The sequence below is a fragment of the Alkalinema pantanalense CENA528 genome, from assembly GCF_050753345.1.
Lineage (GTDB): Bacteria > Cyanobacteriota > Cyanobacteriia > Leptolyngbyales > Leptolyngbyaceae > Alkalinema > Alkalinema pantanalense.
This window is the reverse complement of the sequence record NZ_JBLZFX010000045.1, coordinates 1-47,500: the sequence shown is the minus strand read 5'-3', so window position 1 is coordinate 47,500 and position 47,500 is coordinate 1. Positions and strand designations below refer to the sequence as shown.

26 protein-coding genes and 1 CRISPR repeat array are annotated in these 47,500 nt (G+C 50.5%); of the genes, 15 read left to right on the top strand and 11 right to left on the bottom strand.

Annotated features, from left to right (window positions below):
• Positions 1-87 precede the first annotated feature (87 nt).
• Positions 88-1,209, bottom strand: a complete 1,122-nt coding sequence (locus tag ACN4EG_RS15570; RefSeq protein WP_431630751.1) for an ABC transporter permease — start codon at positions 1,207-1,209, stop codon at positions 88-90.
• Between the two features lie 584 nt (positions 1,210-1,793).
• Positions 1,794-2,195 (bottom strand): response regulator, encoded by a 402-nt coding sequence (locus ACN4EG_RS15565; RefSeq protein WP_431630750.1) that lies wholly within the window; start codon positions 2,193-2,195, stop codon positions 1,794-1,796.
• A 1,229-nt stretch (positions 2,196-3,424) separates the two neighbouring features.
• On the opposite strand from ACN4EG_RS15565, the gene ACN4EG_RS15560 reads away from it, so the two are divergent.
• Positions 3,425-4,477 carry a putative bifunctional diguanylate cyclase/phosphodiesterase gene (locus ACN4EG_RS15560; protein WP_431630748.1) on the top strand — a complete coding sequence of 351 codons (1,053 nt, stop codon included), beginning with the start codon at positions 3,425-3,427 and terminating at the stop codon, positions 4,475-4,477.
• A 16-nt stretch (positions 4,478-4,493) separates the two neighbouring features.
• Here ACN4EG_RS15560 and ACN4EG_RS15555 read toward each other — a convergent pair whose 3' ends face one another.
• A complete protein-coding gene (locus tag ACN4EG_RS15555) occupies positions 4,494-5,459 on the bottom strand; it encodes an ROK family protein (protein ID WP_431630745.1) in 966 nt (321 codons plus the stop codon).
• Positions 5,460-5,464: 5 nt separating this feature from the next.
• Positions 5,465-5,698 carry a hypothetical protein gene (locus ACN4EG_RS15550; protein ID WP_431630743.1) on the bottom strand — a complete coding sequence of 78 codons (234 nt, stop codon included), beginning with the start codon at positions 5,696-5,698 and terminating at the stop codon, positions 5,465-5,467.
• Between the two features lie 144 nt (positions 5,699-5,842).
• On the opposite strand from ACN4EG_RS15550, the gene ACN4EG_RS15545 reads away from it, so the two are divergent.
• Complete coding sequence (locus tag ACN4EG_RS15545) at positions 5,843-7,954, top strand: NAD(P)/FAD-dependent oxidoreductase (protein ID WP_431630742.1); 2,112 nt, start codon at positions 5,843-5,845, stop codon at positions 7,952-7,954.
• Positions 7,955-8,232: 278 nt separating this feature from the next.
• Here ACN4EG_RS15545 and ACN4EG_RS15540 read toward each other — a convergent pair whose 3' ends face one another.
• The 3 genes from ACN4EG_RS15540 to folK form a co-directional block, all read right to left on the bottom strand.
• Positions 8,233-8,832, bottom strand: coding sequence for a hypothetical protein (locus ACN4EG_RS15540; RefSeq protein ID WP_431630741.1), 600 nt, complete (start codon positions 8,830-8,832; stop codon positions 8,233-8,235).
• Positions 8,833-8,852: 20 nt separating this feature from the next.
• Positions 8,853-9,407 carry an NUDIX hydrolase gene (locus ACN4EG_RS15535; RefSeq protein ID WP_431630739.1) on the bottom strand — a complete coding sequence of 185 codons (555 nt, stop codon included), beginning with the start codon at positions 9,405-9,407 and terminating at the stop codon, positions 8,853-8,855.
• A 149-nt stretch (positions 9,408-9,556) separates the two neighbouring features.
• Positions 9,557-10,123 carry a 2-amino-4-hydroxy-6-hydroxymethyldihydropteridine diphosphokinase gene (folK, locus tag ACN4EG_RS15530; RefSeq protein ID WP_431630737.1) on the bottom strand — a complete coding sequence of 189 codons (567 nt, stop codon included), beginning with the start codon at positions 10,121-10,123 and terminating at the stop codon, positions 9,557-9,559.
• 224 nt (positions 10,124-10,347) lie between these two features.
• On the opposite strand from folK, the gene ACN4EG_RS15525 reads away from it, so the two are divergent.
• Entirely contained in the window at positions 10,348-11,559 is a 1,212-nt protein-coding gene (locus ACN4EG_RS15525) for an IscS subfamily cysteine desulfurase (protein ID WP_431630735.1), read from the top strand.
• Here ACN4EG_RS15525 and pcrA read toward each other — a convergent pair.
• Together pcrA and ACN4EG_RS15515 are read right to left on the bottom strand one after the other, a co-directional pair.
• Positions 11,519-13,891 (bottom strand): DNA helicase PcrA, encoded by a 2,373-nt coding sequence (gene pcrA / locus ACN4EG_RS15520; protein ID WP_431630733.1) that lies wholly within the window; start codon positions 13,889-13,891, stop codon positions 11,519-11,521. The two genes, ACN4EG_RS15525 and pcrA, sit on opposite strands and share 41 nt — an antisense overlap.
• A gap of 115 nt (positions 13,892-14,006) precedes the next feature.
• Positions 14,007-14,273 carry a hypothetical protein gene (locus ACN4EG_RS15515; protein WP_431630730.1) on the bottom strand — a complete coding sequence of 89 codons (267 nt, stop codon included), beginning with the start codon at positions 14,271-14,273 and terminating at the stop codon, positions 14,007-14,009.
• Positions 14,274-15,456: 1,183 nt separating this feature from the next.
• On the opposite strand from ACN4EG_RS15515, the gene cas3g reads away from it, so the two are divergent.
• The 7 genes from cas3g to ACN4EG_RS15480 all read left to right on the top strand — a co-directional run bounded on the left by cas3g (position 15,457) and on the right by ACN4EG_RS15480 (position 38,891).
• Positions 15,457-18,051, top strand: a complete 2,595-nt coding sequence (gene cas3g, locus ACN4EG_RS15510) for a type I-G CRISPR-associated helicase/endonuclease Cas3g (protein WP_431630729.1) — start codon at positions 15,457-15,459, stop codon at positions 18,049-18,051.
• Positions 18,041-20,254 (top strand): type I-G CRISPR-associated protein Cas8g1/Csx17, encoded by a 2,214-nt coding sequence (cas8g1, locus tag ACN4EG_RS15505; protein ID WP_431630728.1) that lies wholly within the window; start codon positions 18,041-18,043, stop codon positions 20,252-20,254. The genes cas3g and cas8g1 overlap by 11 nt, the downstream gene beginning before the upstream one ends.
• A 42-nt stretch (positions 20,255-20,296) precedes the next feature.
• Positions 20,297-21,301 (top strand): type I-G CRISPR-associated RAMP protein Csb1/Cas7g, encoded by a 1,005-nt coding sequence (gene cas7g / locus ACN4EG_RS15500; protein ID WP_431630727.1) that lies wholly within the window; start codon positions 20,297-20,299, stop codon positions 21,299-21,301.
• Positions 21,298-22,974: a type I-G CRISPR-associated protein Csb2 gene (gene csb2, locus ACN4EG_RS15495; RefSeq protein ID WP_431630726.1), complete on the top strand. Its 1,677-nt coding sequence runs from the start codon at positions 21,298-21,300 to the stop codon at positions 22,972-22,974. Before cas7g ends, csb2 begins: the two co-directional genes overlap by 4 nt.
• 207 nt (positions 22,975-23,181) lie before the next feature.
• A CRISPR array of direct repeats spans positions 23,182-35,651; the repeat unit is 37 nt; unit sequence GTTTTCCGTTGGCTCAAACCAGCGGCTCCATTGAAGC.
• Positions 35,652-36,109: 458 nt separating this feature from the next.
• A complete protein-coding gene (locus tag ACN4EG_RS15490) occupies positions 36,110-36,904 on the top strand; it encodes a WecB/TagA/CpsF family glycosyltransferase (RefSeq protein ID WP_431630724.1) in 795 nt (264 codons plus the stop codon).
• 30 nt (positions 36,905-36,934) lie between these two features.
• Entirely contained in the window at positions 36,935-37,756 is an 822-nt protein-coding gene (gene ftsE, locus ACN4EG_RS15485) for a cell division ATP-binding protein FtsE (RefSeq protein ID WP_431630723.1), read from the top strand.
• Positions 37,757-37,988: 232 nt separating this feature from the next.
• Positions 37,989-38,891: a glycoside hydrolase family 19 protein gene (locus ACN4EG_RS15480; RefSeq protein ID WP_431630720.1), complete on the top strand. Its 903-nt coding sequence runs from the start codon at positions 37,989-37,991 to the stop codon at positions 38,889-38,891.
• 378 nt (positions 38,892-39,269) lie between these two features.
• On the opposite strand, the gene ACN4EG_RS15475 is transcribed toward ACN4EG_RS15480, so the two are convergent.
• Positions 39,270-39,815, bottom strand: coding sequence for a late competence development ComFB family protein (locus ACN4EG_RS15475; RefSeq protein ID WP_431630718.1), 546 nt, complete (start codon positions 39,813-39,815; stop codon positions 39,270-39,272).
• Between the two features lie 507 nt (positions 39,816-40,322).
• Here ACN4EG_RS15475 and ACN4EG_RS15470 point away from each other — a divergent pair.
• From ACN4EG_RS15470 to ACN4EG_RS15460, 3 genes are all read left to right on the top strand, one after another.
• Positions 40,323-42,596: a cation:proton antiporter domain-containing protein gene (locus ACN4EG_RS15470; protein WP_431630717.1), complete on the top strand. Its 2,274-nt coding sequence runs from the start codon at positions 40,323-40,325 to the stop codon at positions 42,594-42,596.
• 84 nt (positions 42,597-42,680) lie between these two features.
• A complete protein-coding gene (locus ACN4EG_RS15465) occupies positions 42,681-43,973 on the top strand; it encodes an AAA family ATPase (protein WP_431630716.1) in 1,293 nt (430 codons plus the stop codon).
• Positions 43,974-43,980: 7 nt separating this feature from the next.
• Positions 43,981-44,418 (top strand): hypothetical protein, encoded by a 438-nt coding sequence (locus tag ACN4EG_RS15460; protein ID WP_431630715.1) that lies wholly within the window; start codon positions 43,981-43,983, stop codon positions 44,416-44,418.
• Between the two features lie 81 nt (positions 44,419-44,499).
• Here the strand turns inward: ACN4EG_RS15460 and ACN4EG_RS15455 are convergent, their stop codons facing one another.
• On the bottom strand, positions 44,500-45,027 hold the full coding sequence (locus ACN4EG_RS15455; RefSeq protein WP_431630714.1) for a DUF4870 domain-containing protein: 528 nt from the start codon (positions 45,025-45,027) through the stop codon (positions 44,500-44,502).
• Positions 45,028-45,161: 134 nt separating this feature from the next.
• Here ACN4EG_RS15455 and ACN4EG_RS15450 point away from each other — a divergent pair, with 134 nt between their 5' ends.
• Together ACN4EG_RS15450 and ACN4EG_RS15445 are read left to right on the top strand one after the other, a co-directional pair.
• Positions 45,162-46,655, top strand: a complete 1,494-nt coding sequence (locus tag ACN4EG_RS15450) for a DEAD/DEAH box helicase (protein WP_431630713.1) — start codon at positions 45,162-45,164, stop codon at positions 46,653-46,655.
• Positions 46,656-46,888: 233 nt separating this feature from the next.
• On the top strand, positions 46,889-47,500 hold a 612-nt coding region (locus tag ACN4EG_RS15445; protein ID WP_431630754.1), incomplete at its 3' end, for a hypothetical protein.

Below are 47,500 nucleotides of genomic sequence, written 5' to 3'. Positions count from 1 at the left end.
GGCTTGGTACACTGAACGTAATCAATTGCAAAAGGCAGTAGATTGGCAGTTTACTACTGCCGATGCTCGGATTCGACTGAAGCGCCTCTATCCACAAATTGAAAACTGACAGTCCACTAGTCCAACACAAAGCAAAATGCTGGGAACATAGCCCAAAATTGACATCCACAAAGCTTGTTCAATAATTACGCGGTAGATTACCCAATTGGACGCACCCATTGCCTTAAGAGTTCCAAATTCACGGATGTGATCGGCAACAGAGGAATACAAAATTTGTCCGACCACTACCATGCCGACAATAAAACCGACGGTAGCCCCTAAGCCAAGGATGAATCCCACACCGGTTCGCTCTTCCCAATAATTCCGGGTTATGGCAGCCATTTCCTTGCGGGTATGGGCTTCTGTGCCAGGTAAGGCATCCCGTAAACGCTGTTTAAGCAGATCAAGATTTTCGCCAGGTTTGGCCCGAATCAAAATATAAGTAATGGGATCGCCTAAATTTAATCGAGCAGGCGGTTGAATGTCTCCTACCTTCTGGCCCAAGGGCCGATTCTGAAAGCGGTTAGTGCAGTTGAGTTCTCCGTTGCTTTGACGAGTACAAGTGATGGAACTCGAGAGTTCTGCGGTACCGTAGGCATTAGCTGTTTCTAGGGAAGCAAAGAGAAAGGGACTAGAGGCATTGGATTGCACATCATCCAAAAATCCGACCACCGTAGCAGGTAAAAATCCGATGCTGCCTTGATCGCGAACTTGCTGAAGCCCCAGAGATCGACGGCTATCTTGATCTAGCATGACGGTGTAGGGCTGCTTGAGGTCTTCGATCTTGCCCTGCAAAATTTTCCACCCTGCAAAGAGTTGCCCATCGGGATTAAAGCCAAAAATTCTCACAGGAGCCAGTTTGCCATTGGCATCTCGCCAGCGTCCAGAGCGAAGGAGTAGAACTTCTGCCCGATCGACCCCTGACACTTTTTCAGCTTGGGTGAGGTAGTCGGCGGGTAAAGCAGACGTTAGCTCAAAGTAGACCATTTCCTGGGAGGTCACCCAAAGATCAGCCGTGGTGTGATCAACCACGATCGCCGTCGATCGGCTAAACCCTTTCAGAATGCCTAGCTGGATAGTCACTAGGCTCACAGCAAACATAATCCCAGCCTGAGCAACCAAAAAGCGGGGAATGTCTTCGAATAGGTTCTTGCGGGCGATAGATGCCATAGTGGGGGTAACCGACAGAAAGGAAACCAGCTAACCAAGTCAGCCCTGTAATTTAGTGTATCGAGTGCTTCAGTGTCTCAAGTAATTTGATGTCTTGAGTACTGAGTGTATTGAATACTTAGTATATCGAGGACCTTATCTCAGAAGCATGTCGATCTTATGAAGGCGTAGTTTCACAGTGACCGACTGTGGACAGAGAAGCATAACAAGCTTGACCAGGGTACACTGAATTGGTTAGTGAAACCGGATCTCGATCGACGCTCTCTAAATCTCCCACTCTATTAGCACAACTTAACTAGACCAATTTTTGCAGTGAGCGCAGTGTATTCCCCCCGTGAGTTAGGCAGACAAAATTAGTTGGGCCTGCTTGTTTAACGGTTTAACACAGTCAGGCTCAAGATAACTGTTCAGAAGCTACTGGTAAACCCCTCAACTGTAAGTCACCTAAAACCCAGCGCTTTAAAGTTTCAAGCTTTAAACATCACTTTTAAGACGATTGTGATCGATTCAAAATAAATATTTTGCCAAAGTAATGAAATCACCTTGGTTCTTCCAGTCTTTGCAGAAAGGCAAGAAATAATCAACTATAAAATTTTTCCACCTTCATTGGAAGGTATCCATCCCAACACGACTTCAATTTGACTAGCCAAACTTCCTGGATCAAATGGCTTAATCAAAACCGCTTTTGCTCCAAATTCTAAATATTCTCGTTGAGATGCTACTTTAACAGTTGCCGTCAGCATAATTACGGGAATATTTTGCGTCCTAGGATTGGAATGGAGATTTTTAAGCGTTTGCAAACCATCCATCCGAGGCATAGCAGCATCCAGTAAAATTGCATCTGGAAGACTGGCTTCCGCTATTTCAATTCCTTCTTCCCCAGAAGTTGCCGTTAGGACATCCCAAGTATTAGTAATTTGTAGGCAAATCTTGGCGATTTCGCACATGTCTTCTTCATCGTCAATCACTAAGATACGCTTCAACATAGTCATCAAACTCCAATTCTTTTAAAGCATGTTTCGTGTTTTTTGATTACAAACAAAGCGAACAAAAAGTTAATTGATGTGGGTAATTAATAAAGAGTGATGAAGTCCGTGAAAAGAGTCTGACAATCAGTTAGTCGCATAGGATTTCACACACAATGTCCAGAAAAACTCGTATCTAACTAGGAGAGATCATCAATCTTAGAAAATTTAACATCGGTGTTATCAACGACATGAAATTAAATAATGAAATCATCTGCACTTGCATAATGAAACTGATAACTCCATAGACTCGGCAACCTACGGCAAGAAATATCGCACTACTAAGAAGTTTTCCATAGACTCACTCTCATCCAACCAGTTTTTTGTAGGCGAAACTCTCGAATAAAGCTTTTAGACCCAGCGATCGGACACAAATGTACAAGGAGCAGCGAATCTTGACTATTCAGAAACATAAGGCAAAAGAGTGGACTTCAGGTAAACAGGTTGATCATCAACGTATTGATCCATAGTGAAGATTTATCAGCAAATGCATTAATGACAAATGCTACTCAGTCATCTTTCTGTAGCTTCTTAAACACCAAGACTCGGTTGCACCAGGATGGTAGGAGATGCTTATCAAGGAGACTACAGTCAGTCATCCCTGGTCTAACCTTGATTATTCCCCACAAATAATCAAAACTTGACTCAATCATTCATTGGATTGAGACCAGTTTATCGGAATCTTCACCATGGCTTCACCTTGGTTTTATATTTTAACCCAACGGTTGTTCGAGCGAATTCTTGTGCGATTGGGATTGAGCTTTGGGTCAGTGCCATCAGTGCTATATTTTAATTTATTGGAAAAGTAAAATAGATCGGAAAATTTTCACGCTTATTCCATTTTTAATCGATAATCTGCTCTTCATGGGCTATATAGCTTCTCATCGCTGGAGACTCAGGCAAGTCTAAGTGCTAAAGCGGCCCTGAAAAGGTGGCTGAAATGACTGAGGTATGACAATGACTGAAGCAAGGGCTATAAAAGACATACCCCTAGGAACCCACCAATGTTGAAAGTTGAGATTACCACCGTTACGAAAAGGTCAGTAATTAACTTGATGACGATCGCAGTGGACTAGCAACTACGATCGTCATTCCAACCCGCCTCACTCTGGTTATCAGTGTCCGCCTAGATGACTTTCATAACAAGGAATGAACGAATGATCGGTAAACTTTCAGAAACAGTTGCTCAAATGCCACAACCTATTCAGGATGAAGCCAATAACGGTAGACCTGAGGCATTGCAGGATCCCATCGCTTTAATTAGTCATGAATTACGGACGCCCTTGAACTCTATCCGAGGCGCACTCGGGCTGCTCCACGACGGTAAGCTCAATGCCCAGTCGCAGCAGGGGCAAGCCTTACTCGGTATGGCGTTGCGTAATATCGATCGCCTGATTCGCCTTGCAGAAGCAATTGAAAAAGAAACTGTTCCAGTAGTGACAATTTGGACAGAGTCAGACATGGAACAGTTTCACCTAGAACGAGAGTTTGAACAAGCTTTACAAAATCAAGGATTGGAGGTTTTCTATCAACCGATCGTGGTTTTGCAAACCCATGAGGTCATTGGATTTGAAGCATTAGCTCGTTGGCGACATCCCCAGCGAGGCTTCATTTCACCTGCGGTCTTTATTCCGATTGCAGAGCGTATGGGGGTGATTCAAGAGGTCGATCGCTTAGTTCTGCGCACCGCCTGCCATCAACTGAAGGTGTGGCAGCAACAATTTCCAGCGCTACAAGCCCTGACAATGAGTGTAAATCTTTCTGCGCTTCAGTTATCACAGCCGGATTTGGTGCCCTATGTTTCAGAGGTTCTACAGACAACGGGGATTGCGCCCAGCGATCTGATTTTAGAAGTTACGGAAAGTGCGATTTTAGAAAATCCAGAGACAGATGTGGAAGTGCTGCAGCACTTGCGGGATCTGGGCGTACAACTGGCGATCGATGACTTTGGCACAGGGTATTCCTCCCTCAGCCGACTGTATGCCTTGCCGATTACGGAGTTAAAAATCGATCGCTCCTTTATTTGTAATCAGCAGTGGCAAATGATTGAAGGCATTACCCGGCTGGCGGCCAGCTTGGGGCCAGAGGTTGTAGTCGAAGGCATTGAAACTGAAACGGAATTGAATGCATTACTAAAAATTGGTTGCCAAAAGGCCCAGGGATTTTTCTTTGCACGGCCCATGGATAAGCATGGTGCAGAAACCCTGTTGGCCACAGGAAGAACTTCGGTGGCGTTGATCTAACCGCGATCGTGATTCTTTATTCCAGGGCGGACTTTGTCGAAAGATAGCGATCGATCGCCAACTTGGCCGCCCCCAACATACCTGCTTGGTTACCTAATTCTGCCCGGAGCAGTCGTAGGCCATCCCGTGAAGTGGACATCACCCGCTGTTCAATTTCTCTCCAGGCAGCGGGAAAGAAAAACTCACTACTGTCACAAATACCACCGCCAATAATGACTGCATCAGGCGTCAGGACATAGATCAAACTGGTGAGGCCGATGCCAAGATCCCGCCCATAGGCTTGCCAGAAGGTTAAAGCCTCGTAGTTCCCCGATCGGGCCAGTTCAAATAGTTCCGCAGGGTCTTTGCCCGATCGCCGCTGAATGGCTGCGATCGCAAGATGCTGCTCTAGGGAACCGCAATTACCACTCTTACAGGGATGGCCTTCAGGATCCATAGAGATGAGGCCCAGTTCCCCCGCAGCTCCGTGGCGGCCCGTGAAAAGTTTACCATTGATGAAAATTGCGCCACCGACTCCGGTGCCCAAGGTCAACAGGATCATATTCTGAAACGATCGGCCTGCGCCTAACCACGCTTCTCCTAAACCCGCACAATTGGCGTCATTTTCAACGATTGTGGGGCGACCCGTCTTGGCTTCTAACCAGGCGGCAACGGGAATGTCAATCCAGTGGGGAAGATTGATGGCAATGCGGGCAACTCGACCAGATCGATCGGCGGGGCCAGGAGTGCCAATGCCAATGGCGACTGCGCTACGCTGCGGATCAATTTGGGCAATGCCTTCGCAGACTGCTGTGAGGGTAGGTTCCGGCTCAGCAGGTTGGGGCGTTGGCAAGGTTAGGGTTTGCAGACATTTGCCCGTTACCGTAAATCGCCCTAACTTAATCGCAGTCCCCCCGAGATCAATTCCCAGGACTTGGGTATCGGTCAAACGGAGCGATCGCTCCACCTCTAAGGCAGAATCCAAGCAAACAGAATCCAACACCGTCATTACGCCAACTTATCCCAAGCTTGGGCCACAATATCGAATAACCAGCGACGCTGCTGAGGATCCAACAAGGAATCATCGGCTAATACTTCTGCTTTTACGTCATCTAAGCTTTGACCACTGGCTCGCGCATTTTCAATTACCCCTGCGATCGCTTGGGCCAATAACTCATCGTTGACAGGTTGCTGGCGCAACGATGCCAAATTTCGAGAGTTCCGGGGAATGGGATAATTCATAGGAGATGCGAAGACGCCTTAGAATCAAGATGAAGAAGTGTAAATATTTCTCAGCTATCTGATTTGGTATCAGGAGTTTAGCTCATTTTGGCGACCTGTCAACCCCATTGCCCTCGGTAAATGATCGGAGTTTTCATACCGCAAATGAAAGAAGTTCTCTACCTAGAAATCCCCCAACCCAAAACCGATGCTGTGCGTGACTGGCTGCGGAACACCTACAAACCTCTAGCCGGCCAGAAAACGGCGACTCCGAACGGCTGCCGGGTGGCGATCGGGATGGGAGAACTTGCGATTTTTGTGTGGCATGTCCAGCGCACAACCTATTTAAAGATTTTTCGTTGGGCAGACAAATCTTTGCCCCAGGAAAAAGCCATCCTGACCCATCTCAATACAGCCCTTCGATCGGCCTTTCCGAATCAGTATCCTGCTCCCCCAAAAATTGATCTGTCCCAGCAGAGTATTTTTGAGTCCTTGGCGGCGGATTATCCGGAAACGGTGAAATATTTCCAAAAAATTCCCAATGGAGAATACGATCTGACACGGGTGTATTGGTGGGAGCAACGCTGGCGGGAAGGGGTACACAATCCCCAAACGCCGAAGCAGGTGATCTTTGAACGATCGCAGGACAATTCTGAGCCTACAGGGACGCTGAGCAAGACGACGCCGGACTATGACCTCATCTATGTCGGTGGGGCATTGGGGGTGGTTCATGCGGCGGTGATGGCCCAATTAGGCTATCGGGTGCTGTTGTTGGAGCGGCTACCCTTTGGCCGGATGAACCGAGAGTGGAATATTTCCCGCAAGGAATTTCAAAGTTTAATTGACCTAGGTTTATTTACAATTGAGGAATTTGAATCAATTATTGCGGCGGAGTATGTCGATGGATTCCATAAATTCTTTGATGGAAATAATCCGCCTCAGGCCCGATCGAGTGTTCTGCATACGCCAACGGTGTTGAATATTGCCATCGATGCGGAGAAGTTTTTGCGGTTGTGCGGGGAAAAATTGACGACAGCAGGGGGAGAAATTTGGGGTGAAACGGAGTTTCAGAGGGCAGATATCGATCGCACTTGCGTGACGATTCAGGCGATCGATTTACCGACGAAAACGACTAAAGTAGCCACTGGAAAACTGTTGGTGGATGCGATGGGCACGGCTTCGCCGATCGCGTGGCAGTTGAACGGGGGACGGGCCTTTGATAGTGTGTGTCCGACGGTGGGCGCGATTATTTCCGATGGCTTTGAGGATGGGGTGTGGGATTCGCAGTATGGCGATGTGCTCTTCAGCCATGGTGACCTCTCCAAGGGGCGGCAGTTGATTTGGGAACTGTTTCCTGGGGAAGGTAAGGATTTAACGTTCTATCTATTCCACTATCACCAAGTCCATCCCGACAATCCCGGCTCATTGCTGGAGATGTATGAAGACTTTTTCACGATTTTGCCGGAATATCGCCGTTGCGATATGGATAAGCTGGTGTGGAAAAAAGCCACCTTTGGCTACATTCCTGGCCACTTCAGCAGCAATGCCAGCGATCGTACGGTAGCATTCGATCGATTAATCTCGATCGGGGATGCAGCTTCGTTGCAGTCTCCATTAATTTTTACGGGGTTTGGATCGCTGGTACGGAATTTAGGACGGTTAACCCATCTGTTAGATATTTGTCTCAAGCACGATTTGTTAACTACAAATTACTTGGATCAAATTCGGGCTTACCAGAGTAATGTTTCGGTCACTTGGCTCTTTTCTAAGGGCATGATGGTACCAACTCACGATAACATTCCACCCTATATCCCCAATGCGTTGCTCAATACATTCTTTGAAGTGTTGGCACGGCAGGAACCAACTGTTGCCGATAACTTTATTAAAGATCGGGCTAGTTGGCTAGATTTCAACAAGATGGCGGTGACGGCGGCAAAGATGAATCCGGCGCAGTTAGCTTGGATTTGGCGGGTGACGAAGGTGCAGGAATGGGTACAGTGGTTTGGCAGTTATGTGAATTTTGCGTTGAGCGCGATCGTGGGTTTCCTATTGGGTGGCTGGTTTCCAGGGTTGGTGCTGGGGCAACAGGCTTGGTTGGAGGCGCGTTATCCCAGCCTGTGGCTCTGGCTGGTGGCGCGGGCCTATGATGTGACCTATGGGTTGGGTAAGCCGCAACGGATGCCGAAGGTGGAGCTTCAGCAGTTGGGCAAGCTGCCGGGACAATCGTCGATCGGGTCTACAATGCCGCCGAGGGAGCCACAAACGACGGCACGGTAGTGGAGATGGATGTGTATTTCAATGGATGGGTGAGGTAGCACGGGTTATGCAGAATAGCCTGCTGCCTCCAGAACCCAAAAGAGTATGTGGCACTCGATCGGCTTAAACGCAATGATCTCTATAGTGGAATATCCAGTCATGGGTAATGCACTTACGCAAAGAACAGAGAAAAATAACCTGAAGCTAGCAGGTTCCTGCTACGAAGCTTCCAACGAAGCCTGATTATTCTCCATTCTTTGAGAAATAAGACTCTCCCATAGATCTCTCCGGACTATTGTTCAATAATTTCGTATATACACGCCTTTGGGTAAAGATCGTCCTTCATCAATCATGCTTAATCCAAAGGGTACTGTGAATTGGCATTTTTTAGAAACATTGGAATCCAGTAGGGGCAACTCTTCTGGTTGAAAAAGGTTAAGCAAGAAAGATAAGATTGTTTGCCACCACGGTTGCTCCTTGTTTTTTTCCTGTAATCCACCCACCATTTCTCCAAAGCGCAGGGGGATTTTCTGTTTGTGATGCGTATGGATTAGTTGTAAAGCGGCTAAGTGCTCTTGATAAGCTAAATTTTGTGGCTCTGATCTGCGACTGCCCCGTGGAGATTGGTAATTGATGTGGATTGACAGTTTTTGGCAAGATTGATAAAAGGCTCCTTGGTCAATCGGCTTTAACACAACAGTAGCCCTATCCGAAGCTTGTAATACCTGTTCAACATACACGTTCCAAATACCGCCCCCCGCCGTGCTAGAAAGTTGAAAAAGAACTACAAAACAAGTGGAAATTGTGCCAGTTTGGAGAGTGAACGAAAGAAAAGATTCCTTACAGCTACGATCGTTGAGATTTGTAGCTAATCTTTGCTTGGGAAATCCGCTTAGCATTGTCCTGCTGCTGTCTTAGCTTATTGACTCATCAACATCGATCGGGCAATGACAAAGGCAGAAATTGATTTCGCATCCGCCAAATCTCCCGACAGAATTGCCTGTTCCACTTCCTCCGGTGTCATCAACACCACTTCAATATCTTCATCATCATCCTGCTCCGGCGGTTGCTCCAACTGCTCTAAGCCCTTGCCCAGAAACGCATAGATAATTTCATCGGAATAACCCGGAGCCAGGAAAAATTCTCCCAGCTTCTCAATTTCAGCAGCCTTGTACCCCGTTTCTTCCTGAATTTCTCGTTCCACCGTTGCGGCGGGATCTTCCCCCTCTTCCACCGTTCCTGCTGGAAACTCCAGGATGCGCGACTTCACCGTAAAGCGATACTGCCGCACCAACACCAGCTTGCCCTCCGGCGTCACTGGGATCACTAACGCCCCACCGGGATGACGCACACATTCAAACTCTCCCTCGACCTTATTGGGCAACCGTAGGCGATTGACTTCATAGGCAAACTTGCGGCCTTGATAAAACAGCTTACGACGCAGCAATTGGGGCGGTTCAGAACCAAAGGGCATAGTGTTTAATCAACCTAAAATGAATAAGGAAAACAAAGAAACATAAGTTTCAACGAAACACAAGTTCCAAAGAAACGCAAGTCTCACTGAATTCTAAGGGCAAAGCGCAGAAATTCTCAACCATATCGCAGAGAACCTGGATCGTACCCCTAAATACCCAATTCTTTCGCCAGAGCATGGGGATCATCCGGGGAATTATTCCACTTTTCCACACCGCTACAGTTAATAGCCGCTAGCAATTCTGCCACCGATCGTCCCGTCACGGGATCAATCCAATCCGCCGCGATTTCTGCCAATGGCACTAAAACAAACGCCCGTTCTGCCATTCTGGGGTGGGGTAATTCCAGCGTCGGGGTGGTTAAAATGACATCTTCAAACAGCAACAGATCCAAATCTAAGGTTCGCGCGCCCCACCGTTCTCGCCGCACCCGACCAAACTGGTTTTCGGTATGCAGCAGTTGCGTCATCAATTCCTGCGGTTGCAACTGGGTTTGCAGCAGGGCACAGCCGTTGAAATAGTCTGGCTGCGGTGGCCCCACAGCTTGGGTAAGATACCATGACGATCGCGCCTGTACGTGGATGCCGGAGGTTTTCGCCAGCATCGTTAATGCCGACTCCAAAATTTCTAAGGAGTTGCCTAAATTGCTGCCCAGGGCGATCGCGCACCGTGAAATCGCGCACCGTGAAATCGCGCACCGTGAGGCGGTAGTAGCCATGGTCTAACCCGTTTTCACAAAAGGATAAACTCCACTTTATAGCGCGATGGCCTCGCTTGGACCCTACCTGGGACAACCCAGTCCTAGGAAATTCCTGTAGGATGGTCACAGCGTGGAGTTGCGGCCAATTCTAAGGCCAGTTCTACGGCCAGTTCTACGGCCAGTTCTAACGGTCAGTTCCACATTTATTCCTGCCAGTTCCCTATCATTGTTATTCTGCTGCCATGCCCGATCGCCCGATCTATCTCGACTGCCATGCGACTACGCCCGTAGACGATCGTGTCTTCGAGGCGATGAAACCCTTTTTTACAGAATTTTTTGGCAATCCCGCTAGCGTTACCCATCAGTATGGTTGGGAAGCAGAAGCAGCGGTGAAATTAGCTCGGGCAACAGTGGCGGAAGCGATCGGGGCAACGCCTGAGGAAATCATTTTTACCAGTGGTGCAACGGAAGCGAATAACTTGGCGATTAAGGGTGTGGCGGAACGTTATTACAGTCAAGGTCGGCATATCGTCACGGTGGTAACGGAACATAATGCGGTACTGGATCCCTGCCGCTATTTGGAAACTCTAGGGTTTGAAGTTACGACTCTGCCGGTTCAACCTGATGGCTTATTGGATTTGGCGCAATTAGAAGCGGCATTACGATCGGATACGCTTTTAGTTTCCGTCATGGCTGCAAATAATGAAATTGGCGTGCTGCAACCGATCGCAGAAATCGGCCAACTCTGCCACGATCGCCACATCATTTTCCACACCGATGCCGCCCAAGCGATCGGGAAAATTCCGCTAAATGTGCAAACGATGCAGGTGGATTTAATGTCTCTGACAGCCCATAAGGTCTATGGCCCTAAGGGAATTGGAGCGCTGTACGTGCGGCGGCGCAATCCACGGGTGACCCTGGCGGCCCAACTGCACGGCGGCGGCCACGAACGGGGACTGCGATCAGGAACGCTATATGTCCCGCAAATTGTCGGCTTTGCCAAAGCGGTGGAAATTGCCTTAGCTGTTCTCCCGGAGGAATCCCAACGGATTCGCCACCTGCGCGATCGCCTGTGGTCGCGATTGCAAACGTTGGATGGCTTGAATCTGAATGGTGATTTTGAACAACGGCTATCGGGAAATTTGAATATTAGCATTCCGGGTGTGGAAAGTACAGCATTGCTCTTAGCCTTGCAATCTACGATCGCTGTTTCCTCCGGTTCCGCCTGTACTGCCGCTAAAATTGCGCCCTCCCACGTTCTCACAGCCTTAGGTTTAGCCGATGACCTCGCCTTTGCTTCCCTTCGCTTTGGCATCGGTCGATTTAACACCGAAACGGACATCGATCGGGCGGCTCAAGCGGTGATCTCAGCCGTCAACGCCTTGAAACAGTCTCTACCCACTTCAGAACACCCTACTGCACCTTGCGAATCGGGGCAATTTTGGGATCGATAATTTTGTGACCCGCTTGGGGAAACTTCACGCCTAAATTGACCTTAGCACCATTGCCAAATACATGGCTCACCTGCCCCGTGCCAAATGCCTCATGCACCAACTTATCGCCCACTTTCCATTCCTGGGGGGGATTGTTCCGGGCTTTGAAGGTTGAACTGGCTGCGGCTTTACCCGCTACTTTGCCGCTTTTGGCTGTGCCCTGACTTAGCCGCGATGGAATGGCAGAGAGGGTATTGCTTTCTAGTAATTCCTTGGGCAATTCTGCTAGGAATAGCGACGGCATCGCAGGTTCCCGGTTGCCGTAGAGCCGCCGCTCCCGCGCGTAGGAAATAAACAGCCGTTCCTGGGCACGGGTAATGCCCACATAACACAACCGCCGTTCTTCCTCGATCGCGGCGGGATCATCCAACGATCGATAACTGGGAAAGAGTCCCTGTTCCAATCCCACCAGAAACACGACGGGAAATTCCAACCCCTTTGACGAATGCAACGTCATCAACGAGACAACCTCATCTTCATTATTTTTGTCGTCTAAATCTGAGGCCAAAGCTGCACTAGCCAAAAATCCCGTTAATGTCCGATCGTCTTCGCTGTCTTCTTCAAATTGCAAGACTGCGTTATATAACTCCTGCACGTTTTCCATGCGATCGATGGCTTCATCCGTGCCCTGCAGTTTCAGATCCTCTAAGTAACCGGATTCCTCCAACAAGTTTTGCACCAACTCTGAGGCAGACATCTGATCAAGCCGCTGACGATACTTTTGAATCAACCCTGAAAACGCTAAAACCCCTTTTGCAGAACGACCTGCCAGGGTTTTCACTGAAGTTTCATCGCTCAGGATTTCCCACAGGGAGGTTCCTAATTCCGTGGCGGCTCTGACTAACGATTCGATCGTGGATTTGCCCACCCCCCGTTTTGGCGTATTAATCACCCGCAGTAAACTCACCGTGTCGGCAGGATTAGCCACCGCGCGTAAATAGGCCAGTACATCCTTAATTTCTTTACGATCGTAGAAGCGCAGTCCTCCAATGATTTTGTAGGGCACGGCGGCGCGGCGGAGGGATTCTTCTAAGGCACGGGATTGGGCGTTGGTGCGGTAGAGAATAGCAAATTTACCCCAGGTTAGTTCTGGATTGGTGCGCTCTAAGCTCTGAATTTGCCGCACTACAAATTCCGCTTCATCGACTTCGTCTTCGCAACGGTGGCAGTAAACCGCTTCGCCCTCGCCACGGGTTGCCTTGAGAATTTTGTCGATGCGTTCGGTATTATTTTCGATCAACGCATTGGCCATTTCTAGAATGTTAGCCGTCGATCGATAGTTTTCCTCCAGCTTCACCATCGTCTGCGTTTCCACATCGCCCTTACGATCACCGAAGTCCTCCTGGAAGCCCATCAGAATCGTGAAATCCGCTGACCTAAAGGAGTAAATCGACTGATCCGCGTCTCCCACAACAAAGATCGATCGATGACTCCAATCCTTGAATTTGCGGGGAGATGCACCATTTGTAGTTAATTGCTGTAGCAAATCGTATTGCGTGCGGTTGGTGTCCTGATATTCGTCTACCAAGATGTGACGGAAGCGTTTATGCCAGTAATCTCGAACCTGTTCATTCTGCTGAAACAGCTTAACGGGTAGCCAGATTAAATCATCAAAATCTAATGCATTATTCTCCGCTAGTCGATCGAGGTAATGGTTGTAGACATCGGCAATTACCCGACCACGAAAATTTGCTTGCTCTCGCTCTAAATCCGCTGGAGATAAGCCTTTATTTTTAGCATTGCTGATTGCGTAGCGAACATTGCGGGGTTCGAATTTCTTATCATCTAAATTGAGTTTATTGACGATGATGTCTTTAATCACACTTTGAACATCTGACTCGTCAAAAATGGAAAAGGTTTTCGTCCACTTCCGCCCCTTCTCGTCGGTGTATTTGTCGATGTCGAACCGCAGAATTCGGCAACAGAGGGCATGGAACGTGCCAATCCACAGATCTTTGGTAATGGTTTTGTAGACCTGCGATCGCAGCTTGGTCTGTTCGTACTCCGGCAGGGCATTCAAGGGTTTTCCGTGGGTGGCTTGTGCTTGCTGATCGGCAAACAGTCGCTCAATCCGATCCTTCATTTCCTTAGCGGCTTTGTTGGTGAAGGTGACGGCAAGAATATTTTCTGGATCCACGTGATGGGTCAGCACAAGGTTGGCGATGCGGTAGGTCAAAGCCCGCGTTTTGCCTGAGCCAGCCCCGGCTACGACCAGCAGTGGGCCGCAGAAATGTTCAACAGCTTGCCGTTGGGACGGGTTAAGGTGGGCCAAAAAGTCCTGAAACTGAGCCATGGTTGCAGAAAGAACGAGAAACAGACCAGATCATCACAATAGCGTTTTCTGGCCGATTTAGGCGATCGTCTGCTGACTCGATCGAGGTGAAAATCAGAATAGCTGCAAAGAATACTTATTCCAGGCTGACATCGTCCCCGGATGGGTTCTCTCTGGGGACGTAGTGGTGATGAATCAGCAGTAATAGTGCTGTGGTGCGTCCAGATTCATCTTCTTCCAAGTCCTCAGTCAGGGCGGGCAATGCCACGATCGCCCGATCGAGAAGGACTTGGGCAATTTCTGTGTAATAGGTAAAGGAATCCTCTCCGGCGGGAGAGGGCTGTTCCCACCGTTGGATCAACCGTTGTTCGTCGAGTTGTAACAACTCTGGATACACAAACATGAGTCTTCACCCAACATCATGATTTCTAGTGTGACAAAGTTTACAAATTTTGTGGCGAAAGAATGTGCCGATCGAAGATCTGTACACCATGTCTTTTAGCTGATCGGCTATTCAGGGGAGTTTGACTGAGGAAATAGCGTATAAATTAAAGTCCCCAGTGGGTAGGTGGGTAAAAGGGTGGGAGGGTAAGGGGAATGAATCGGGGATATTATTTATTGGCAAATTCCTTTGGGAAATTTGTCTCCTAGGGAGTGATATGGCTGGTTTAGTTCGATCGGCAAGCCACAATATCGAGATGTGTTTGTTCTAAATACTGCCTAATACCAAGGTGCACAGGAGCGACTGAAGTGAGACATTAAGTGAGATATTAGACTGAGGCTTGCCTAAGTTTTCCATATCACCTTTGGGGATATGGCTCCATTGAAGGATCACATATGACATGGTAGCTTGATGCTAAGTTACATTCTTCCGTTGGGTCAAACCAACGGCTCCTTTTGTCAGATCTAAACAAGTCCTTGATTCAGTAAGCTTTATAGCTACAGAGTCTTAGCAAGATGTGACAATTTTGATTGTCATTACATATGAAATGGTTTGACTTGAGTTTCTAATAGATTGACATTGAATTGCTTGAGACTTTAATATTATAGGATACTAAAAAAGCTCTAGCTGCTGGTGTCATACCAAATAGCTAGAGCGCTGTTTCATTTATAACTAGGAGCCAATCATGCCACAGAGTAGTGGGGTCATACAACCACCGTTGACATTATTCGAAGTGCTTGTCAGGGAGAACATTTCAACTCAAGCGCTGGCTGAAGAGCTACGCCCAAAGCTTCCCACCAAGCAGCACCGCTTAAAAATTGTCAGCCAGCTCGACCGATGCGCCTTGAAGGGAGCGGATTTTGAGTTGACTATGCCAGAGGGAATCTGGATTGCCCAACCATTGGGCAAAACGCCAACTGGGCGATATCGCTGGAATCTTTATTTCCAACCCAGATCCAGTATTGCAGCTTGAGACCAAATTTAAAGTACCGAAGAATTTTAGATTTTCGGTACTTTTCTCGTTCCGCTTTAGTCTAAAATAGCTCGAACAAAGCAAATGTACTACAGCCTCAAGTGTATTCGGGTTGCTTTTGTTTGTTCATCCCTTCATCCGTCCACATTATTGCAGGATGGTTAGTTTCTGATGTCTAAAAACCTAAAGTCAACAGATCGGGTATTTGCCGATTGGTTTGAATCAGTTACAGGGCATTCCCCCTACCTTTACCAGCAACGTTTGGCTAACCTAACAAAAGACTGGCCGATCGTGATCGAAGTGCCAACGGGGTTGGGTAAAACTGCCGCGATCGTATTCGCATGGTTCTGGAAACGACGATATAGCAATGATTCAACCGTGCGATCGAAGACCCCACGACGGTTGGTCTATATTTTGCCTACGCGGACTCTTGTCGATCAGACTGTGCAGGTGATTGAGCAATGGTGCCAAAAACTAGAAGACCTTGATCCGCAAAAAAATGATCCGCAAAAAAAATATCCTCGTGTTGCAGTGCATCAACTGATGGGGGGGATGGTCAGCACAGACTGGGATCGGGATCCCACCGCAGACTGCATTATTGTGGGAACCCAGGATCAGATTCTGTCCCGTTGCCTCAATCGAGGATATGGCGTTAATAAGTATAAATGGCCCGTGCAGTTTGGCTTGTTGAATCAAGATTGTTTATTCGTTGTTGATGAGACGCAACTGATGGGTGCAGGTTTGCGGACAACGGCACAGTTGCAAGGCTTGCGGGAGTTGTGGACAACCTTTGGGCAGACCCAAACAATTTGGATGAGCGCAACTCTAGATACAGCGCTATTAACGACGGTCAACTATCAGCCCCAGCTAGAATTACCCGGTGCGCGGTTACGTCTAAAAGATCCAGATTCAAAGGAGGATCTTCAAGAACCAGCCGTTCTCCAACGACTCAATGCCCGGAAAAACTTGCAAAAATTTCCGATCGCCTGCCCCGCCAAGGAAAAAGATGAAGGCCCATACATCAAAGCTTTAGCGGAACAGGTCGATAATGCATTCAAAGCCACTGGATCTAACGGGTTAGTTTTAGTGATTTGTAATCGGGTGCGGCGTGCTCAAGCTCTCTATGAGCAGTTGAGATCGAAGGGGCCAACACTGTTAATTCACTCGCGGTTCCGGACGGGCGATCGTCAACCACTCAATCAAAAATTACTCAGTAAAGATCTGTCAGGAATCATTATTGCAACACAAGCCGTAGAAGCAGGTGTTGATATTTCTGCCCATTATTTATTTACAGAACTGTCGCCTTGGTCATCCTTTGTGCAACGGGTGGGACGCTGTAACCGCAATGGTGAGCACAATGAGGCCGTTGTCTACTGGATTGATTTTGATAACCTCTCAGAAGAATCAGCCCGCCCCTACGATCGAGCGGAATTAGAACAAACGAAAACCCTACTCGATCGCTTGCAGGAAGTGGGGCCAGCCGCACTTGCAGAATCCTTATCAGATGATGAAAAGCCTAAACCCAAGATCGAGGGTATGATTCCGCGCAAACACGATTTGATGCAGTTATTTGATACATCTAGTGATTTAGCGGGCCATGATATTGATATTTCGCCTTTTATTCGGGACACCCAAAACATGGAGGTGGCGATCGCTTGGCGGAATTGGTCAGGGGATGCCCCTCCCGCTGATTTTCCGGTTCTGTACCGCGATGAACTGTGCCAGGTGAACATTGGGCAAGCCAAAGCATTCCTGAAAAAAACGGCGGGATTTGTCTTCGATCGCCTCCAGAAACAATGGAAAAAAGTCGATGAACGATCGATCTCCCCCGGTCAAACAATTTTGGTCAATTGCCAATCTGGTGGATATTCTGAGACACTGGGCTTTACTGGAGATCCCAAGCAGAAACCTCAACCCATCCCACTCCCCCTCAATCCAGCTAAACCGGAGGGGGATGACGATGACTTCTTGAGTAAAGGGGCAAAATCCTTCGTCTCCCTGAAACAGCATTCTGAAGATATTGTTTCGGCACTAAACAAGATACTAGAAGCATTGCCCCAAGACGGGCTGGAGACGTTACCGATCGAGAAATTAGAACGTGCTGCCAGATTGCATGATGCTGGAAAAGCCCATCCTATATTTCAGCAAATTTTGACCCATAAGGATGTAGCCAAGATGGAGGAAGGATTATGGGCAAAGTCAGGCGATCTCAAATCCCAGGACAAATCTGATTCCGACGATCATAAATCTAAACTCGATAAATATGGTCGTCCTAAAGATAAACCCGATAAAGATGATCTCGATCGCCGTGGATTTCGCCATGAGTTAGTCAGTGCATTGCTAGCGTTGCAGCGACAAGAACCTTTTTTAGTGACTTATTTAGTTGCAGCCCACCACGGACGCATTCGTTTAACCATTCAACCACGCCCCACTGAGCAAGCTCCTAAGCAAAACAAACGCTATGCCTTAGGGGTTCATGAAGGTGACGAATTACCTAAAATTGACCTAGGTGGTGACTTAAGTAATATTCCGCCCACGAGAATTTCTTTAGCCTGTATGGAACTGGGCGGCACCCGTGAGGTCAGGGAAGTGGGTGACGGTACCGTAGAACTGGTGGGGGAGCGATCGTGGACAGAACAGGCTGTAGAACTGCTTGAGGAATATGGTCCCTTTAGATTGGCCTACCTGGAAGCACTCCTACGGATTGCGGATTGGAATGCTTCGGCCAAAGCAGGCGTATCCTTGGAGATGAGTGATGCTGTATAAGATTGTTCTGAAAGGCTGTCGGCCTGAACCGCTCTCTAATTATTTGAAAGCGCTAGGGGTGTTGCGGGTACTATCCGAAGCTCGCCCCTATGCACAATGTAAAGGGTATTGGGAGAATGAGCAGTTTGTTTTGATTACAACGCTGACCGAGCAGGAGATTCGTGAGTTTTTCTTGGCAGATTATGCACCATCGCCCTTGGTATCGCCTTGGAACGGCAGTACAGGGTTCTATGCCAAGGATAAGCAGAAGGGCTTATTAGACAGCATTAGGCAGGGTGCCAAGAAGCGGTTTGAGAACTATCAGGAGACGTTATCTACCGCTCAGACGATCGTGGATGATCTGAAACTCAAAGAGCAGCCGAAAGATCCTCAAGCCAAGAAACAGTTGTTAAGTCAGTTGCGCGATCGCTTACCCGATATCGCGGCTCAATGGATTGATACCTGTGTCATGGTAACGACGGACGAAGATAGCCCACTCAAGTTTGTCCCGTTAACCGGAACGGGGGGCAATGATGGCAACTTTGAGTTTGGTCGGACGTTTATGCAGCAATTGCAGAATGTGATTGAGTTCACGACAGGCAATCCGACGGAAGAGTCCGAAAAATTATTACGATCGGCGCTGTTTGATGAAGTCTTACCAAAATTACCCTACAGTGGCAAAATTGGGCAATTTAACCCGATCGCCGCAGGCGGAGCCAATGCAACAACGGGCACCGATGGGGATTCTCGGGTAAACCCGTGGGATTTTATTTTAATGCTAGAAGGAATGCTGATGTTTATGCCGGGAATAACGCGGCGGGGTGAATCGGGTAATGCTGGAATTGCGGCTCCCTTTACGGCCTCGAGTCCTTCTCTAGCTGGCTATGGCAGCGCTGCGGAGGAAAATGTACGGGCAGAGTTATGGGTTCCCTTGTGGCGTCGTCCGGTCGGTCTAGAAGAGTTGCAGGTTTTGTTCCGGGAAGGGCGAGCTAAGGTTAAGTCCTCTAATGGACAGTTGCGAACGGCGAAAACTGGGGTAGACTTTGTGCGAGCGGTGACGAGTTTAGGGATTGCCCGAGGGATTACGGCCTTTCATCGCTATGGATTTCAGGAGCGCAATGGGCTTTCTTATTTCGCTGTGTCGCTGAATCGCTTTAAATCGCCGCCCTATCCTCAGGCTGATCCACTACAGGAAATTGATGCTTGGATACAGCAATTTCTGCGCTTGGCGAAGGATGACAATACGCCTGAGAATATTCGTCGATCGGGTAGACAGTTGGAAAATGCCATGATTGACCAGGCTCTGGGGAAGACGACTTTACTGGATTTATTAATCACATTAGGTGAAGTAGAAAAGGCACTCAATCAATCGTTGAAGTTTACGCTTGACAAAAATATTCGACCGATTCCAGCTTTGAGGTTTAGTCAGTGGGTGGGTCGGGTCTATGAGGATTCTTCGGAGTTTCGGTTAGCCTTGGCCTTGGCTTCCAATCGGGCTTCAGGACACAGCCTGCGACAGCGGCTAGTGCAAGTACGGCCCCAAGGAAAAATTCTGGTTTGGGTTAAGGAGGATGAGGATAAAATTACAACTTGGCAGTCAGGTTCGCTGGAAGATAACTTACTGCTGTTAATGCAGCGTACTGAAATTGAGGAAGAACAAAAGCGAAATCAGTCAAAGGGGCAATCGAACGATCGAAAAACGGACGAAGATGAGTCAACTGATGAATTGATGAGACCACGGAGAATTTTGCCGAATTTTCAAGATGTGCAACGTTGGATTGCAGAAGACTGTGATGACGATCGATTAGAGGCGATCGCCCGTGGGTTGTCATTGCTCAAATTTCCTAAATCTAGCGCAATGACTGCGATCGATGCCCAGCCTCAGGCTTTACCCATGGCCTATAGGGTGCTGAAGCTAGTACAACATCGTAACGTCAAGCCGAATTTAGAATTACCCCCTGTAGAATTACCCCCTGTACGGGGATTGCTGGGTAAGTTGGCGGCGGATCGATTGGAGGAGGCTTTGGTGGATGCAGCGCGACGGCTGAGGGCCCGTAATTTGCGTCCTCGGGTTGACCCCAACAATGTGAAGCCGTGGCTGGCTGACTTATCATCTCGTCGGTTAGGTGCTGCTTTAGCGTTTCCGTTGCTCGATGGGCAAATTACTTACTTACTCGAAACAACACAAATTATTGATGATCAGGATCGAGAGAGTGATTCCTAGATCAATCATCTCAACCAGTTTTCACAATTAGGAGAAACAATCATGGACTTTAAAGAACTCAAAGATCAACCTCGTTTACTGATGCAAGCAGATTTGCAATTGCTCCAGGGTTCGCGGTTCCAGCCAACGGGGTTTCCTGATTTGGGTGCGGCAACTTATAACTTACCTGGTGAGAAGCAGCAGAAGATGCTGCTGGTGGAGTCGGCGCAGAGTGTCGCCAATCGGCTGGAAAGTATGATTTGGGATGAGGCTGGGCAAACGGTGATTCCAGCATTACAGGGGATTTCCTATGTGACGGTACAGCAGCCCAAGGGGGGATTGCTGACGAATTCGTTGCTGGAGGCTCATCGTCTCAATTCACCGTACATTGTGGGTAGCAGCAAGAAACTATCGAAGTTTGGAGAAACGCTAAAAAAGGAGTTGCAAGTAGAAGGGGGTAAGCCTTTTGATCTCCATCAGTTTGCGACGGTGTTGGTGAAGTATGATGTCAATTCTTTATTGCATGGCATTTTTCTAGAAAAGATGTCGGGGGTGTCGCGGATTGCGCGGGCGTTATCTGGGTTTATTGAGGCGAAGAATGTTGAGGTTGTGCGGCTGGGGGGCGTCAAGAACGATCGGGTGGATGCCACAGGCAAGACTGATGAGAAAGGGGGGTCAAAGGAAGGGTATGGAAATGTGCCCTATTACCGAGAAGAGTATGCAGCAGAGTCGATTACGGCTTATTTTAGTTTAGATTTGGCGCAGATTCGGAGTTATCGGTTAGGTGAGGCGATCGAGGATTTATTGATTGCGATCGCGTTGTATAAGATCCAGGCGTTTCTCGATCGGGGTTTGCGCTTGCGGACGGCTTGTGACTTGGAAGTTAAAAAAGAAATTACGGTGAAGCGGCCTGATGGCTATAAGGTGCCGAGTTTGCCGGAGCTAGAAACTGCGTTACCCCAATTGGTGAAAGCAGCCAGTAGTATGTTTGCGAATCCGGCAGTGCAGGTTGTGGAATGGCAGCCAGAAACAAAGACGAAAAAGACGGATGGGGGGCAGGAAGGATGACGGTTATCGTTTCAATTCAGTTTCTGACAGGGCGCTATCATGCGACGCCTTGGGATAAGCAGGTGAATGAAGGGAGGGTGGAGTGGCCGCCTTCGCCTTGGCGGATTTTGAGATCGTGGGTATCGGCCTATTATCGGTTGCCGGAGCGTCCTGAGCGATCGCTGATGTTGGCTTTGATGACGGCATTGACGGCGGAGTTGCCTGTTTATCAGTTGCCGAGGTTTACGGCGGCGCATACGCGGCACTATATGCCGTTGTGGAAGGAGGGAAAATCGACAACGACGAAGGTGTTAGATACGTTTTATGCGTTGCCGGGGGGCGCACTGGATGAGGGGGCTACGTTGACGGTGATGTGGCCGCATGTGATTTTGGAGGAGGCGCAACGGGGGTTGCTGGCTCAGCTTTGTGCTTGGGTGAGCTATCTGGGACGGGCGGAGTCTTGGGTGGAGATGCGATTGGAGTCGCCGGAGATGACGGAGTTGGTGATGCAGAAGGTGAATGCAAGGCCGATCGCGATGGAGAAGGATGCCACCCGCCAGGAGCAGGTTGTGCAGGTGCTGGTGCCGTTGAATGGGGTGGAGTTGACGGGCTTTATGGCGGCGGTGGAGATGCTACCGAGACCGAAGAAGGGTCGGGGGCGGTGGACGCTGCCGCAGGATGTTTTGGAGATGTTGGAGTTAGATGTTGGTCAGTTGCATCAGCAGGGCTGGCATGGGATTCCGGGGAGCCGCTGGGCGTTGTATGCGGTGACGCCGGAGCGATCGACTAAGGCGCAGAGATCGCAGCAGCGGGTTGCGGGGCCTGCGATCGCGCGGTTTGCGTTGTCGGCTAAGGTGTTGCCGAAGATTACGTCGGCGTTGGTGTTGGGTGAGCGGTTTCATCAGGCGTTGATGAAGCATTGTGGTGGGATGGGTGAGATTGATGAGATGGTGTCGGGGCGGGATGGTGAGGGTCAGCCTTTGAGAAAGGATCATGCCCATGCTTGGTATTTGCCGGAGTGTAACGATCGCGGTGAAATTGTCAATTTGGTGGTGTATTCTCCCCATGGATTTCAGCAGGGAGTGATACAGGGGTTACAAAAAATTCAACGGATTTGGGGGGTTGGTGGATTCCCAATTACAACGGATTTGGAGACGTTAGAAATAATGAAGGGGAAGGAAGAAAATTCCTTCGATCGATCTCGCAGTTTAATCCAGGTAACGGGTGTGGCGAAGGTGTGGCGAAGTTTGACGCCGTTGGTATTGACGCGGTTTCCGAAGCGGAAGGGGATTGCGGGGAGTACGCTGTTGGTGGATGGAGTGGAGGATCAGGCGTTGCGGTTGTTGCGTCAGTTGCCGATCGTGAATTGGGGTGAGGGGGATTGTGTGGTGAATGGGGAGTGGTTATGTTGGCGAGGGTCGGATGGGGCTGAGGTGGTGCGGGTGAGATCGAGGGATCGATCGGTTTTAGATGAGGATCGAGAGGAGTTACGCTATCCGGCGTTGCGCTTTCAGCGGCAGCGGTTCTTTGGGAATGGGACTAAGTCTGTTAATGCTGGTTTTTGGGTGGAGGTGAAGTTTGCGGAGGCGGTGCAGGGGCCGATCTCGTTGGGGTATGGGGCGCATTTTGGATTGGGGGTGTTGGAGCCTTTGCGCGGAGAGGTAGGTGTTGAGGAGAAAGGGGGTGGGGAATAGGGCTGAAGGATTGATGAATCAAGGGTTTGCGGGTTTGTGGGAGGGATAGCGATCGGCGCAATGGCTGAAAGCTCTGTCAATAAAGGGTTATAGAGAAATCAGAGGTAGGGAGATTTTCAGGTTTATGGGAGATATGATGGGAGATGCAAGAGATTCGCGCAACTGCACCTTGAAAATCAAATATCATGAGGGTTCCAGGCTCCCGCCGTTTTCCGTTGGCTCAAACCAGCGGCTCCATTGAAGCTCACGCCAACGCACCCCGGTAAAATTGCAAAATCGAAAAGGTTTTCCGTTGGCTCAAACCAGCGGCTCCATTGAAGCTGGTTAACTCTCGTAAACTCATGAATAAATAATAGGTTTTCCGTTGGCTCAAACCAGCGGCTCCATTGAAGCGCGTGATGATGGCAGGGCCGTTGGCCTTATCTTCGTTTTCCGTTGGCTCAAACCAGCGGCTCCATTGAAGCCGATTCAACAATTAGTCGCTGAGTTGTCGCTGTTGGTGGTTTTCCGTTGGCTCAAACCAGCGGCTCCATTGAAGCTTGCCAAGCTGATTCAAGATGGTAAATCAGAGGAAGTTTTCCGTTGGCTCAAACCAGCGGCTCCATTGAAGCAAGGGCTTGCTGGGCTTGCGCGATCGCCTGTGGATCTCCGCGTTTTCCGTTGGCTCAAACCAGCGGCTCCATTGAAGCTATAATTACTGCAAGCGCTATGGGATTGACAGAGGTGGTTTTCCGTTGGCTCAAACCAGCGGCTCCATTGAAGCGGTAGATTGGGCTGCCGCGCCTGCCCCGCCCACAGGTAAGATCGCGCGTTTTCCGTTGGCTCAAACCAGCGGCTCCATTGAAGCTTCCTTTCGCCAAATCGAAATATCTCGCGCTTGGCGTTTTCCGTTGGCTCAAACCAGCGGCTCCATTGAAGCCACTTGGTCACAAATATCGACAAGGCTCGCTTGGTTTTCCGTTGGCTCAAACCAGCGGCTCCATTGAAGCCCATTCCTTGTTGGGCAATCTTTTGGCGCTCCGCTTGTTTTCCGTTGGCTCAAACCAGCGGCTCCATTGAAGCCATTGTGAGAGCCACATACAGGACACTCATCGGAGGGTTTTCCGTTGGCTCAAACCAGCGGCTCCATTGAAGCATGGTTCCCCCGCCGATCGCTTCTATAATATTGCCATCGCGTTTTCCGTTGGCTCAAACCAGCGGCTCCATTGAAGCACGCAATTGTGTTGGACGTCAATAGAGACGACACATGTTTTCCGTTGGCTCAAACCAGCGGCTCCATTGAAGCAAACGGAGTCGCTGTGAAATTGACAATCAGCTCCCAAGAGTTTTCCGTTGGCTCAAACCAGCGGCTCCATTGAAGCTTCAATCTCTGTCGTGTTGCTGAGGCTGTTACTGGTTTTCCGTTGGCTCAAACCAGCGGCTCCATTGAAGCTCACACAAGTATTACAACTATGAAATTGAGTCAGTGCTGTTTTCCGTTGGCTCAAACCAGCGGCTCCATTGAAGCCAAACACAAACCCGCGTAGCTCGTCACACTTCGCCGTTTTCCGTTGGCTCAAACCAGCGGCTCCATTGAAGCTGACAGCCGCTGCGGTACGATCCATTTCGGCTTGGTTTTCCGTTGGCTCAAACCAGCGGCTCCATTGAAGCAGTAATGGCCTTTTGCAGGTTGGCCCGCGCTTGGAGCAATTGGGGTTTTCCGTTGGCTCAAACCAGCGGCTCCATTGAAGCGCGCGAAAAGATTCGCATCACCCAAGAAGCGATCAAGCAGTTTTCCGTTGGCTCAAACCAGCGGCTCCATTGAAGCCAATTTAGCTACGGGCAATCGTTTACTGTTTGGCGAGGTTTTCCGTTGGCTCAAACCAGCGGCTCCATTGAAGCCTGCGATCGAGATTTTGCGAGGAGCTGATTGAACTGGTTTTCCGTTGGCTCAAACCAGCGGCTCCATTGAAGCCAGGGCATCTGCCACAGAATCCAAGGCCAGCGCCGTTTTCCGTTGGCTCAAACCAGCGGCTCCATTGAAGCGCAGCAAAAGAGCGCTTAGATCTCTGGCAGTTCCAAGTCGCGGTTTTCCGTTGGCTCAAACCAGCGGCTCCATTGAAGCCTGCCGATCGTGGTCTTCGGTAGCTGGAAGTACGGTTTTCCGTTGGCTCAAACCAGCGGCTCCATTGAAGCATCTTTTTTTCGACTCACACAATTCTCAACTGGGGGTTTTCCGTTGGCTCAAACCAGCGGCTCCATTGAAGCTTTTTTGTCCCAGTTGGCCTCAAATTCCGTGGGAGGTTTTCCGTTGGCTCAAACCAGCGGCTCCATTGAAGCCAAACTTGCGCCGCCTGTGGTGGCAAAGGTTTCGAGCAAGGTTTTCCGTTGGCTCAAACCAGCGGCTCCATTGAAGCCGGCGGCATCAAAAGACCGTATCATTTATCCACTGGTAGTTTTCCGTTGGCTCAAACCAGCGGCTCCATTGAAGCGTCCACCGTGGCCCCATGCTCCAGTAATTCTTTCAGTTTTCCGTTGGCTCAAACCAGCGGCTCCATTGAAGCTAGTTATAGCGTTTCGGGTTTATTGCTTGGGTATTCGTTTTCCGTTGGCTCAAACCAGCGGCTCCATTGAAGCTGCTACGCGCGATCGTACAATACCCAACAAACAGGTTTTCCGTTGGCTCAAACCAGCGGCTCCATTGAAGCACCCCATCGCGCCTTAGTAAACTCAAAAAGGAGGACGTTTTCCGTTGGCTCAAACCAGCGGCTCCATTGAAGCTCGTTGTTGTTCCAGGACAAGCGATTGCCGTTGCTGGTTTTCCGTTGGCTCAAACCAGCGGCTCCATTGAAGCCCAAAGATGCAATCAATGCCTTGCGATCGAGGGTCGCGTTTTCCGTTGGCTCAAACCAGCGGCTCCATTGAAGCAGGTCATGAGGATACCCCACGACCTCGATCGTCGGTTTTCCGTTGGCTCAAACCAGCGGCTCCATTGAAGCGTGGGAAGTACCCAGGACAAGCGCTTGCCGTTGCTGGGCTTGCTCGGTTTTCCGTTGGCTCAAACCAGCGGCTCCATTGAAGCACCATCAGTTGTATCGTTTTCGCTGCGATTGCGGGAGTTTTCCGTTGGCTCAAACCAGCGGCTCCATTGAAGCAATGCCTTCAACAAAATCAATCAATCTATTCGAGATAGCGTTTTCCGTTGGCTCAAACCAGCGGCTCCATTGAAGCGAATATCGTTCCAGGATGCGATCGAGTGCAGCCGTTTTCCGTTGGCTCAAACCAGCGGCTCCATTGAAGCTCGATAGCCTTGATTGTCCAGCGCTTTGGCGCGGGCTAGACAGTTTTCCGTTGGCTCAAACCAGCGGCTCCATTGAAGCGATTATTGCCGAATGCGAACCCACGCTGCACGCGCTTTATTACTGTTTTCCGTTGGCTCAAACCAGCGGCTCCATTGAAGCAAAGGTTGGGGTCTGGGATGTGCCCGAAAATCCTGGGCGTTTTCCGTTGGCTCAAACCAGCGGCTCCATTGAAGCCTTGTACTACACATCTATTGTAGCGATCGAGTATGTTTTCCGTTGGCTCAAACCAGCGGCTCCATTGAAGCATTTCCAACTTGGGCAACGGACAATACCTTGCCCCTGGTTTTCCGTTGGCTCAAACCAGCGGCTCCATTGAAGCACAAGACAACCCCCGGCCACTCAACAAACTGTACCGGTTTTCCGTTGGCTCAAACCAGCGGCTCCATTGAAGCGAACTTCAGCATTCCATTTGCACCCACCGATCGCCGTTTTCCGTTGGCTCAAACCAGCGGCTCCATTGAAGCGCTCCAAAAGGGATTGCAAGGGATTGGAGAAAGGTTTTCCGTTGGCTCAAACCAGCGGCTCCATTGAAGCCAACCATTGCAATTCAAATTCCTGCGCCCACCCATCGTTTTCCGTTGGCTCAAACCAGCGGCTCCATTGAAGCTCTACTAGCCAGTTGTCCAGCGGCACCATAGCCCGGTGGTTTTCCGTTGGCTCAAACCAGCGGCTCCATTGAAGCATCGTTTGCGACAGGATCACCTTAGAAATCCCAGCGTGTTTTCCGTTGGCTCAAACCAGCGGCTCCATTGAAGCTCCTAGGTAGCATGGGCCTCCAGTATAGTCTCCCGTTTTCCGTTGGCTCAAACCAGCGGCTCCATTGAAGCAAGGGATTGCTGAGCTTGCGCGATCGCCTGTGGAGTTTTCCGTTGGCTCAAACCAGCGGCTCCATTGAAGCTCAGCGCCGCCTGTTGCTGGGCTTGCAGCGCTTGTTGTTTTCCGTTGGCTCAAACCAGCGGCTCCATTGAAGCTTGGCTGGCGCTAGCTTATCACATTTTTCCAGATGTTTTCCGTTGGCTCAAACCAGCGGCTCCATTGAAGCGTTTGATGTGTTGCGGTGTGTGAGGCGATCGACTAGTTTTCCGTTGGCTCAAACCAGCGGCTCCATTGAAGCCCGATCGACTTCACCGGGCACTCCACGCCGCGCCAGTTTTCCGTTGGCTCAAACCAGCGGCTCCATTGAAGCAACAGTCCCACAGTTGTTGCAGGTCTGAGACGAGAAGTTTTCCGTTGGCTCAAACCAGCGGCTCCATTGAAGCGGTGGGTGGGACGACTACACCGAGGGATACGACCGTTTTCCGTTGGCTCAAACCAGCGGCTCCATTGAAGCTAGTGATGTCGATGCTAATCCCTGTTTCCACCGACGGGGAGGTTTTCCGTTGGCTCAAACCAGCGGCTCCATTGAAGCATACGGCCTAGTGCTGGATCTCCGTAGTATGGCGGATGTTTTCCGTTGGCTCAAACCAGCGGCTCCATTGAAGCCTAGCCATGACATTTGATGAAATTGTGAAAGCTATGACAGGTTTTCCGTTGGCTCAAACCAGCGGCTCCATTGAAGCAATTCCGAAAACTGCAAAGAATGCGTCATCCCTTGTTTTCCGTTGGCTCAAACCAGCGGCTCCATTGAAGCATCAGCAATTACAAGAAGTACGCCAAACTCGCCCGTTTTCCGTTGGCTCAAACCAGCGGCTCCATTGAAGCAAGGCAAGCTACATCTTTTTGTTGCTGCTCCCAAGTTTTCCGTTGGCTCAAACCAGCGGCTCCATTGAAGCCAAAGCCTCTTTTCTATATTTTAGCTGCGCACCCTCGTTTTCCGTTGGCTCAAACCAGCGGCTCCATTGAAGCCAACCCTCACTGTTTTTCTTCACTAAGTAATCAACACGCTCGTTTTCCGTTGGCTCAAACCAGCGGCTCCATTGAAGCTTCCCGTAGCGGTCACTGGAGCGTTCCTCCTGGTATTGATGCGTTTTCCGTTGGCTCAAACCAGCGGCTCCATTGAAGCTCATGCCCTGGATCTAGGGTTGGCTGGATTGTCTGCGCGGTTTTCCGTTGGCTCAAACCAGCGGCTCCATTGAAGCTAAGACTGCAACGCCACGATCTAGTTTGCTGCACGTTTTCCGTTGGCTCAAACCAGCGGCTCCATTGAAGCTCAAGCCCGCCCCCCAGGCCATGCAACAGGTTCGGCAGGTTTTCCGTTGGCTCAAACCAGCGGCTCCATTGAAGCAGACAACTGCACGATCTCTTCTTCGCCGAAAAGATGTTTTCCGTTGGCTCAAACCAGCGGCTCCATTGAAGCTAGGAGAAAGCAATGGCGACGCGATATATCAATTAGTTTTCCGTTGGCTCAAACCAGCGGCTCCATTGAAGCGGGTGCAAAGCTTATACGCCTCCCGTATCTGTGGAGGTTTTCCGTTGGCTCAAACCAGCGGCTCCATTGAAGCATAGTTGCTGTTAAGCTCTAGGAATTGCTGCCGGGGTTTTCCGTTGGCTCAAACCAGCGGCTCCATTGAAGCAGCCCGAACGAATAGCGGCCCATCGGTGCTGGCGTTTTCCGTTGGCTCAAACCAGCGGCTCCATTGAAGCGATCGAATTCAAATTTGCCAGCTAAGGAGCATCCAGGTTTTCCGTTGGCTCAAACCAGCGGCTCCATTGAAGCTGAAGCTTTGGTAGCTGGCGACTTTGTGAATTTCCATAGTTTTCCGTTGGCTCAAACCAGCGGCTCCATTGAAGCGCAGTATTCTTTGAGCGATCGCTGGTCTAGCACTGCAACGTTTTCCGTTGGCTCAAACCAGCGGCTCCATTGAAGCACCCATCCCTGCATTGTGTCGTGCGGCCATTTCGGTTTTCCGTTGGCTCAAACCAGCGGCTCCATTGAAGCAACCCCTTTCGCGGCATATCCTCCTTCGCTATGCTCAGTCGTTTTCCGTTGGCTCAAACCAGCGGCTCCATTGAAGCCTCATTCGGGCTTGTAGTGCCTTCAGATGGGCCGGTTTTCCGTTGGCTCAAACCAGCGGCTCCATTGAAGCCTCCCACGGGAACGCGCCGCCGCTAACCCTGCATTGTTTTCCGTTGGCTCAAACCAGCGGCTCCATTGAAGCTCGACGTTCCTGAAGTCGCCTGCGTAATGCACGCGGTTTTCCGTTGGCTCAAACCAGCGGCTCCATTGAAGCATCGCATCGTCAAGTAAAGATTGCAATCGAGTTGGGTCGATCGTTTTCCGTTGGCTCAAACCAGCGGCTCCATTGAAGCGCTGTCGCTGGATGATTGGCTGGGACAGGATTGGGTTTTCCGTTGGCTCAAACCAGCGGCTCCATTGAAGCACCCCGGCAACACGGTGTCGCGATCGACGGTTCCCGCCGCTTGATGTTTTCCGTTGGCTCAAACCAGCGGCTCCATTGAAGCACCCCGGCAAGGCGCTCCCAGTCTTCCGGGGTTTGTTTTCCGTTGGCTCAAACCAGCGGCTCCATTGAAGCAACGAGATTTATGGTTATGAGGTTTTGTCGATCGAGGTTTTCCGTTGGCTCAAACCAGCGGCTCCATTGAAGCGAAACAGATCCTGATTTGGTTCCCTCGCCTTCAGAAGTCCACCCGACCTGTTTTCCGTTGGCTCAAACCAGCGGCTCCATTGAAGCGAAACAGATCCCGCCGCCTGAATCCAGCAGCAACCGCCGCGTTTTCCGTTGGCTCAAACCAGCGGCTCCATTGAAGCTACATCAACACTCTTTCCACCGCCGGGAACACGGTTTTCCGTTGGCTCAAACCAGCGGCTCCATTGAAGCAGATCGACACATCCGGGTATCAAGGGAAGTGCAAGGCGTTTTCCGTTGGCTCAAACCAGCGGCTCCATTGAAGCAGCCTACGAACCACCAAAGCCACCGCCTCAGACGTTTTCCGTTGGCTCAAACCAGCGGCTCCATTGAAGCATGTCGTAGTCAACTTGCAGGTTGAGGGCCGCGTTCGTTTTCCGTTGGCTCAAACCAGCGGCTCCATTGAAGCAAATGGCAACGTTGAACAAACGAACAATCTATCCGAAGGTTTTCCGTTGGCTCAAACCAGCGGCTCCATTGAAGCACTTGGTCGTAAAGCTTCTGGCGTTGCTCCGGTGGTTTTCCGTTGGCTCAAACCAGCGGCTCCATTGAAGCGTTTTCATTGGGGATCCTTATGGGGCGGGAAATGTTTTCCGTTGGCTCAAACCAGCGGCTCCATTGAAGCGCTAATGCCGCAGCAATCAAAAAGCCGCAGGGCGCAACTCGTTTTCCGTTGGCTCAAACCAGCGGCTCCATTGAAGCAAGCCCTGCTGGGGTTTCGTCCGCTCCAGGCGGCGCAAAGGTTTTCCGTTGGCTCAAACCAGCGGCTCCATTGAAGCCTTTGGGTATTTCCTTCACTAATGCCCGCAACTTCGTTTTCCGTTGGCTCAAACCAGCGGCTCCATTGAAGCAATTGGAAACGGGTATTGAGAAGCTGCCATTGTCTTCGGCCGTTTTCCGTTGGCTCAAACCAGCGGCTCCATTGAAGCGCGATCGAGTCTCAAGGTTCCTGGGGGCAAGCGGGCACCATGCGTTTTCCGTTGGCTCAAACCAGCGGCTCCATTGAAGCCTGTTAAATCTTCGCAAGAACGCATTGCCCTAGAGCGTTTTCCGTTGGCTCAAACCAGCGGCTCCATTGAAGCATAAGGGTCTTTCGTCGGAATGTCTGGGTTGTCAGCAGTTTTCCGTTGGCTCAAACCAGCGGCTCCATTGAAGCAATAACGGCGGTAGGCTGGCTATATTTCTCCAAGTACCGCGTTTTCCGTTGGCTCAAACCAGCGGCTCCATTGAAGCCAATCAAGAATGTGTTTTCCTGCTTAACCGATTTGTTTTCCGTTGGCTCAAACCAGCGGCTCCATTGAAGCATTTCGGCACCTCATAGGTACAAGGGATAGAAAAGTTTTCCGTTGGCTCAAACCAGCGGCTCCATTGAAGCCCACCCATTTCCTTCCACCGCTCAAAATAGGAGGCGAATGTTTTCCGTTGGCTCAAACCAGCGGCTCCATTGAAGCAAAACTTTTTGCCTCCTCCTGGTGATTGGCCCTTCGTTTTCCGTTGGCTCAAACCAGCGGCTCCATTGAAGCTCTTCAAATTCAAGGGTTGCAGGCATAGGGAATTACCGCCGGAGTTTTCCGTTGGCTCAAACCAGCGGCTCCATTGAAGCATGTATTTCTCTAGGTTGTTTGCATTGCTCTTTTGCAGTTTTCCGTTGGCTCAAACCAGCGGCTCCATTGAAGCCCGGCGCGCGATCGCGGCTACTAAGGCGCTGGGGGTTTTCCGTTGGCTCAAACCAGCGGCTCCATTGAAGCCAGTTGGCCCGCCAAGCTGAGATTCTAGATTTTGCGGCTGTTTTCCGTTGGCTCAAACCAGCGGCTCCATTGAAGCGGTAAGCCTGAGAGCTATCGAGTTTTGTCTGGAGGTTTTCCGTTGGCTCAAACCAGCGGCTCCATTGAAGCATCTGCTCCAACGATCGGAGTACAGTTTCTTCAAATTCAAGTTTTCCGTTGGCTCAAACCAGCGGCTCCATTGAAGCGATAAAGCGTCCAGCGTTGTCGGCAAAGTTGCCAGGTTTTCCGTTGGCTCAAACCAGCGGCTCCATTGAAGCAGCTGATTGAGCTGGAGGCTTAGCCCTGCCCCCGGGTTTTCCGTTGGCTCAAACCAGCGGCTCCATTGAAGCATCAAAGCTGAATACCTTGTTATGCAAGGCTAAGTGAGCGTTTTCCGTTGGCTCAAACCAGCGGCTCCATTGAAGCGAAGCCCTGCGTGAAGTGCAGGCTGAATCTGCATAATGGCAGGTTTTCCGTTGGCTCAAACCAGCGGCTCCATTGAAGCTCCCTGGGCGCAAAAACTCGAAGAAACTCCGATCTGGATATGGTTTTCCGTTGGCTCAAACCAGCGGCTCCATTGAAGCGTGATTGGCAGCCGGAACACGACGGAAATCCTGACAGCGTTTTCCGTTGGCTCAAACCAGCGGCTCCATTGAAGCCCATAATTGCAATCCTTCAAAATCGCATAGCTGTGTCCGTGTTTTCCGTTGGCTCAAACCAGCGGCTCCATTGAAGCACCACCGAGCGATCGCCCTTACGACACCTAAGCGGCGTTTTCCGTTGGCTCAAACCAGCGGCTCCATTGAAGCTCAATGCCGCCGCACCGGGGTGAGGTTGCTCGACGTTTTCCGTTGGCTCAAACCAGCGGCTCCATTGAAGCACGGAATGGCTCGATCGATTGGTGCAGGAAACCAAAGTTTTCCGTTGGCTCAAACCAGCGGCTCCATTGAAGCATCAAGGCGAGAGGCCACAATCGCACCCGTTGGAGCGTTTTCCGTTGGCTCAAACCAGCGGCTCCATTGAAGCATCAAGGAACACCCATCGGCACCCATCAATGGCTTTCGTTTTCCGTTGGCTCAAACCAGCGGCTCCATTGAAGCGATTTCACTCAAGGGGTGGCTAGTGGGTCAGCAATGCTGGCGTTTTCCGTTGGCTCAAACCAGCGGCTCCATTGAAGCGTAGAACTACTGACTGAGGAGTACGGCGAGGGCGCGATCGCGTTTTCCGTTGGCTCAAACCAGCGGCTCCATTGAAGCGATCTTGGTAGGACGGGGTAAAGAATTCCATCGGGTTCGAAGTTTTCCGTTGGCTCAAACCAGCGGCTCCATTGAAGCAGCGAACTAACGGACACTAACCCGCACTATCCCGGTTTTCCGTTGGCTCAAACCAGCGGCTCCATTGAAGCGATTAGGTTTCCCGCTAAAGTATGTGGAGCCGTTGGTTTTCCGTTGGCTCAAACCAGCGGCTCCATTGAAGCTCGTAATCCAATCGATCGCGCGATCGACTGGAACAAGGGTGTTTTCCGTTGGCTCAAACCAGCGGCTCCATTGAAGCTGATGATCTAGATCTGGCAACTCAAGAATAGTCTGGTTTTCCGTTGGCTCAAACCAGCGGCTCCATTGAAGCGAAGGGCATTGAACAACTCATTGCAGACTACGCGGGCGTTTTCCGTTGGCTCAAACCAGCGGCTCCATTGAAGCAAATCTAGCCTGATCCGCTCCTCTATCAGAATCTCAGTTTTCCGTTGGCTCAAACCAGCGGCTCCATTGAAGCAGTTGCTACCCTTTGTAATGAACAACGCCTAAAAAGTTTTCCGTTGGCTCAAACCAGCGGCTCCATTGAAGCCTGCCTCAATAGCACCATTGATTAACAGGATTTGAGGCACGTTTTCCGTTGGCTCAAACCAGCGGCTCCATTGAAGCAGTGACGCCTCAGTAAAAGTAACGCCATCCAAGCGTTTTCCGTTGGCTCAAACCAGCGGCTCCATTGAAGCAACATATGCTTACGTGGAAAATCGATCTCCCATTAGGTTTTCCGTTGGCTCAAACCAGCGGCTCCATTGAAGCATCCAGGAGGGCACTGAAGATTTCTGCGAGGCTGAATCGTTTTCCGTTGGCTCAAACCAGCGGCTCCATTGAAGCCCCCTTCAAGGGAATCGGTAAACTGTACTACACCCGTTTTCCGTTGGCTCAAACCAGCGGCTCCATTGAAGCTCAATAATGGATAAAGCGGAACTGTATCAGAGGGTTGGCAGTTTTCCGTTGGCTCAAACCAGCGGCTCCATTGAAGCGATCGTGAACGATTAAGGTGATTTTCAAGGAAGCTCGATCGTTTTCCGTTGGCTCAAACCAGCGGCTCCATTGAAGCCCCGATGGAGGCTTGTTGGGCTGGGGAATCCAGCGTTTTCCGTTGGCTCAAACCAGCGGCTCCATTGAAGCCTCTCATCAACGGTGAAGGCTTTATAGTTGTCCTCGCCGGTTTTCCGTTGGCTCAAACCAGCGGCTCCATTGAAGCATCTAACGCACTGATAGCTAACGATAAATAAACCTCCATGTTTTCCGTTGGCTCAAACCAGCGGCTCCATTGAAGCCCTCCGAAGGCATGGAACAGCATGGCCACGCCCAAGGGTGTTTTCCGTTGGCTCAAACCAGCGGCTCCATTGAAGCCATGTATTAATCTGACCATTAACACCACTCTCCCAGTTTTCCGTTGGCTCAAACCAGCGGCTCCATTGAAGCCAAAGGATTTCTAGCGACGGATCAGAAGTTGATACAGTTTTCCGTTGGCTCAAACCAGCGGCTCCATTGAAGCCAATTTATTATTCTAAGAGTGGATCTAATGTAAGACGTTTTCCGTTGGCTCAAACCAGCGGCTCCATTGAAGCGTAAACGTCCCTAACTCACTGGTAAGTAATTCCTGTTTTCCGTTGGCTCAAACCAGCGGCTCCATTGAAGCTACATTTCTTTCACCCAAAAACTGCTTTATTACTTCGTTTTCCGTTGGCTCAAACCAGCGGCTCCATTGAAGCCGACCTTGATGTAGCCGCTACGCACAGCCCAATCACGTTTTCCGTTGGCTCAAACCAGCGGCTCCATTGAAGCGTTTTCGTCTGATTTGGAATTCACTTTAACTTTGGTTTTCCGTTGGCTCAAACCAGCGGCTCCATTGAAGCCCGTTGGGCTATCCCGTTGGTATTCAGCTCCTTTGTTTTCCGTTGGCTCAAACCAGCGGCTCCATTGAAGCTATAACTTCGGAGCTGGCACGCTCTATGTCGATTGTTTTCCGTTGGCTCAAACCAGCGGCTCCATTGAAGCGAGTTTGGACTGAGCGGAGCGGTTAGCGGCTTGGTTTTCCGTTGGCTCAAACCAGCGGCTCCATTGAAGCATCGTCCCAGGCGACGGCTCCTACCGCTTACTCGCGTTTTCCGTTGGCTCAAACCAGCGGCTCCATTGAAGCAGCGTACCACCGCGCTGCTGTCGCGATCCCACCGATGTTTTCCGTTGGCTCAAACCAGCGGCTCCATTGAAGCTTGGCTCTCCGCAATGCCCGACCTCAATTCCCCCGTAGAAATCAGGTTTTCCGTTGGCTCAAACCAGCGGCTCCATTGAAGCTTGGCTCTCCTCTCACCCTGAATGCCAACCGCATTACAGGGTTTTCCGTTGGCTCAAACCAGCGGCTCCATTGAAGCAGGGCGTGCTCGGTCAACACCATCCCCACTTGTTGTTTTCCGTTGGCTCAAACCAGCGGCTCCATTGAAGCATTGATGATCTCAGAAATCGAGCAAGCGTTAGCCGATCGTTTTCCGTTGGCTCAAACCAGCGGCTCCATTGAAGCGCGGTCGGGGCGGTTGTTGTCGGGCGGCGCTGAGGCCGTTGTTTTCCGTTGGCTCAAACCAGCGGCTCCATTGAAGGCGGTATGTGCAGTCCGTGGCGATTCGGGTACAGGAGTTTTCCGTTGGCTCAAACCAGCGGCTCCATTGAAGGCTTTGGCACGCTCCTAGCAATTCACCGTAACAAACTTAGCTTTACATAATGACTTGAATAAACAAATGGATAACTACACAAATAATGCTCAAAGCAACGCACTATTTAAAATCAGTGAAAGACAAGCCAACTGCTTTATCAGCACTCTCGAAACTTCAGTAAAAATCTGATAACAGAAGAATTCAAGATGAACTAGATCAAACTCATTGAGTCAAGCTTATCCAGTTGTCTAGTCCAAAGAGAGCCCCAAAAATCCCCCGCCTAGAGAACTCCATGAAAATCCCATAACAAGCGTTTTTTTGGCGACGGCCTAGGTTACAATGCATTGCCTGGATGGTCGATTTTCGACTAAGGATTATTACCTAGTCGATGAATCATCCGGAATCCAGATCCACTGCTGGAACACTCATTCGATTACCCACGTTCAATTCCCACGGAATCATTGTAGAGGTGTGGCAATGGTTGCAGCCGATCCGCATATGTCCAACTCCCCCCAACAAAAGCACCCCGATCGCTTTTCTGTGCTCGGATTGCCCGTGCATCTCCTACCCAACTACGCCAACTGGCTGGCCGATCGCCTGCGCCATCGCCAAGGCTGCCATGTCGTGACGCTAAACGCAGAAATGACCATGCAGGCCGAGCAGAATTCGACCTTGGCAAAAATCATTCATCAAGCAGATTTGGTCATTCCCGATGGGGCAGGCATTGTCCTATACCTCAAGCTCTATGGCAAAACCACCCAGCGCTGCCCCGGCATTGAACTCGCGGCAACCCTCCTGCGCCATGCAGCCGTCTCTGGCGATCCAGTCTTTTTCTATGGCGGTGCCCCTGCGGTAGCGGAACAGGCCGCAATCACCTGGCAACACCAACTGCCCGGACTCCAGATCGCAGGCAGCCAGCATGGCTACCTCCAGGGAGAAGAAATGGCCGCATTCCGGGAACAATTACGATCGCTACAACCGCGAATCATCTACGTCGGGCTAGGCGTACCGCGTCAGGAACTGTGGATTGCAGAACACCGTCACCTCTGTCCAGAGGCTATTTGGATTGGCGTAGGCGGCAGCTTTGACATTTGGGCAGGCACCAAGGATCGCGCCCCAGCATGGCTACGGGACAATCACCTAGAGTGGGTGTATCGCCTGTATCAGGAACCCTGGCGTTGGAAGCGGATGTTAGCATTACCGCAGTTTGCTTGGCGATCGCTGGTGTACCGAATGACCGGACGCAACCCCGTCAGCCATGAATTGCGATAGGAACTATATCAGATAAGGAGTTGGTCACGTATGGCGCAGAGTTTGGTGAATCCCCAGGGCAGTCCTGCGAACCCGATCGCGGAGGCAGCGCGAGGACATTCACCACACCCACCCACCCACCCACCCACTGGGGAATCGTGCCAAAGCCCTACGGAAGCATCTGTTACCCCGCAAGCAGCACGAGAAACCATTATTCAACTGCGGAACGTTGGTAAAACCTATCGCAATGGTAGCCAAGCCCTCATGGGGATCAACTTGGATATCAAAAAAGGGGATTTCTACTTGGTAACGGGGCCGTCAGGATCGGGGAAATCCACGCTGCTAAAACTACTGTATGGGGAAGAACGGGCCAGCATCGGTAATGTTCAAGTCGATGGCTGTGATTTGAATACGCTGCGGGGCGATCGCTTGGCAAGGCTGCGGCGACGCATTGGCGTGGTTTTCCAGGACTACAAGCTGATTTCCCGACGGACCGTCGCAGAAAATGTGGCCTTTGTACTGTGGGCCCAGGGCTATGGCCGTGCGGAGGTGGAACGGCGGTTACACCCTGCACTGAAGATGGTAGGACTCCAGCATAAGGCTCAATCGTTTCCCGAAGAACTATCCGGAGGCGAACAACAAAGGGTTAGCATTGCCCGCGCGATCGTCGGAACACCGCCGATTTTGCTGGCAGATGAGCCAACGGGTAACCTCGATCCCGATAACTCCCAACAGATTTTAAATATCCTGAAGCGGCTCAACCAAATTGGCATCACGATTCTGGTCACGACCCACGATGAAAGCCTGATTCGATCGGCGGATTTACCTATCCTACAAGTGCGCAATGGTCAGCTTTCCCTGCTGCAAACTTAGGGAGTTGCGAAGAAATAACTGCCCCGATTCATCTATCCACTGCCCCATCTAGCCATCCACCTGGGATGTGAGTTGTCTACCGTTCCCTGAGGGCCCCAGTATCACCAACGCAGCATCCTTTGCGGAAGACGTTCCCGAGCAAGTGAAGTAATGCTACGGATGTCGAAGACCTTTTATTTTTTCGACAACATTGGAAGAAAGCTCTATTAAACTTGATCGATCTAACGGAACTATGCCCTCTGCGACTCAGCTTAAAATTTGGCGGAAACAGGCTGCAGATAAAATTTCCAGTTTGCTGACTCAAACTGAAACGACCGAACTGGTCACTGGCGATTTTAAGGCCGATGAACTGTTGCGGGTACTCAATAATCTGCCCAAGCGTCCAGCCAACCGACCTCCCTATGCCGGAACTTTTCCAAATCTCGCCTTAACCGATGCTCGCCGCAAAGCTGCCGATCTACTGAAGCAACGGATTGTCGCCATCCCTGGAGAGACGCCGCAAACCCAGGATGGGCTAGTGGACGATACCCTGCGGGTGTTGTTGCGAGCCAACGATCGCCCAGAGGGTAAATCCCCCTATGCCGAATTTTTCCCAGAAGTGGCGATTCCCCCCGTGTCGATCGACAACTTACTGGACATTGCACCCTATGCTGATCCTGCGCAGGTTCGGTTGCTCCATCCCCACCTGTTGCAGACAATGGTGACCTATGAGATCAATACACCATTGCGCCAAGCTCATTTTCTAGCCCAAGTGGCCCACGAATCCGGGTCTTTCAACTACCTGGAAGAACTAGCTTCTGGAGAGGACTATGAAGGTCGGACAGACTTAGGCAATGTGCAGGAAGGCGATGGCGTTCGCTTTAAGGGGCGGGGATTAATTCAAGTGACGGGTCGCCATAACTACCGTCGCTGTGGAGAGGATTTAGGCATTGATCTTTTGGCGAATCCGACTCGGTTGGCGGATCCCGATTTGGCTTGTTTGAGTGCAGGGTGGTTCTGGGACCGGGAACGCCTCAATAGCTTGGCCGACGAGGATGACCTCGATAACGTTACGCTGACTATTAACGGCGGCTATAACGGCTATGACGAGCGCCGGGACTTCCTAGAAGTAGCAAAGCAGGTCTTGCAGGTATAGTCCGAGACTCACCCGCAATTGACCCAGGAAAATTGACCCAGGAAAATTGAGACAATTTGCTAATAATCAACCCCTCGGAGCAAGTACGTGCGCTCCAAGGGGTTAACTGTTATAAACAGCCAAGCAGAATAGCCCGCAGACAATGAAGTTGTCCTAACCCCAAAATTGATCCACTGCAATTTCGATCGCCTACGGTTGCAACGACCCTACTGGCCGCCTTGATCTGCCTTGACCATTAGATTTCAATCTATAGAACTAACCGTTAATCTATAAATTTAATCTATCAACTTACTTCGCCAATTTGACGCTTACTGAGTTCACTTGACTAAGCTAACTTGGCTGAGCGAACCTTTCCTACCTAGCCCCTGCTTGGCTGGCCTATCTAGCCCCAGCTTCAAAAGTGGGAGCATAGGCTTGCAACAGAGAACTCACTTGGGTCAGGATCTCATCCTTGTTGTTGTTCTTCCCGATCGCCTGCCGCTCGGGGAAGAATTCAGGACGATCCAGGTTCTTGGCAATGGCTTCATTGACACACTGTGCGATCAGAGGAGATAAGTCCTCCTTCGCCTTTGAGCGTTGGTATGTGGCCCCTTCTTCCGTGGTGGCATAGAGTGGGGGGAGTCGGTTGAGAGCATAGGCCGCAATATCCCCGAGGTCGAGGGTGCGTTCGCTCGTGGCCTCAATTTCGGCCACGCGGGCGATCGCTTCTGTCAGCACCAACTCTTCCATGACATTGATGAACTGCTTCCGGGGAACGGCCACGACTTCTCCAGTCAAAAGGGCACCCATCAGACGATCGAGGGACATATATTCCTCGATCGAAAGTTCTGAGGCCGTATCACAGATCCGTCCGACTTCCGCTTCCATGGCGGGAGTCAGATAACCATCCTGCAAGGCTTGTTCGACGATCTTCTCAATACTCATAGCGCTTTCCACTGGCTTGATCGTGGCGTGTTGAGATGGGTTTTATCCATCATGCCCCAGAATTGAGGTCTAGCAACACCCATTATGCACCACACAATTTATATATGTTTTCCCCTCAGTTGTATCAGGGAAATTAAGGATTCTCCAAGGAATCTCTCACTTTTTTTTCAGGGTGTGATGAATAGCCATCCTTTACGAAGTTCCATCCCCCCTTGTCGAGGATGGCAGTCACAGTAAATACCTAGAGGTTGGCCTAGGATTAGCCCTGTATTTTTTAATACCTCACATTAAATTTGGAATTTGGAGCCCAAAGGCTACCGAACGTTGAGAATAGAAGGCTAGGAGAGGCAAAAGCGTTCAGTCTCGATCGGCCTAAAACCCGTTAAGCATGACGATTTGGCAAGCACGATCGGGGAATCCGACCGATCGATCCCCTAGGAAGCCATGGGCCTGTAGTATCCTGAAAGTTAATCAACTGTAATATTTCTTCTCATCTGAGAGCAGCTTGTGCAGGAAGACTTTCGACTAATTGTGGATTTAGTGACCGTCCTAGCGGCGGCGGCGGCGGGGGGGTTGCTAGCAGCATTGCTGCGACAGCCTGTTTTGCTGGGCTATCTTCTAGCAGGCATCATCGTAGGGCCAACGGGGTTAGGGCTAATTAAAGAACTGGTGCAGGTCGAAACCTTGGCACAGTTTGGAGCAGCCTTTTTGCTGTTTGCCCTGGGAGTAGAGTTTTCCTTCTCAGAATTGCAGAAGGTCAAGTGGATCAGTCTAGGTGGGGGCGGTTTGCAGATTGCCCTGACGATTTTGGTCACCACGGGGGCTTCGTTGCTGATGGGCTGGGTGACTTCGCCGCCCCAGGGGGTGTTTCTCGGGGCGATTTTGTCGCTGTCTTCCACGGCGGTGGTGCTGAAGTCGTTGATGGAGCGCAATGAGACCGGGACAGCCCACGGGCAGGTAATGCTCGGCATTCTGGTGGTGCAGGATTTGGCCTTGGGGTTGATGCTGGCGGTGCTGCCAGCGCTGGATAAGCCTGCGGAGGAAATTGGACTAGCGATAGGCTGGGCCTTGGTACAGACTGGGTTGTTTGCGCTGGGGGCAGTGGCCGCCGGGATTTGGGTGATTCCGCGCCTGCTGCGCCTGCTGGCCAAAACGGAGAGTCGAGAACTGTTTCTGCTGGGTGTGGTCGTACTGTGCTTGGGGATTGCGCTGCTGACGGAACAGTTGGGCCTGTCGATCGAGATGGGGGCATTTGTGGCGGGGTTGATGATCTCTGAGGTGGAGTATGCCGATCAAACCCTGACCTATGTGGAGCCGATCCGGGATATTTTTGCGTCGTTGTTTTTTGCCTCGATCGGGATGCTGATCGACCCAGTGTTTTTGTGGAATAACCTGGAGCTGATTCTGGGGCTGGTGGCGTTGGTTCTGGTGGGGAAGTTCCTGATTGTGACGCCGCTGGTCAAGGTTTTTGGCTATGACTTGAAGACGGCGTTGATCAGTGGTTTAGGGCTGGCCCAAATTGGGGAATTTTCCTTCGTCTTGGCGAGTGAGGGGCAGGCGCTGGGGCTCGTATCGCGGCGGGTGTATTTGTTGATTTTAGGTACAACGGCGGTGACGTTGGTGGTGACGCCGTTTATCCTGCGGGCGGTGCCTCAGTTGTTTGCCTGGGCGGAGGCGATACCGGGGCTAGCAAAGTATTTGCTAAAGGCCGATGGGCCCATGGAAAACTCCGATGACCTGCCTCAAAAAAGCCATGTGGTGATCTGTGGCTATGGCTGGACAGGGCGCAATTTAGTGAAGCTATTGCAGCAGCAAAATTGCCCGGTGGTGGTGGTGGAGCAGTCTGAAAGCCGAATTCAGCAGTTGCGAGAGATGGGGATTCCCTACATTTACGGCAATGCAGCAAGTTTACATGTCCTGGAGAAGGCAGGGGTGTCAGAGGCACGCAGTATGGCGATCGCATTGCCGGATCCAATGAGTACACGGTTGGCGTTAAAGCGGACGTTGGAGATTGCGCCGGATTTGGATGTGGTAGTGCGGGCCAACCAACCGAAGGATATTGAGATGCTGTATCAACTGGGAGCACGGGAGGTGGTGCAACCGGAGTTTGAGGCAAGTTTAGAAATTTCGGCACACCTGTGGACGGGGATGGGCGTGACGAGCAGTTTAGTTCAAAGTCGGATCCAGACAATTCGCAATGCGCGGTATTTGGAGTTTCGGCCTTTGCTGTCGTCGGATGAAGTATCACGGGAGCTAAAAGCAGCAACAAGTGATTTGAATAACAAGTGGTATCACATGCCGGATGATTCGCCGCTCTTAGGGATGACGTTGCAAGAAACGGATGTGTGGCGGCTGACGGGGGTAACGTTGATGGCGATCCGGCGGGCAGGCGGCATAGAAATCGATTATCCAACAGGGGAAGTGACGTTGGAGCAGGGCGATCGGGTCTTGTTGGTGGGCGACGTGGAGGAGATGAAGGCGTTTGAGGCATTGGTGAGGGGGGAGGCCGCGATTCCGTCCCAGGGCAATTCCTGCCAGTGGTTGCGAGTACCGGAGAAAAGTCCGATCGCGGGGCTGTGTATTGATGAGTTGGCGTTGGAGGGGGTACAGATTCAGGCGATTCGGCGGGAGGGTAAATTTTTCCAGGGGCCAGTGGGCACAGTGGACGTGCTAGAGGGCGATCGATTGTTGTTGTGTGGGACGCTAGCAGCGTTGAGCCTTGCACAGGCAAAGATTGCACCGGAGCTGAGTTTTCCGCTGAGTTCGTCGATCGTGGGTTAAGGTTGGGGTTTCCGTCAGAATGCTAGGATCGGTGGGGACACTAGCATTCTTGGATGGAATCCTTGCCGTGCCTAGGTTGAGGTTATGACTGAAAGATTACTCGTTAGAAATTTTGCAGGTATTCAGAACCTAGAGATTGAGGTGAAGCGAATCAATGTTCTGATTGGCCCCCAGGCAAGTGGTAAGAGCATTTGTGCAAAATTGCTGTTTTACTTCAAGCGGTTGATTGAGCAGTATTTCTTGGCCGCCGAAATTAATCAGACTCAGGAAGAGGTTGATGCTCATTATCGGGGAGTATTTGAGGCGTATTTTCCGCCGGAGTCTTGGGGAAAAGAGGCATTTTATATTCGGTATGAAATCTCACCTATTTTTATCGAAATTAATGGTTGTCAGTTTGGGGAAGAGACTTTTTCCCTGAAGTATTCAGACGTTTTTTCAGCGGGGTTTACGGCTCTAAGGAAGACGGTGGATCGAGCAGCAGAACGTGTAAATAGTCAACTGCCTTCTGAGGTGTTAGAGGTTTGGGCAAGACCGGCACTGAATCGTTCGTTTTTAAAGCGCTCTTGGTTAGGCTCTCTACCTAAAGTCATTGGTGAAGAAGTTGGGTTTTCTCAGCTTTTGATTCCAGCGGGGCGAGCGTTTTTTGCTATTTTGCAGGTTAATATTTTTTCTTTTTTGTCAAGCAATAACTCGCTAGACCCGTTTTTGCGGGAGTTTGGGGCAATCTATGAAAACCTTAAGGATGCCCGCCTCGGGGAGAGGGGCAGAGCGGAAGGAGACAATGCTGAGATTGAAGCAGAGATTCGGCGGTTGATTGAGGCGTCGCTGTGTGGAAAGCATGTGCGTGAACGGCAGAAGGATTTTTTTGAAAGTGAGGATGGGCGGCGGATTAATGTGGCGAATTCGTCCTCTGGGCAGCAGGAAACTTTGCCGCTGACGATCGTGTTGGCGGCGTTGCCCGCTATGGCGACGGCAAAGTCGGGGCAGACGGTGTACATTGAGGAGCCGGAAGCGCATTTGTTCCCTAGGGCGCAGCGCAGCATTGTTGAGTTGATTGCGACGGTGTTTAATTACCGCAGGAATTATCTGCAATTTTTTATTACGACCCATAGTCCCTACGTGCTGACGGCGTTGAATAATTTGCTGCAAGCAGGGATCCTCTATGGTGAGGCAGAGGGAGAGATGGAGCGGCAGTTGGCACAAGTGGTGCCGCGCTATAAGGCTTTAGTACAGGGGGATTTGGCGGCCTATGTGGTGGAAAATGGGACGGCGAGGAGTATCATTTCTGCGGAGACGGGGTTGATCGATGCGGCGGTGATTGATTCAGTATCGAATGAGTTGGCGATCGAATTCGATCGGTTGTTAGATCTGGTTTAAGCGCAGTATGAAAAATATTCCAGATCGCTGTCAGGAATTGACCCAGGATAAGCGCATTGTTTTTAGGGAAAAGAGAAGTCAGATCACGTTTATTAATACGGCTCAGGTTGAGATTCTGAAAATTAAGGTGGATGGGTGCGTAGTGTGTGATAGTAAGACACTGCGCTGTGATTTTGCGTTGCTGCCCGATCGGGAGGTGGAAATTTATGTGGAACTGAAGGGGAATGATGTGGCCCATGCAGTGGAACAGTTGAAAAGTACGATCGGTCTAATTTCCGAAGATCCGAAGCGCTTCAGGAAGCTCTGTTTTGTGATTTCGACGCGGGTGCCTCGGCAGGGGACAGATATTCAGAATTGGCAGGTGGCATTTAAGAAGCAGTTTAATGCCAAGCTCCAGATTAAGAGTGGTCAGGCGGAGTTTGATTTGGGGCAGGATCGGGGGTAGATTTTTGGGATTTTTGGGATACCGACTCTACAACCTGTGGGACAGTGGCGACTTTAAGTAGGATAGAACCCTTAAAACCAGTCATCGAATAAATGGAATGGCGAATGGATAGCGGGTCAATTTCCCCCGCCAAGCTCGCACCATCCCAATCACACTAAACATCCCATTCCAAAATGCTAAAACTCCAATCACTAGCGGGATCAGCCAACTGGCCCAATCCCGATCGGTCTCCACCGTTCCCGCGCGATCGTAGCCTGCTACCAATCCTAAAATCAGTAGTAAATACAGCAAGCTTGACAACTGAAAATTAAATGCTGATTGACTACTTCGATGAATCAACCCATGAAATTTCCGGCAACCGGCCCAAATCATCAATGGCAGCGATAAACAGAATATTTGGGAGAATGCAACTCCTGCCGCAAGCCAAACTGTTACCGCAAAACTGGGTGAATGGCCTCCATCCGTAGCTAACGATAAACTTGCCATAAACATAATTTGGGTCAATTGCCAGTGCGCTGCCAGCGCCACCAACCCAATCGCCAATGGCATCCAAAGCAACGTTACTCCATGGCACAGTAGGGCACGGAGCCGAATTGTTCGATCGGGCATTTCACACAGCATTCCGCAATAGACTCCTAGAAACGATCAAGCACACCCAGGATCAGCTTTTCCCAATTAGGAGAGGGGGGTTGAGAGAATAGGCCAAGCCGCTATAATGCCAGAGGATGCTCTCCGGCTGCGATATGCCTCGGATTCCTAATTTAACCTACGATCGGGGAACCTTGATTCTCCATCCACCGCCTCGGGGCAAAGCCTGGGTGGAATTTGCCACCTGGGACGATCGCATTGAGAAATTTCGGATTCCGGCCATGCAGTACCGTGACTTAATCCTAGCGCTGCGCCGTGAAGGGACGGAAATTAATGACCATGCCCGTGCCTATCAAGAACTAGACCTATTACCCAGTTTTCAGCGATCGCCCTATCCCCACCAAACCGAAGCCCTAGAAGCTTGGAAAACCCAGGGCAAAGCGGGAGTTGTGGTACTCCCCACCGCAGCAGGCAAAACGTATTTGGCCCAAATGGCTATGGAAGCGACCCAACGCAGCACGCTGATCATGGTGCCGACGCTCGATTTGATGCATCAATGGTATGCCCATTTGTTAGCGGCCTTTCCCGACGTAGAAATTGGTCTATTGGGAGGGGGTTCCCGAGATCGCACACCTATCCTCGTCTCCACCTACGACAGCGCCGCCATCCACGCAGAAACCTTGGGCAATCAATACGCCCTGCTGATTTTTGATGAATGCCACCACTTACCGACCGATTTCAGTCGAGTCGTAGCCGAATATTCGATCGCGCCCTTTCGGTTAGGACTGTCAGCTACACCAGAACGCAGCGACGGCAAACACGAAGATTTGAAAATTCTCGTGGGAGAAGAAGTCTATCGCAAAACTGCTGAGGAATTGTCTGGGACAACGCTGGCGAATTATGAACTGGTGCAAATTCGAGTGACCCTTTCCCAAAAAGAACGCGATCGCTACGATGAATTAATGCAAATCCGTAATGAATTTCTCCAACAATCTAAAATTATTCTCGGCAGTTTGCAGGGCTGGCAACGCTTTGTCCAAGCCAGTGCCCGATCGAAGGCTGGACGTCGCGCTATGTTGGCCCATCGGGAAGCGAGGTCGATCTCCTTTGGAACCGAAGGTAAGCTCCGGGTCTTGGGCGATTTACTTGCCAACCATTCCCCCGATCGCACTTTAATTTTTACCGACGATAATGCCACGGTTTATCGCATTTCCCAGGACTTTTTAATTCCGGCGATTACCCACCAAACCCCGGTGAAGGAACGCCATGATATTTTGCAGAAATTCAAAGCTGGGGACTATCGTACCTTGGTGGCGTCGCGGGTATTGAATGAAGGGGTCGATGTGCCAGAAGCCAGTGTGGCGATCGTGCTCTCCGGGACGGGGTCAACGCGGGAACACATTCAGCGCCTGGGTCGAATTTTGCGCAAGGGGAATGATCCCACGAAGATAGCCACACTGTATGAAGTGATTGCCGAAGATACTAGTGAGGAAGGCGTGTCTAAGCGGCGCTATAGCGATGGGGATGCGGTGAAGAAACCCACGCAGCTGAAGGCTGTTCCTGACAAATCGCTACCGGGTAAGTCCAAGTATCCTAATGCCCGTCCCCGTGTGCCTAAAGCCGCTGAATCCCTTGGGGATTGGGATTAATGTCAAGTGCGTTACATCAATTGGCTACCGCTCTAGGGGTTTAGGATACTTTCTCAGGGGCTGAAAGCTGGAAAGATCGTGCAATGGCATAAGTCCTGAAAATTTCCTAAAAATAGCGATAAGTTGTTGAAATCTTGTTTTTTTAGGTTCCTCAGCAAGATGGAGAACTCGAGTAGATTGTTCCTCAGGAGCCAAGATGCGGTAATTTGGTAACACCTGTTTCTGGCCTTCCCATGCAGCAACTTCATCATTCTTTGAGTCTCACACCCCAGGGTCACAAGGAGGTTGAACGACAGCTTAGACAAAAACAGTGGACGATCTATCAATTAGCCGAAGCGGCATCGGTGAATGTTGCGATCGCTAATCGGTTTCAAGCGGAAAAGCAGATAGACTATGGCAGCTTTGTAAGTTTATGCACAGTGCTGAATATTCAGTGGGAATCTGTAACTGAGCGAACTCATCCGTCGCCTCTGCGTTTATCCCCATCTGGTACTCAGCAACGAGGTGATTTAGATGCAAGCCTATCCACTGGCATAACATTTTCGTTTTCAAGAATTCAGCAACACTGTCGCGATAAAATCTTGTCGCAATACAGCAAAATTCGCTTACTCAATCAGACCCTGATTGATATCGATCAACTGTATGTTGATGTTTATTTATTAGAAACTCCTACCCGATCGAAGGATTCCCAATCTTTAGGGCGCTGGAGTATCCGGCAATCTAGTGGACTGTCAGTTTTCAATTTGTGGATAGAGGCGCTTCAGTCGAATCCGAGCATCGGCAGTAGTAAACTGCCAATCTACTGCCTTTTGCAATTGATTACGTTCAGTGTACCAAGCCTGGGT

Excerpts from the sequence above, each read along its gene's own strand:
- cas3g (WP_431630729.1), top strand. The coding sequence starts at position 15,457 with ATGTCTAAAAACCTAAAGTCAACAGATCGGGTATTTGCCGATTGGTTT.
- ACN4EG_RS15450 (WP_431630713.1), top strand. The coding sequence starts at position 45,162 with ATGCCTCGGATTCCTAATTTAACCTACGATCGGGGAACCTTGATTCTC.
- ACN4EG_RS15550 (WP_431630743.1), bottom strand. The coding sequence starts at position 5,698 with ATGAATTATCCCATTCCCCGGAACTCTCGAAATTTGGCATCGTTGCGC.
- csb2 (WP_431630726.1), top strand. The coding sequence starts at position 21,298 with ATGACGGTTATCGTTTCAATTCAGTTTCTGACAGGGCGCTATCATGCG.
- ACN4EG_RS15475 (WP_431630718.1), bottom strand. The coding sequence starts at position 39,815 with ATGAGTATTGAGAAGATCGTCGAACAAGCCTTGCAGGATGGTTATCTG.
- ACN4EG_RS15535 (WP_431630739.1), bottom strand. The coding sequence starts at position 9,407 with ATGCCCTTTGGTTCTGAACCGCCCCAATTGCTGCGTCGTAAGCTGTTT.
- ACN4EG_RS15570 (WP_431630751.1), bottom strand. The coding sequence starts at position 1,209 with ATGGCATCTATCGCCCGCAAGAACCTATTCGAAGACATTCCCCGCTTT.
- cas7g (WP_431630727.1), top strand. The coding sequence starts at position 20,297 with ATGGACTTTAAAGAACTCAAAGATCAACCTCGTTTACTGATGCAAGCA.
- folK (WP_431630737.1), bottom strand. The coding sequence starts at position 10,123 with ATGGCTACTACCGCCTCACGGTGCGCGATTTCACGGTGCGCGATTTCA.
- ACN4EG_RS15560 (WP_431630748.1), top strand. The coding sequence starts at position 3,425 with ATGCCACAACCTATTCAGGATGAAGCCAATAACGGTAGACCTGAGGCA.
- ACN4EG_RS15540 (WP_431630741.1), bottom strand. The coding sequence starts at position 8,832 with ATGCTAAGCGGATTTCCCAAGCAAAGATTAGCTACAAATCTCAACGAT.
- ACN4EG_RS15545 (WP_431630742.1), top strand. The coding sequence starts at position 5,843 with ATGAAAGAAGTTCTCTACCTAGAAATCCCCCAACCCAAAACCGATGCT.
- ACN4EG_RS15525 (WP_431630735.1), top strand. The coding sequence starts at position 10,348 with ATGCCCGATCGCCCGATCTATCTCGACTGCCATGCGACTACGCCCGTA.
- ACN4EG_RS15460 (WP_431630715.1), top strand. The coding sequence starts at position 43,981 with ATGAAAAATATTCCAGATCGCTGTCAGGAATTGACCCAGGATAAGCGC.
- pcrA (WP_431630733.1), bottom strand. The coding sequence starts at position 13,891 with ATGGCTCAGTTTCAGGACTTTTTGGCCCACCTTAACCCGTCCCAACGG.
- ACN4EG_RS15490 (WP_431630724.1), top strand. The coding sequence starts at position 36,110 with ATGGTTGCAGCCGATCCGCATATGTCCAACTCCCCCCAACAAAAGCAC.
- cas8g1 (WP_431630728.1), top strand. The coding sequence starts at position 18,041 with ATGCTGTATAAGATTGTTCTGAAAGGCTGTCGGCCTGAACCGCTCTCT.
- ACN4EG_RS15480 (WP_431630720.1), top strand. The coding sequence starts at position 37,989 with ATGCCCTCTGCGACTCAGCTTAAAATTTGGCGGAAACAGGCTGCAGAT.
- ACN4EG_RS15455 (WP_431630714.1), bottom strand. The coding sequence starts at position 45,027 with ATGCCCGATCGAACAATTCGGCTCCGTGCCCTACTGTGCCATGGAGTA.
- ACN4EG_RS15465 (WP_431630716.1), top strand. The coding sequence starts at position 42,681 with ATGACTGAAAGATTACTCGTTAGAAATTTTGCAGGTATTCAGAACCTA.
- ftsE (WP_431630723.1), top strand. The coding sequence starts at position 36,935 with ATGGCGCAGAGTTTGGTGAATCCCCAGGGCAGTCCTGCGAACCCGATC.
- ACN4EG_RS15565 (WP_431630750.1), bottom strand. The coding sequence starts at position 2,195 with ATGTTGAAGCGTATCTTAGTGATTGACGATGAAGAAGACATGTGCGAA.
- ACN4EG_RS15515 (WP_431630730.1), bottom strand. The coding sequence starts at position 14,273 with ATGTTTGTGTATCCAGAGTTGTTACAACTCGACGAACAACGGTTGATC.